A 49,171-nucleotide genomic window follows, 5' to 3' on the forward strand; every position below is an offset into this window, starting at 1 on the left:
TCTCGTGGGCTCGGAGAGGTGTATAAGAGACAGCCCGACAACCCCCTGCCCCTCAACCGGAGAACCTCTTGTGCAAGGGCATTGCCAGACGCCGTGGCGGGGCGGCTCCCCTCTGGAGACGGACGGAACATTGCCCTCGGGGCAGAGGCGGATGTCGGGCGCGCTGAAAAAACTCCCTGTCCGGCAGGGAACGTCAGGGGAAAAACGACGGACTGCCCGGCCTTGGAGGCAGGTGTGTGCCGGGTGCGCCAACGCAAACGCCCGCCAGGTGGCCTGAGGGCCGCTGGCGGGCGCTGAGGTGCTTCCACCTGCTTCAGGGGTGAATCAGAGCACCTTGACCTGAATCTCCTTCAGCACCTGGTCCCCGCGCAGCACCGACACCGTCCAGGTGCCAGGCTTGTTCAGCCGCAGGCCCGTCCACTGCCGCGCGCGCCAGCCCTCGCCCTTGATCTTCACGTCCTTCGTCTCACGGACGACGGCGCCCTGCTTCGACTGCACCATGATGTCCTCGACGGAGTCGCCCTGCGGCACCAGATAGGCCTGCCACAGCATCACGCTGGTGCCGGCCTTGATGCCTTCCGGGCCGACTTCCGCGGTGCACTCGTACTTGTTGGGGCCTTCCTTGGCGACCTCGGTGCAGACCTTGGCCTCCACCAGCACGGGGCCCTGGCCCTGGCCCTTGTAGAAGTAGTTCCAGGTGTCACGCACCGCGTCCGCGTCCGGCGCCTTCACCTGCGCGGCGGCGGGCTCCGCGTCCTGCGCCATGGCCACCGGCGACATACCCAGCACCGCGCACAGCAGGCCCCGCGTCAGCATCTTCGCCATCTCAAGTCCCCTCGTTCTCGTGATGTGACAGGCCCCCAGGCCCGCCTTGCCAGGCTGGGTCTACCACAGCCCGCGTCGCCGCTCAGCCGAAGAGGAAGAAGGCCAGCGTCACCAGCGGCAGGTACACGAGGAAGGCCACCAGCAGGAATCCCAGGAGCTCTTTGAACTCCAAGCGCGCCACGGCCAGCAGCGGCAGCGCCCAGAAGGGTTGGATGAGGTCGGTGGCCATGTCGCCCCACGCATACGCCAGCACCACCTTCTCCGGCGCCACGCCCAGCCGCGTCGCGGCGTCCAGGAGGTAGGGCGCTTCAATGGCCCACTTCGAGCCGCCGGAGGGGACGAAGTAGTTCACCACGCCGCTGTACAGGTAGACGATGGCGGGGAACGTCTCGCGCGTGGACAACGACACGAACAGCTCGCCGATGCGCTCCGTCAGGCCGGTGGCCTTGAAGATGCCGTAGATGCCCGCGTACAGCGGGAACTGGAGGACGATGCCGTGCAGCACGGTGCCGGCCTCCTCGCTGGCCTTGAGCAGCCGCGCGGGGGTGCCGTGCAGCAGCACCGCCAGCACCAGGAAGGTGAAGTTCACCACGTTGAGGTTGAGCGCGCGCCAGCCTCCATTCATCCACAGGTGCCGCGCCAGCCACACGAGCCCCAGGACGCCGATGACGGTGTTGAGCAGCCGTGAGTGGTCCAGCCACGCGGCGAAGCCACGCTCGGAGGGACGCGGGGGCGGGGTGAAGTCGCCCAGGGACTCCAGCACCGCGGGGTCCACGCGGACGGTGTTCTCCGGCTTCGGGTGCAGCAGCCACGCCAGCAGCGTCAGCCCCGCCACCACGGCCAGCGTGAGGCCGATGTTGAAGGGCGAGAAGAGCGTCCTGTCGATGGGCAGCACGCCCAGGCTCTTCTCCAGGAAGTGGCCCGGCGTGGCCACCAGCAGCGGCGCGGAGGCGGACAGGCCCGAGTGCCAGGTGGCGCCCAGGCCGAAGTACGCGCACGCCACCAGCAGCCGGTAGTCCACGTCCGGCCGGCGCTTCACCATGAAGCGCACCAGCATGGCGCTGGCCACCAGGGACAGACCCCAGTTGACGTAGGCCAGGGCCATGGAGACGAAGGCCATCCACGCCGCCGCGCCCCGGGGCGTGCGTGGCACCCGCGCGGCGCGCTCCAGCAACGCGCGCACGGGGCCGGTGAGGGCCAGCAGGTAGCCGGTGAACATCACCAGCGCCATCTGCATGGAGAAGCCGAGCAGCTCCCAGAAGCCGCCGCCCCAGGCGTCCAGCACGGCGGGCGGCGCGGCGCCGGCCCAGCCGGTGGCCAGCGCCATGGTGAGCAGCGTGAGCAGGACGGCGATGGCGAACGCGCTGGGGACGAAGCGCGAAGAGAAGCGGCCGAGGCTCTCCGCGATTCGGACAAGGGTCTCCACGAGGTGTCGCTCCTTGGCAGGGCCGGCACGTTACGGCATGTGCGGCGCGCCGGCGGCGCAATCCCGTCGCGAGCCCTGGCCGCACGAGCCCGGGCACGCAGGCTCCCCTGGCTGAAGGGGTGCCCGGAGAGGGAGGGCGGAGGTTCCTTCCGCGCCGCACGGTGTCAACGCTCCAGGATGCGCCGACTGCTGAGACACCTGCGCTCCGTCCTCCGCGTCCGGCCAGGAAAGCCCGCCATTGGCGCGGGCTTGCGGACCGCGCTGGCCACCTCCGTCCCCCTGGTCCTCGCGTTCCTGTTGGGCGTGAAGGACGCGAGCTGGGGAGGCTTGACCGGTCTCCTGGTGTCGCTGGCCGACAAGGGCGGCTCGTACCGGACGCGCGCGAAGGAGCTGGGCGCGGTGACGCTGCTGGGGGCCCTGGTGGGAGCGCTGGGCGCGCCGGGCGGGTCCATGCCGTGGCTGGACGTATCCTTGATGTGGCTGGGGGTGACGGCGGCGGCCTTCGCGCGGAGCTACGGAGAGACGGCGGGCTCCGTCGGCGGGCAGCTCGCGGTCATCTTCGTCGTGTCGTTGGGCGCGCCCGCGGTGGGCGTGGATGCCGCGCTGGCCCGCGCCTTCTGGCTGCTCTTCGGCGGCCTGTGGGCCATGACGCTGTCCCTGGTGCTGTGGCCCTTGCGGCCCTACCGCCCGGCGCGGAGGGCCATCGCGCGCGTGTACGGGGAGCTGGCGGAGGCGTGCTGGGATTTGGGCCGCCTGTCGCGCGAGGGCGCCAGCTCCCAGGAGTGGGTGGAGGCCGCGGAGCGGCACATGAGTGTGCGGCCCCTCATGGAGCAGGCGCGCGCCACGCTGGGGGCCATGCGCGGCACCCACCTGGGCAGGTCCCGGCGCGGCGAGCACCTGCTCGTGTTGCTCGAGACGTGCGAGCCGATGTCCGCCCAGCTCATCGCCCTGGCCGAGGCCATGGAGGCGGCCGTGCGCGAGCCCCGCTTCCTGCCGCTGCGCGCACGCGTGGACTCGCTGTGTGACGCCTACGCGGCCATGGCGAGCTGGGTGGAGCAGGTGCTGGTGCGCGAGCGAAATGAAGGCGTCCCGCGCGCGCCCCGGATGGTGCCTCGCTCGCGCAGACGGCTCTACCGGCCTGCTCCAGACATCCGGAACCGCGAGGACCCGCTGTCCATCCACGTGGAGGCGCTCTTCGGGAAGCTGCGGGAGTTGGCGGGAGTGGCGCACGAGACGGCCGCGGGCCTGCTCCATGGCGACCCGGTGTCCGACCGCGGGCGGAGCGTGGTGGGCCAGGAGCCGCTGCGCACGCGCTCGTGGCTGGCCCCGCTTCGCGACCACCTCCGCTCCGACTCGCTCGTCTTCCGGCACGCGCTGCGCGTGGGGCTGGTGGCGACGGCGGCGCTGGTGGTGACGCGGGCGCTGGGCATCCGTGACGCCCACTGGGTGAGCCTCACCGTCATCGCCATCCTCCAACCGTATTCGGCCATCACCGAGGAGCGCGCGCTCCAGCGCGTCGGCGGGACGCTGCTGGGCGCATGCCTGGCGGCGGTGATTGCCACGCGCGTGCATTCTCCCTCCGCGCTGCTCGCCGTCATCGTCCTGCTCACGGCGGTGTCGGTGTCCCTCCTGCCCATCAACTTCGGTGCCTTCCAGGTCCTGCTCACGCCCGACTACCTGCTGCTGGCCACGTTGAGCTCGGGGGACTGGAGCCTCGCCGGCCAGCGCGCGCTGGGAGTGCTGGTGGCCTGCGCGCTGGCGCTGACGGGCGCGTGGCTGCTGTGGCCCATGCCGGAGCGCCGCCGCTTCCCGGAAGCCGCGGCGACCGCGTTACGCGCGGATGGTGAATACCTGCGCGAGGTCATCTCCCGACGCAGCGGCACCCGGCCCGAGGTGGGCGCCGCGCGGCGCACCTTCAGCCTGGCGCTGCTGGACGCGGAGGCCTCCTTCGAGCGGCTCACCGCCGAGTACCATGGCCCGCCCCAGCAGCTCGAGTCAGGCATGGCCGTCATCACCTATGCGCGCCGCTTCGCCACCGTGGTGACGGCCCTGGGCATGGAGCGGCCGGAGGCGGAGGTTCCCGACCAGTTGAAGCAGTTGGCGCACCAGGCGGGGCGCGCGCTCGACGAACTCGCGGACGCGCTCACGGACCGGCGCGTGCCGCCGCCCCTGCCGCCGTTGAAGGTGTCGTGCAAGACGGATGACCCCGTCTTCGGCGCGTTGCTCGAACGGGTGCCCCGCCAGTTGGGCATGTTGCACGGCGCCGTGTCGCGGCTCAGCAGTGGCTCGGTCCTGCGGTGAGCCGCGTCAGGGCCGGGCCTCCCATTGCGCCGTCGCGGTCAGCACGGGCAGCGAGACATGGAACGTGGAGCCTCGGCCCAGCTCGCTGTCCACCCAGATGTGACCGCCGTGCCGTTCGATGATGTCCCGGCAGATGTAGAGCCCCAGGCCCAGGCCCCCGAAGCCGGATACGGGCGCGTTGCTCGCGCGGAAGAAGCGGCCGAAGAGGTGCGCCTGCTCCTCCCGGGAGATGCCGATGCCACCGTCCGCCACGCTGAGCACGGCGTTGCCGTCCACGTGAGACAGGGAGACGCGCACGGTGCCGCCCAGCGGGCTGTATTTGACGGCGTTCTCCAGGAGGTTGGCCAGCACCTGTGACAGCCGGCCCCGGTCGCCCATGACGAGGAGGTCCTCCTGGGGGAGCTCGCACATGAAGGCATGCTCCGCGCTGAGGCCACGGAACTCCGAGCACGCTTCGTTCGCCACCTCCAGGAGCGACACGGGTTTGCGTTGCAGCTTCAGCCGGCCCGCCTCCACGCTGGTGGCGTCCACCAGATCATTGACCAGCGCGGACAGGCGGTCCACCTGCGCCATGGCCTTGTCCACGCGCTCGGGCGCGATGGGCTCCCTGGCCGCCAGCGCCCGCTTCAGCAGCTCCAGGTGGAGGCGCAGCGGCGTCAGGGGCGTCTTGAGCTCGTGGGCGGCGATGGAGAGGAAGTCGTCGCGCACGCGAATGGCCTCGTGCGCCTCGGCCAGCAGCCGCTCCTGCGTGCGCTGTGCGTGCACGCGCTCGGTGACGTCGCGGAAGCTCCAGACGCGGCCGGTGATGAGCCCGCGCCGCCGCTGAGGCAGGGAGTAGCGCTCCAGGATGCGGCCGTTGCGCAGTTCGATGATGTCGAAGCTCTCCTGGCTTGGCTCCTCGTACAGGGACTGGACCCGCGACAAGAAGGCGTCCGGGGCCTTCAACTTCTCGCGCACGGCCGCGAGCAGCGTCGCGTCGTGCGTGCAGGCAGCCAGTCCCGTCAGTCCCCAGAGCTGCTCGAATTGGCGGTTGCAGGCGGTGATGTGTCCGTCCCGGTCGACCACCAGCAGTCCGTCCGCCGTCGAGTCGAGCGTGGCCTCCAGCAGGGACACCGTCTGCTCCAGCCGCTCCTGGGCCTGATGCTGCTCGGTGACGTCCACCATGACGCCTTGAAGCCGGTGGGCGCGGCCGTCCTTGGACAGCACGGTGACGATGTCACGCAGCCAGACGACGCGGCCGTCCGCGGCCAGCATCCGGTATTCGAATTCGTGGGGAAGGCACTGCTCCACCGCGGTGTGGCAATAGGTGGAGGCCCAGGCCCGGTCGTCTGGATGCAGGTGCTCCAACCAGAAGTGAGGCTCGGTGAGCCACTGCTCCACCGGATAGCCGAGCAGCCGCTCCGCCTGCTTGCTCACGAAGATGAAGCGGACGGAGGGGTCTGCCTCCCAGACGATGCCGTCGACATTGTCGACCAGCGCGTCATGTCCACCCCGGGCAGGCGGGCTGACGTCCCCCGCTGCGTCGAGGCCCGGCTCCCTCTCCGCCATGGCGCGCTCCCTCCCCTGGAGCGGGGGCTCTCCCGTGTCTCGGACCTTCTTCAATCAATACACCCGGGGAGCCGGGCGCCACCGGCCCCTTACGGCCAGGGGTGCATCGTCCGCCGAATCTCCGGAACCGGGCAGGCCGGGGCGCCCTGGGGCAGGGCCTTGCTTCCTCGCGGGGAATGCGCAGGCGGAGACATGCGAGGATGGCGCACCGAGCCCGCCCCATGCCGCCTCCTCGCCTCGCCCGCGCCCGTGTGCCGCCTTCCCGTGAGGACCGGTGGTTGGGGCGCGTCTTCTTCGGCCCCCGGCGCTTGATGTACGTGGGGCCGCTCGCTCCAACGGACCCGCACGCCCACCCCACCTTTCAGGTCCTGCTGTCCCTGGACGCGCCGGTGCGCCTGCGCGACGCCCGTCAGCAGGAGGTCGCATGTCAGGCGGCCGTCGTTCCTCCGGACGCCGAGCACGCCATCGTTGAAGGCGCCCTGGCAGCGGTGCTGCTCCACGTCCCCGCGGAGGACCTGGTGGGCCGCAGGCTGGCGACGCTGGGCATTGGCGCGGACGCGGCCGCGTGGGGCGCGGCGGGCGAACGTTTGAGGGCCTGTGGCATTGGCCGGTTGCCGGTGCGCTGGGCGGAGGCCGAGGCGCAGACGCAGGTCCTGCTGCGTGAGCTCCAAGCCGACGCGGGCGTCGCGAAGCCCACCCACCCCGCGGTGAAGAAGCTGCTGCGGCTGCTGCCAGAGGCGCTGGAGGAAGACGTGCGTCTGGCCACGCTCGCTCCGCGCGTGGGCTTGTCGGTGGGCCGGCTGTCGCATCTGTTCAGCGCGCAGGTGGGCTTCCCCTTGCGGCCCTACATCCTCTGGCTGCGCCTGCACCGGGCCGCCGAGCATCTGCAACAAGGCGCGTCGCTCACCGAGGCCGCGCACGCCGCGGGCTTCACCGACAGCGCGCACCTGAACCACGCCTTCCGCCGCACCTTCGGCCTCAAGCCTTCGGAGATTGCCGGGGTGGTGGAGTGGGTGCGCCCGCCCTCGCGATAGCGCGTTCTTACAAGCCGGCGGGGGCTTCGTGGCGCGAAGGTGGCGACATGACCGGGAAGAATCCATGTCGATGAAGCCGAAGCTGCGCGCCGCTTTCGAAGCGGAGTTGCGCGAGGCCCATGAAGCGGAGTCGCGTTCGGAGCATGTGCGTACCTGGCGGCACCTCGAGCGGGTCCACGTCCTCAGTCAGGCCCACGCGGGCCCTCACGTGCGGGTGCACTGGCGCATGCTGGGGTTCGGGTGGCGCCGGCGGAACGCCGCGGAGTGGGTGGGGCAGGTGGTGCGGTTGCTGGTCGCCGCGCCAGGCTCATGGCTCGGGCGGGCACCGCTGGGAAACACCGGTGGCGCGAACGTGGGCATCCTCACGCCCATGCCCATTCCCGACGACCTGCGCGCCCTGCTGGACGCCGACCGCTGAGGCCCTTTCGCTGTTCACGGCCCGCGCGGTTCTCTTCTCACATTCCGAGGCGCGCGCTGGGGCGAATTACGGTATGGAACGGACATCATGTCCTCTTCCGAGCAACCCGCACGGCAGGACGCACGCGTATCGACTGGCGTGCCTGGGCTTGACGCCGTGCTGGGCGGCGGGCTCGTGTCGTCGGGTGTCTACATCTTCGTGGGGGAGCCGGGCGCGGGGAAGACGCTCTTCGCCAACCAGCTCTGCTACCACCAGGGGCGCGCCGGCGCGCGGTGCCTGTATGTCACGCTGCTGGCGGAGTCCCACGCTCGCATGCTGGCCAACATGCGGGACATGGCCTTCTTCGACTCGGCGCTGCTGCCCGAGGGCGTCTACTACGTCAGCGGCTTCCGCACGCTGGAGGAGCACGGGCTGCCGGGGTTGCTGGAGCTCTTGCGGCGCGAGGTGCGCAACCACAACGCCAGCATCCTGGTGCTGGATGGCCTGGTGCAGGCGCAGGAGGCGGCCGGCAGCAGCCGCGACTTCAAGAAGTTCATCCACGAGCTCCAGGTCGCCGCCGGGCTGACGCGCTTCACGGCGCTGCTGCTCACCAGCGCTAACGGTCCCGCCGTCCATCCGGAATACACCATGGTGGATGGCATCCTGGAGCTGCGCGAGCGCACCCAGGGCGTGCGCTCCTGGCGCGAGCTGCAAGTGCGCAAGTTCCGGGGGAGCCCCACGCTGCACGGCGTCCACGCCTTCCGCATCACCAGCGACGGGTTGGAGGTCTTCCCCCGGTTGGAGTCGCGGGTGCAGCGCACGCCGCCGCCGGACCCGGGCGCCCACCGCCTCCACTTCGGCGTTCCGTCCCTGGACGCGCTCTTCCCGGAGGGGCTGGCGGCGGGGTCCACCTCCCTGCTGCTCGGTCCACCTGGCGCGGGCAAGACGCTGCTGGGATGCAGCTTGCTGGCAGAGGGTCTGAAGCAGGGCGAGCACTGTCTGTACATGGGCTTCTACGAGCCGCCCAACCGGCTGTTGGGCAAGGTTGCATCCGCGGGTATCGACCTGGGCGGCGCTATGGCGGATGGACGGCTCAACTTCATCTGGCAGCCGCCTTCCGAGTGCATTCTCGACGTGTTGGCGGACCAGCTCCTGTCGGACGTTCGGCGGCGCAACGTGAAGCGGGTGTTCGTGGACGGGCTCAGCGCCATGCAACAGGCCTCGCCCGAGCCCGCGCGCATCAATTCGTTCTTCGCGGCCCTCACCCAGGAGCTGCGTTGCACGGGGACCACCACCCTCTTCGGCATGGAGACACCGCGGCTCTTCGGTCCGGTGCTGGACGTCCCGATGGAGGTGGGTCCTTCCGCTGTGGCGGAGAACCTCTTTTTCCTGAGACATGTCGAGCTCGAAGGCCGCCTGCGCAGGCTGCTGAGCATCTTCAAGATGCGTGACACCCACTATGACCCCACCCTGAGGGAGTTCGTCATCACACCCCAGGGAATCGAGGTGCTGCCCCCCTTCAGTGTCGCTGTGGATACCCTGCTCACGGGACTTGCCCGGCACCCGGGCACTGGCCATTTCTGAACGAACGTCGAGGAGTAGTACCACCCGTATGGAGACGGTCCTGGTGGTGGATGACGAGCAGGGCATCCTGGAAGCCCTGGCGGACCTCCTTCGGGAGGAGGGCTATCGCGTCCTGACGGCCTCTCACGGCCGTGAGGCGCTGGAGCGGATGGCGGAGCTCCGGCCGGACCTGGTCCTCACTGACTGGATGATGCCCGTTCTGGACGGACCGGCACTCATCGAGCGCATCCGGGCCGAGCCGGCCTACAAGGATGTCTCACTCATGGGGATGAGCGCGGTGGACGTGTCCGCGCTGCGGCATCGGTATCCTGGCATGCCGTTCCTCCAGAAGCCCTTCGACATCCACGCGCTGATGCGACAGGTCCGCAAGGCCCTGGACGGAAAGCAAGGCTGAGCCCCATGTTCTACCTGCTCAAGCTGGGCCCCGTGCCACTCAGTCAGGGCAACACGCAGGTCCAGGTGTATCTGCGTATCTCCGATTCCGGAGAGCCCGCCGCGCCTGTGTTCGAATCGGACGACGGGGCGGGGCTGCGGGCCCTGCTGGAAGGGGTGGACGCGGCGGAGGTGCGCTGCGCGCCGGCGCTGGCCGCCGCGGGCGCGGAGCTGGGGCTCGCCGTGGCGGAGCCTTCACCGCAAGCGCTGTCTTCCTGCGCGGCCATCGCGACCTTCGTGGCGTGGGGGCAGCGAGGCTTGTCCGGGCTTGGCTCGGACAAGGCGCTGCTCTTCGTGCAGGCGTCGACGGAGTACTGGGATGCGCGGCCCTGGACGCATTGGGATGACAGCCAGCCCTTCGAGGTGGCCGTCACCGGGCCGATGAACCACACCTTCGAGGGGTGCGTCTTCCACATGGGGGACGGGCGCGCGGGACTGGCGCTGTACTTCAAGCCGGGCGCGCTGCAGATGTTGATGGAGATGCAGGCGCGTGGCCAGGGTGACGCCGCCACCAGCCTGCCCGCGATTGCCGTCACGCTGGACACGTCCCCTTCGTATGCCGTGGACGCGCTCACCGCCGCGGGGCGCGCCCCGCGCCTGCCGCTGCCCCTGAAGACGGGGCCGGACGGCATCAGCGTGCCGTCTCCGCTGGAGTCCCTGGTGCTGGTGGCGTCGTTGCGCGCGGTGGCCCGGCTGTCACCGGAGCAGCGCGAGGTGCTCAGCAGCGTCGTGGCCGGAGACGAGCAGATGCAGGTGCGCGTCCGCGCGCCCGCGCCCCGCGTCCGGCACTGAGCCTGCCTGCTCCGTCAGCGAGCGCATCGACTTTCACACCGAGTGGCGCCGCGTCCGAGCCAGTGTTGGCTGCCGGACGAAGTCCTCCCGGAATGTCGGCTGATGGCCAGCCGGGCGTCCCAGGGGGACTGGTCCAAGTGTGCGAAAGCGCGAGAGAACACGCTCTAGCTGCGAGATTCCCGCAGGACGGCAGCCCGTGCTTCGCCGTCCCGGGACCGACCAGGAACTCATATGGCCACGAAGAAGGTTTCCTCCCGCCGTGAAGCTGTCGCGGCTCCCCCTTCACCGCGAATCCGGGAGGATGATTCGCAGTCGCTCGACTCGCGCCAGTTGCTGCGGGTCCTCACCGCCGTCCGCAAGGGCGACTTCTCCGTGCGCATGCCGGTGGACAAGGTGGGCAGCGCCGGGAAGGTGGCGGACACGTTGAACGAAATCATCGAACTCAGCGAGCGCATGGCCCGTGAGTTCGAGCGCATCGGCAACGTGGTGGGCAAGGAAGGCCGCATCACCCAGCGCGGCAACGTGGTGGGCGCGCTGGGCTCGTGGGGCGACTGTGTCGAGTCGGTGAACATGCTGGTGGCCGACCTGGTGCAACCGACGACGGAGATGGGCCGCGTCATCGGCGCCGTGGCCAAAGGTGACCTGTCGCAGACCATGGCCCTGGAAGTGGATGGACGTCCCCTCCGAGGCGAGTTCCTCCGCACCGCCCGGTTGGTGAACGGGATGGTGGAGCAGCTCGGCGCATTCGCTTCCGAGGTGACGCGCGTGGCCCGCGAGGTGGGCACCGACGGAAAGCTGGGCGGTCAGGCCAAGGTGAAGGGCGTGGCCGGCACGTGGAAGGACCTCACGGACAACGTGAACTCCATGGCCTCCAACCTCACCGCGCAGGTGCGGAGCATCGCCGAGGTGACGACGGCCGTCGCCAAGGGCGACCTGTCGAAGAAGATCACCGTCGACGTGCGCGGCGAAATCCTGGAGCTGAAGAACACCATCAACACGATGGTGGACCAGCTCAACTCGTTCGCCTCGGAAGTGACGCGTGTGGCGCGTGAAGTGGGCACGGAGGGCAAGCTGGGCGGACAGGCCGTCGTGCGCGGTGTCGGTGGCACGTGGAAGGACCTCACCGACAACGTGAACTCCATGGCGTCGAACCTGACGTCCCAGGTGCGCAACATCGCCGAGGTGACGACGGCCGTCGCCAAGGGTGACCTGTCGAAGAAGATTACCGTCGATGCCAAGGGCGAGGTGTTGGAGCTGAAGAACACCATCAACACGATGGTGGACCAGCTCAACTCGTTCGCCTCGGAAGTGACGCGCGTGGCGCGCGAGGTGGGCACCGACGGAAAGCTGGGCGGTCAGGCCGATGTGAAGGGCGTGGCCGGCGTGTGGAAGGACCTCACGGACAACGTGAACAGCATGGCGTCCAACCTCACGTCGCAGGTGCGCAACATCGCCGAGGTGACGACGGCGGTGGCGAACGGCGACCTGTCGAAGAAAATCACCGTCGACGTGCGCGGCGAAATCCTGGAGCTGAAGAACACCATCAACACGATGGTGGACCAGCTCAACTCATTTGCCTCGGAAGTGACGCGCGTGGCGCGTGAAGTGGGCACGGAGGGCAAGCTCGGAGGACAGGCCGTCGTGCGCGGTGTCGGCGGCACGTGGAAGGACCTCACCGACAACGTGAACTCCATGGCGTCGAACCTGACGTCTCAGGTGCGCAACATCGCCGAGGTGACGACGGCCGTCGCCAAGGGCGACCTGTCGAAGAAGATTACCGTCGATGCCAAGGGCGAGGTGCTGGAGCTGAAGAACACCATCAACACGATGGTGGACCAGTTGTCATCCTTCGCCTCGGAAGTGACGCGCGTCGCGAAGGAAGTCGGTACGGAAGGAAAGCTCGGTGGTCAGGCCATCGTTCGCGGCGTCGGTGGAACGTGGAAGGACCTCACCGACAACGTGAACAGCATGGCGTCCAACCTCACGTCCCAGGTGCGAAACATCGCCGAGGTGACGATGGCGGTGGCGCGCGGTGACCTCTCCAAGAAGATCACCGTGGACGTGCGCGGTGAAATCCTGGAGCTGAAGAACACCATCAACACGATGGTGGACCAACTGTCGTCCTTCGCCTCGGAAGTGACGCGCGTGGCGCGCGAGGTGGGTACGGAAGGAAAGCTCGGTGGTCAGGCCGTCGTGCGCGGCGTCGGTGGAACGTGGAAGGACCTCACCGACAACGTGAACAGCATGGCGTCCAACCTCACGTCCCAGGTGCGCAACATCGCGGAAGTCACCACGGCCGTGGCCAATGGTGACCTCTCCAAGAAAATCACCGTGGACGTGCGAGGCGAAATCCTGGAGCTGAAGAACACCATCAACACGATGGTGGACCAGCTCAACTCGTTCGCGTCGGAAGTGACGCGTGTGGCGCGCGAGGTGGGGACGGAGGGCAAGCTGGGCGGCCAGGCCGTGGTGAAGGGCGTGGCAGGCACGTGGAAGGACCTCACGGACAACGTGAACTCCATGGCGTCGAACCTGACGTCCCAGGTGCGCAACATCGCCGAGGTGACGACGGCCGTCGCCAAGGGCGACCTGTCGAAGAAAATCACCGTGGATGTGCAGGGCGAAATCCTGGAGCTGAAGAACACCATCAACACGATGGTGGACCAGCTCAACTCGTTCGCCTCGGAAGTGACGCGCGTGGCGCGCGAGGTGGGCACCGAGGGCAAGCTGGGCGGTCAGGCCGAGGTGAAGGGCGTGGCCGGCACGTGGAAGGACCTCACGGACAACGTGAACTCCATGGCCTCCAATCTCACCACGCAGGTGCGCGGCATCGCCAAGGTCGTGACGTCGGTGGCCAACGGCGACCTGAAGCGCAAGCTGGTGGTGGACGCGAAGGGTGAAATCGCCGAGCTGGCGGACACCATCAACGGCATGATCGACACCCTGGCGGTGTTCGCCGACCAGGTGACGACGGTGGCCCGCGAGGTGGGCATCGAAGGGAAGCTGGGTGGTCAGGCCCGTGTGCCCGGTACGGCGGGCATCTGGCGCGACCTCACGGACAACGTGAACCAGCTCGCCGCCAACCTCACCACGCAGGTGCGCGCCATCGCCGAGGTGGCCACCGCCGTGACGAAGGGTGACCTCACGCGGTTCATCACCGTGTCCGCCCAGGGCGAAGTGGCCGCCCTGAAGGACAACATCAACGAGATGATCCGCAACCTGAAGGACACCACGCGGAAGAACACGGAGCAGGATTGGCTCAAGACGAACCTGGCCAAGTTCACCCGCGTTCTCCAGGGGCAGCGGGATTTGCTCACGGTGTCCAAGGTCATCCTGTCGGAGCTGGCGCCGCTGGTGGATGCCCAGCACGGCGTCTTCTACATCTCCGAGCGCGCGGACGGCGGCGACCAGATGCTCAAGCTGCTGGCGTCCTACGCGTACCGCCAGCGCAAGGGACTGGCGAACACCTTCAAGTACGGCGAGGGCCTGGTGGGCCAGTGCGCCCTGGAGAAGGAGCCCATCCTCCTGTCGGACGTGCCGGACAGCTACATCCGCATCGCGTCCGGCCTGGGCGAGGAGGTGCCACGCAACATCGTGGTGCTGCCGGTGCTCTTCGAAGGGGAAGTCAAAGCCGTCATCGAGCTGGCCTCCTTCCACACCTTCAGTGAGGTCCATATGGGCTTCCTGGAGCAGCTCACGGAGTCCATCGGCATCGTGCTCAACACGATTGCCGCCAACATGCGCACCGAGGCGCTGCTGAAGCAGTCGCAGGCGCTGACGGACGAGCTCCGCAAGCAGCAGGAGGAGCTGACGGAGACGAACAAGCGCCTGGAGCAGCAGGCCACTTCGCTTCAGCAGTCGGAGGAGCTGCTCAAGCGTCAGCAGGAGGAGCTGCGCAGCACCAACGAGGAGCTCCAGGAGAAGGCGAAGCTGCTCTCCGAGCAGAAGACGGAGGTGGAGCGCAAGAATGGCGAGGTGGAGCAGGCCAAGCTCGCCCTGGAGGAGAAGGCCGAACAGCTGAGCCTCACGTCCAAGTACAAGTCCGAGTTCCTGGCCAACATGAGCCACGAGCTGCGTACGCCGCTCAACTCGCTGCTCATCCTCAGCCAGACGCTCAGTGACAACGTGGATGGCAACCTCACGTCGCGGCAGGTGGAGTTCGCCAAGACGATTCACGCGTCCGGCGCGGACCTGCTGGAGCTCATCAACGACATCCTCGACCTGTCGAAGATTGAATCCGGCACCATGGCGGTGGACGTGGGTCCGCTGCGCTTCGGCGACTTGCGCGAGTTCGTGGACCGCACCTTCCGGCAGGTGGCGGACAAAAAGGGGTTGGAGTTCCACATCGGCCTGGGGGATTCACTGCCCGGCGAGCTGGAGACGGACGCGAAGCGCCTGCAACAGGTGCTCAAGAACCTGCTGTCCAACGCCTTCAAGTTCACCGAGTCCGGCTCGGTGTCGCTGCACATCGGTCTGGCGAAGGGCGGCTGGTCTCCGGACCACGCCATGTTGTCCTCCGCGCCCTCGGTGGTCGCCTTCACCGTGGCGGACACAGGCATCGGCATCCCGAAGGACAAGCATCAAATCATCTTCGAGGCCTTCCAGCAGGCGGATGGCTCCACCGCCCGCAAGTACGGGGGCACCGGCCTGGGCCTGTCCATCAGCCGTGAAATCGCGCGACTGCTCGGCGGCGAAATCCGGCTGGAGAGCGACGTGGGCAGGGGCAGCGCCTTCACCCTCTACCTGCCGCTGGCCTTCATGGCGGAGCGTCCGCCGGAGGAGCATGCGCGCTGGGACTACAACCCGCTGGCCACCACGGTGCTCCCCGCGCCCATCGCGGAGCCAGTCTCCGAGTCGCGGGTGTCTTCGCTGAGCCGGATGGACATCGACGATGACCGGAGCTCCATCCTGCCTGGAGACAAGGTGCTGCTGGCCGTGACGCACCTGGCGGACCATGCCGCGCGCCTGCGTGCCGCGGCGCAGGGCACGGGCTTCAAGCTGCTGGTGTCTACCGAGGTGGAGGACGCGCTGGACGCCGTCCGCAACACGCGGCCAGCGGCCGTGGCGGTGGACCTGGACCTGCCGGAGATGGCGGGCTGGGTGGTGCTGGACCGGCTGAAGCACGACGCGTCCACTCGCGCGCTGCCGGTGTACACGGTGTCGGTGGAGGACCACCGCGAGCGCTCGCTCAACCTGGGCGCCATTGGCCACCTGCGCGCGGCGGCGGACCCGGAGGCGGCGGTGGCCGCGCTGGAGTCCCTCAAGCGCTTCGTGGAGCGCAAGGGCCGCGGGCTGCTCGTGGTGGAGGACGACCCCGTCCACCGCCAGACGCTGACGGAGCTCCTGGGCAGTGATGACGTGCAGACGGTGGCGGTGGGGACCGCGGCGGAGGCCCTGGCCGCGCTGGCCGAGCGCCGCTTCGACTGCATGGTGCTGGACCTGGGGCTGCCGGACATGCCCGGCACGGAGCTCATCCGCCGCGTCCATGAGGCGCACGGCGCGGGCGGGCCGCCGCTCATCGTCTACACGGGCCGCGAGCTGACGCGCGCCCAGGAGACGGAGCTGCGGCGGGTGGCCGAGGCCATCGTGGTGAAGGACGCGCAGAGCCCGGAGCGGCTGCTGGAGGAGACGAGCCTGTTCCTCCACCGCTCGCCCTCGGACCTGACCGAGCCCAAGCGCCGCATGCTGGAGAAGGCGCGCGAGAAGGACCCCTTGCTGGTGAACCGCAAGGTGCTGGTCGTGGACGACGACGTGCGCAACATCTTCGCCCTCAACACCGTGCTGGAGCGCTACGGCATGAAGGTGGCCTTCGCGGAGAGCGCTCGCGAGGGACTGGACCAGTTGGAGAAGGACGCCGACATCGAGCTGGTGCTGATGGACGTGATGATGCCGGAGATGGACGGCTACCAGGCCATGCGCGCCATCCGCCGCATGGAGCGCTTCGTCCATCTGCCCATCCTGGCCCTCACCGCCAAGGCCATGAAGGGGGACCGGGAGAAGTGCCTGGAGGCCGGTGCGTCCGACTACATCACCAAGCCGGTGGACATCGAGAAGCTGCTCAGCCTGCTGCGCGTGTGGCTGCACGCGCCGCGGGGCATGCCGCCGCGCGGTTCGCGCACGGAGGTCTCCGGATGACGGGGCCCGGCGCGCGCGGCGCGGAGCTGGAGGCGCTGGAGGTGGACCTGCTGCTGGAGGGCGTGGCCCGGCAATGGGGCTTCGACCTGCGCAGCCGCTCCCGGCCGCAGCTCTTGCGGCGGCTGCGGCACCACCTCCGCGAGGAGCGGCTGGACAGCTTCTCCGCGCTCCAGGCCCGCGTGCTGCACGACGCCGAGGCGTTGGACGCGCTGCTGCGCACGCTGTCCTGCACACCGCCCGCCCTGTTCGCGGAGGCCGCCTTCTTCCGCGACTTCCGCACCCGGGTGGTGCCGGTGCTTCGCACCTGGCCCTCCGTGCGTGTATGGCACGCGGGCTGTGGAACCGGCGAGGACACGTACGCGCTGGCCATCCTCCTCCATGAGGAAGGGCTGTGGGGCAAGTGCCGGCTGTATGCGTCCGACGCGAGTGAAGGGCTGCTGGCGGACGCGCGCACCGGCGTGCTGCCGCTGCCCACGCAGGAGGACGCGCAGCGCTACCTGGAGGCGGGCGGGAAGGGCGCGCTCTCCGACTACTACACGCGCGATGGCAACTGGGCGCTGCTCCAGCCCCGGCTGCGCGACGGCATCTTCTTCACCCAGCACAACCTGGCCACGGATGGCTCGTTCAACGAGTTCCACGTCATCGTGTGCCGGGACACGTTGCTGACCTTCAATCGTGCACTGCACGACCACATCCACGGCCGCCTCTTCGAGAGCCTCGCCCGCTTCGGCTTCCTGTGTCTGGGGCGCAAGGAGTCGCTGGCGCGCACGCCGCACGCGGGGGCCTACGAGATGCTGGATGACTGTGGTCGCATCTTCAGGAGGGTGGCATGAATCCCTTGGGGCTGCTGGTGGTGGGGGCGCCGCGCTGCGCGGCGGCGGACGTGGAGTCGGTGCTGGCGCTGTTGCCTCCGCACCTACCCGTGCCGGTGGCGTTGGCGCTGCACCGGGGCCCTCTGGACGCGCTGGCCGCGCCGCTGGGCCGCCGCTGCGCGCTGCCGGTGGTGGAGCCGGACGACAAGGACCCGCTGCTGCCCGGCGCCGTGTACCTGGCGCCCGCGGGCTACCACTTGCTGGTGGACCGGGGCTGCGTGTCCCTGTCCGTGGAGCCGCCCGAGCATGGGCAGCGGCCCGGCCTGGACGCGCTCTTCGAATCCGCGGCGGACAGCCATGGCCCCAGGGCCGCGGGGCTGCTCTTCGCGGGGCACGAGGATGGGGTGGCGGGCTTGCAGGTGCTCCATGCGAGAGGCGCCCGGGTGGCCGTGGTGAGCACGCTCCAGACGGGCGGAGCGGGTGAGGAGGGAGCGATGGCGCAATTGACGTTGGGTTCCGTGGGAGGGTGGCTCGCGCGGCTGGCCTATGTGCCGCGTTCTAAGGTGCTGCCTTGAGCGGCGCGCCGACGCGCGAGCGCCTGCCGGCGATTCCGGCGGAGCCCGTCTGCCTGCTGCTGGTGGATGACCAGCCGGAGAACCTGCTGGCGCTGGAGGCGACGCTTGCGCCCCTGGGGCAGCGGCTGGTCACCGCGAGCAGCGGCCGCGAGGCGCTGCGTCACCTGCTGACGCAGGACTTCGCCGTCATCCTCCTGGACGTCGTCATGCCGGACATGGACGGCTTCGAGACGGCCCAGCTCATCCGCGAGCGAGAGCGCAGTCGCGGCACGCCCGTCATCTTCCTCACCGGGCTGTCGCGGGGGCCACATCCGGAGCTGCGCGGCTATGCCATGGGCGCGGTGGACTTCCTGCTCAAGCCCTTCGAGCCCGCCATCCTGCGCTCCAAGGTGAGCGTCTTCGTGGAGCTGTACCGCAAGACGGAGCTGGTGCGGCGGCAGGCGGAGGCGCTGCGCGAGGCCCAGCAGCGCGAGCACGCGCGGGAGTTGCTGGAGGCGCAGCGGCGCGTGGAGGCCGAACGGCTTCGTTCAGAAACCAACCGAAACCAGCAGCGCTGGCTGGAGGCGGCGATTGCCGCGCTCCCCATGCCGCTGGCGTTGGTGGAGCCGGGAAGCGGCCACACCCTGCTGGCCAACCGGGCGGCGCAAGGGCTGGCGGGGGGCTGTCTGGCCTACCGCGAGGCGCGCGCGCTGCATGCGGACGCATGCTTCCGCGGCGCGGATGGCCGGCTGCTCGCGGATGAAGACCTGCCGCTGATGCGCGCCGCGCGCGGTGAGGTGTTCCAGGCGTTCCCCGTGGAGTGGAACGTGGGCGGCCAGCGCGGTTCGGTGCTCGCTTCCAGTGAGCGGCTGCCTCGCATGCATGGACGCCCGGAGACCATGGTGCTGGGCCTCTTGGACGTGACGGCGCTCCGAGCCGCCGCTCGCCACGACTGGCTCCCCCTGCCGCTGACGGAGCACATCGCTACACTGGAGGCGCAGGGGGAGGACACAGGCCCGCTCACTCGGCTCATCGAGGTGCTGCGGAACCTTCCGGGCTTGAGCACCGGGAGCCCCGGACAGGAGCGCGAGGAGGGCTCCTTGCTAGCGGAAGAGGGCAGCCAGGCGGGCAACCCTCCTCGGCCCGCGCGCTGAACATCGCCGGTCGAGAAATGGTTGACGCACAAAATAACATGGGCAAGGTGGCCGTGTGAGTGACGCCGGAATCCCACAGCGGGTCCAGCGCTTCATCTCGACGCACATCGACTCCCTGGAGAAGCTGGAGGTGCTCCTCCTGCTTCGGGCGCGCGCGGACAGGGAGTGGACGGCATCGGCGGTGAGTCTGGAACTGCGCATTACAGATGCTTCCGCCGCCTCCAGGCTGGAGGACCTGACGAACCGACGCATGCTGGTGAGCGATGGTGCCTCACCTCCGTCGTATCGCTACGGTCCTGAGTCGTCGGAGGATGTGCAGGCGGTGACGGAGCTGGCGGCGGTGTACAGCGCGAAGCGCGTCAGCGTCATCTCCTTCATCTTCTCGAGGCCGCTGGACAAGGTGCGGGGCTTTGCCGAGGCATTCATCCTGAAGAAGGACAAGGACGGCCATGGCTGAAGCAGTCTACATCCTGTGTGCGTTGACGAGCGTGGCGTGCGCGGTGCTGCTGCTCCGGGCCTACAAGCGTACGGGCATGCGGCTGCTCCTGTGGAGTGGGCTGTGCTTCGTGGGCTTGGTGGTCAGCAATGTGCTCCTCTTCGTGGACCTGGTGCTGCTGCCCGCCACCATCGACCTGTACATGCCGCGCGCCATCGCCACGTTGTCCAGTGCCTCTGTCCTGCTCTATGGCCTCATCTGGGACGCGTCCTGAGGTGCCATGATGCTCAAGCCCATGCTCAACGGTGCGGTGGCGATGGCGTGGCTGGCGAGCGCGCTGTTCTTCCTGCGCTTCTGGGTCCAGTCGAAGGACCGGCTCTTCGCCTTCTTCGCGCTGGCCTTCACGATGCTGGCGGGCAACTCGGTGGTGGCGGCGTTGCTGGACGTGGATGACGAGCGGCGCCACTACATCTACGTGGTGCGGCTCTTCGCCTTCCTGCTCATCCTCTACGCCATCTGGGACAAGAACCGCGCGAACCGCCACGGCTCCGGGTAGGGCCGCGCCGTTGTCTGGCAGGTCATCTGGCTGACACTTGCCTCGTACCTGCGTCCGGGCACCGTTGTCGCAGGTGGAGGGGCGTCATTATCTCCGACACCCCATGTCGCGCCGCCCTTCTTCATCCTCGCGGCCCGCGTCCGTGGACGAGCGCGAACCCGAGCGGTCCGTCTCCACGGAACCGGACGCGGTGTGTCCGCCGCGAGGGCTGGAGTCCCAGGTGGGTGGGGGTGGGGCCGGGAATGCCGTCCGCTTGCGCGGCAGTGACGACGCGGAGGAGCGCCTCGCGTTCCTGGCCAGCGCGGGCGAGCTGCTGTCGTCCTCTCTGGATTCGGGCACGGTGCTCAAGCGGCTGGCGGAGTTGGCCGTGCCGCTGTTGGCGGACTGGTGCGCGGTGGACGTGCTCACGGCGGACGGGCGGGTTGAGCGGGTGGCCGCGGCGCACCGCCTGGCGGAGCAGGTGCCGCTGGTGCACGAGCTGGCACGCCTCCAGCCCCTGGACCTGACGGCCGAGGGCGGTATCCCGGAGGTGCTGCGCACCGGCAAGGCCGCCCTCCTTCCCGAAGTCCTGGACGGGATGCTGCCGGGCGTGGTGCTCACGGAGGCGCAGTTGGAGGTGGCGCGGCGCCTGGGCATCCGGGCGGGCCTCATCGTGCCGCTGCTGGCGCGAGGCCGCGTGCTCGGTGCGCTGTCGCTGGTCCGGGGCGACTCGGACGGTGTGCCCGGCGCGTCCGACCTGGAGCTGGCGTTGGAGCTGGCCCGGCGCGCCAGCCTGTCCCTGGACAACGCGCTGCTGTACGCGGAGGCGCGCGGCGCGCAGCAGCGCACCGAGCGCCTCCAGGCCATCACCGCGGCCCTGTCCCGCGCGGCCACCGCCGAGGACGTGGCCGAAGCGCTGATGCGCGAGGAGTTGCGCCCCGCGGGCCCGGCGCGCGGCGCGGTGCTCGGCATGCTGGAGGATGGCCGGCTGCACGTGCTGGGCTCCTTCGGTTACGCACCGGCGGTGCTGGATACCCTGCGAGGGCTGTGGGCGGACCAGGTGCCCGGCGTGGACCGGGCGCTGGAGCAGTTGGAGCCGCAGTGGTTCTCCACCCACGCGGCGGTGCCGCGCGCCGTGCCCGAGTGGGCGCGGGACCTCGTCCAGGGCGTGGGGCCCGGGGCCTGGGCGGTGCTGCCCTTGAAGGTGGAGCACCGCATCCGGGGCTTCCTGCTGTTCACGTGGGACGGGCCGCAGGTGTTCCTCGCGGAGGAGCGCGGCTTCCTGTCCTCGCTGGCGCAGCAGTGCGCGCAGGCGCTGGAGCGCGCGGCGCTGTACGAGGCGCTGCGTGAGCGCGGCGGCAAGCTGCACGTGGCGCTGGAGGCGGGCAAGGAGGCCGAGGAGCGGCTCTTCTTCCTGCTGGAGGCGAGCCGCGCGCTGGCCGAGCACCTGGACGACGTGGAGTGGACGCTGGAGCACCTGGCGCGAGTGGCCGCGCGAAACGTGGCCACGTACTGCCTGGTGGAGTTGATGGGAGCGGACGGCGTGCCGCGCGCCGTGGCCGCGTCCCACCGGGAGCCAGAGCGGGACGTGTCGGTGCTGGCCTCGCTGTCCCTTCCATGGGTGGAGGGCACGCTGCACCCGGCGCGCGAGTGCTTCCTGTCGGGGGAGACGCGCTTCTTGCCCGAGGTGGGGCCGGAGCTGCGCGAGCGCATGTGCCAGGGGCCCGAGCACCGCGCGTTCCTGGAGGCGCTGAATCCACACTCGCTGCTCGCGGTGGCGGTGCGCATGCGCGGACGCACGCTGGGCGTCATCACGCTGGGCACCGCGGCCCCCTGCCGCCGGCTGGTCACCGCCGACGTGGCCATGGCGGAGGAGCTGGCGCGGCGCGTGGCGGTGGCGTTGGAGAACGCGTCGCTGTACCGGGACGCGCAGGCCGCGGTGCGTCTGCGCGACGAGTTCCTCTCCGTGGCCAGCCATGAGCTGAAGACGCCGCTCACCAGCCTGAAGCTCCAGCACGGGCTCATCGACCGCGCCGCGCTCGGAGACGTGGGGGACAAGGTGCGGCCCCGGCTGGCCACGGCCGTGCGGCAGGTGCAGCGGCTGAGCGCGCTGGTGGACAGCCTGCTGGACGTCAGCCGGATTTCGCTGGGGCGGCTGATGCTGGAGCCGTCCGACGTGGACCTGGGCCAGGCGGTGCGCGACGCGGTGGACCGCATGGAGGAGGTGTTCTCCCAGGCGGGCTGTCCGGTGCGGGTGGAGGTGCCGGGCCCGCTGCCGGGGAAGTGGGATGCGCTGCGGCTGGACCAGGTGCTGGTGAACCTGCTCACCAACGCGGCCAAGTACGGCGCGGGCCGGCCTGTCCTGGTGGAGGCGGCCTTCGAGGGCGAGGAGATGGTGCGGGTGTCGGTGCGTGACGAGGGCATCGGCATCGCCGCGGAGGACCTGCCGCGCCTGTTCGGCCGCTTCGAGCGCGCGGTGTCCGACCGGCACTATGGCGGCCTGGGACTGGGGCTCTACATCAGCCGGCAGATCGTGGACGCCATGGGCGGCCGCATCGAGGTGGAGAGCCGGCCCGGGCTGGGTTCCATCTTCACCGTGCGCCTGCCCCGGTCCACGGCACAATGCGCGCCATGGTGACCGTGGGAAGGGCGGACGTGCCCAAGGCGTTGTCGGTGGCGAAGTTGCGGAAGGAGTACGGCGGCAAGGCCGCGGTGGAGGGTGTCTCCTTCGAGGTGGGACGCGGAGAGATTGTCGGGCTGCTGGGCCCCAACGGCGCGGGGAAGACGACCACCATCAACATGGTGCTCGGCGTGCTGCAGCCCACGTCCGGCACCATCCACATCCAGGACCTGGACCTGGCGGCGCAGCGCTCCGCCGCGTTGGCGCTGACGAACTTCGCCGCCGTCTACTCGCCGCTGCCGGGCAACCTCTCCGTGTACCAGAACCTGCGCGTCTTCGGCCTCATCTACGGGGTGAAGTCCCTGGGGGCGCGCATCGCGGAGTTGCTGGAGCAGTTCGACCTGGTGAAGTACCGCGACGTGAAGTGTGGCGTGCTGTCCTCCGGAGAGCAGACTCGCGTGGCGCTGGCGAAGGCGATGCTCAACCGTCCGCACCTGTTGCTCCTGGATGAGCCCACCGCGTCGCTGGACCCCGCGACGGCTCGAGACATCCGCGCCCGGATTCGCGAGTTCGCCGCGCGGGACGCCGGCGGCGTGCTGTGGACGTCCCACAACATGTACGAGGTGGAGGAGGTCTGCGACAGGGTGTTGTTCCTGGCGCGCGGCCGGGTGCTCCTGGAAGGCAACCCGCGAACGCTGCCCGGCGAGCACGGCCAGGCCTCGCTGGAAGAACTCTTCATCGCCGTGGCGCGCGAGCCGCTCGCGCTGGAGCGGAGCTGACCATGCACCTGCACCGGGCCGCCGCCGTCGCGCTTCGCCACTACTACCTCCTGCGAGGGAGCCTCGCGCGCTTCCTGCCACTCTTCGCGTGGGTGGCCATCGACATGGTGCTGTGGGGCTTCATGAGCCGCTACCTCAACACCGTCACCTCCCAGGAATACAACTTCGTTCCGGTGCTGCTGGGCGCCGTCCTGCTGTGGGACTTCTTCATCCGCGTCATGCAGGGCGTGACGATGGTGTTCTTCGAGGACGTGTGGTCGCGCAACTTCCTCAACATGTTCGCGTCCCCGCTCACCATCTCCGAATACCTGGGCGGGCTGGTGCTCTCCAGCATCGCCACCAGCACCCTGGGCTTGTTGGTGATGCTGGTGCTGGCCAGCACCGTCTTCGGCCTGTCCTTCGCCGCCTACGGCGTGCTCTTCGTGCCCTTCCTGCTGGTGCTGTTCCTGTTCGGCATCGCGCTGGGCATCTTCGGCTGCGCGCTGGTGCTGCGCCTGGGCCCGGCGTCGGAGTGGTTCGTCTGGCCCATCCCCGCGCTGCTGTCGCCCTTCGCCGGCGTGTTCTACCCGCTGTCCACGCTGCCCGCGTGGATGCAGGCCGTGTCCCATCTGCTACCACCCTCGTACGTGTTCGAGGGCATGCGCACGCTCGCGGCGGGGGGCGCGTTCCAGGTGTCCACGCTGCTGTGGGGGGCTTGCCTCGCGGTGGTGGAAATCCTGCTCGCGTGTGCCTTCTTCACGCGGGTACACCGACAGGCCGTGCGCACCGGACTCATCGCGCGATACAGCGCTGAAAGCGTGAGCTGATACAGGACGTTTTCAGTCGTGCTGTCGACACGGTGAGGGCGTGCGAAAACGCGTGGCCGATGGGGCTGTGGGCGAGTCTAATCTCCGTGGTGGCTGTATCCGCGGGGGGCCGAGTCCTGGACGAACCGCGCTTGTGACTCCAGAAGCCGCGCCCCTGCCCGCGGACTGGTGTCGACATGTGCAAGGTGGTGGCTGAGGTCGTCGTGGATGAGGCCCGGCGTGGGTGGCAGCAATCGTACACCCGTACCTGGAGCATACCGATGCGAAGCCTCAATCCTGTTTTCTCGTCCGCGGTGGTGATGGCCCTGTGCTCACTGCTCGCGGGCGGTTGTGGCGGTTCACCGTCGGGCGGTGAGTCGGACACGCAGACCCCTCAGAGCGGCGGGCTGGGAGGCAAGGCCGGCGAAGGAGGCCCTGTCTTCGGCGACGAGCCGACGTACCCCGGGGACGATGACGCCACGCCGGGCAAGGTCACCATCTGCCACATTCCCCCCGGCAACCCCGCCAACGCGCACACCATCTCGGTGTCCACGTCGGCCTGGCCGGCGCATGAGCGGCATGGAGACACGCTGGGCCCCTGCGAAGGGGGCGGCGAGGAGCCGGATGCCGGCAGTGGCGAGGAGCCGGATGCCGGCGGTGGCGAGGAGCCGGATGCTGGCAGTGGCGAGGAGCCGGATGCCGGCGGTGGCGAGGAGCCGGACGCGGGTGCTCCGGTGTGCGCGCCCATTGGCGAGGCTTGTGGTGAGTCCGCCGCCTGCTGCCTGGGGCTGATGTGCGGCGAGGACAACACCTGCGATCCCGTCATCGGCTGACGTGGATGAACGCACCTCCCCGTCCGCACCTGGGCGGGGAGGTCCGCCGCGCTCGGCTCACGGGCGCGGACGCGCGTTGAGCGCAGCACACTTGCCGAGGCTCCAGACGGTGGCGCGACGTCTACCATGGAGGTCCCGCGAGGCGTGCGTGCTCCGCCGAACAGAGCGGTCGTTGCGCGTTCGACGCACGTTCCGAAGGGCGTCGCGAAACGCGCCGTGACGGCGTTAGGGTTTCAGCTCAAGGAGGGGGACATCGGAGCGCCAGGACGCGCGTTCCGAACGGGCACTGTCACATCTTCCGAAACCCATTTCGCGCTGGCTCGTGCGTGGGCCCACTGGCTGCTGGCCGGAGCGGGGGCGCCTGTCGCGCGAAGGACGTTGGCATCATGTCCCGGTCGGACGTCACCACCTCCGTTCCCGTGTTCACCCAGACCTTCCGGTCCCCGTGTGGCTGTGTCCCCGCGCACGGGGGGGCCTGCGAGTGTCCGGCCCGGGCGGGCGCGCGTCGTGTGTCCATGGGGTGTCCGCCATCCTTCATGGTGCCGCCCGCGAGGGAGGCCCCGCTCCCGTCCTCGGCGGCCTCGCTGGTGGGACAGCAGGTGGGCCACTTCCGGCTGCTGCGAGAGCTGGGCCGGGGGAGCCTGGGCGTCGTGCTGCTCGCGGAGCACGCGCTCATCCAGAAGCGCGTGGCCATCCAGGTGCTTCACACGCACGTGACGCAGGACCCGGCGCAGGTCGCTCGGTTCCTTCAGGCGGCGCGCACGCTGACGCTCATCCAGCACGCGCACATCGTTTCGCTCTACGACCTGGGCATGCGCGACGGGCGTCCCTACCTCGTCAGGGAGTACCTGGAGGGACAGAGCCTGACCGCCTTCGCGAAGGGGCCGCTGGCGTCCGCGCTGGTGGTGGACCTGCTCACCCAGGTGTGTGACGCGCTGGGCGCCGCGCATGCGCACGGCATCGCCCACGGCAGTCTCAATCCCGCCAGCATCTTCCTCATCCCCGATGCGAATGGCCGCCAGCACGTGAAGCTGCTGGACTTCGGCATCGCCGGGTTGCTCCCTTCCCCCGATGGCGCCGCCGACCTGTCGGTGGCCGCTGACCTCTTCGCCGTGGGCGTGCTGGGCGCGCTGCTGGTCTCGGGCCGGCTGTCCTCGCGCGGGCACGCGGCGGAGGAGCCGCCCCATGGCCACGCTCGGGAGGTGCCACCGCTGCCGGCGGGCATCCCGTCGGCGCTGTCACGCGTGCTGCTCAAGGCCATGGCGCGCCGCCCGGGGGACCGTTATGCCAGTGCGGCCGAGCTGCGCGCGGCATTGCAGGCGTCGGTGGCGCTCGACGGCGGCGTGGCGCATCCAGAGGCCCTGGAGCTGGAGCGGCTTCCCAGTTGGTACACGCTCCGGGGGCCGCCGGGGGCCGCGCCCGCCTCCAGGTAGGGCGGCCTGGCTGTCTCGGCGGGGCGTCATGCCTTGCGTCTGGCGGGGCCCTCCTCGTTAATCCACTTCAGCTCCCATGGCCTCCGACCCCGACGACAAGCTTCCTCCCCAGGGCCGCTTCAACCGCCTGCGCAAGCTGGCAGGCCTCTCCGTGCAGGTGGGCACGGATGTGCTCAAGAGCGGCGCGAAGCGCCTGTCCGGGAGCACGCCCGACCTGCTCAGCAAGGAGGCCGCGGAGAAGCTGGTCTCCACCCTGGGCGAGCTCAAGGGGGCCGCCATGAAGATGGGACAGGCCATCTCCATGGACCCGGACCTGCTCACCCCCGAGGTGCGGCAGGTGCTGGCGCGGCTGCAGAACCAGGCGCCCTCCATGTCCTACGCGCAGGTGTCGCGCGTGGTCCAGGCGGAGCTGGGCGCGCCGCCGGAGTCGCTCTTCCGCGAGTTCAGCGAGGAGCCGTTGGCGGCCGCGTCGCTGGGGCAGGTGCACCGCGCGGTGCTGGAGGACGGCCGGGCGGTGGCGGTGAAGGTGCAATACCCCGGCATCGACGTGTCCCTGGCCAACGACATGGCGAACCTGGGCATCGTGGCGAAGACGGCGTCGACGGTGCTGCGCGTGTCCGATGCAGGCGCCTACTTCCAGGAGTTCCGCGACGAGATGCTGCTGGAGTTGGACTACCACCGCGAGGCCGAGCTGGCCGAGGGCTTCGCGCGCAGCGTGGCGAAGCTGCCGGAGCTGTGTGTGCCCGCCGTCATCTCCAGCCACAGCGCGAAGCGGGTGCTGACGCTGGAGCTGCTGGAGGGGCTCACCCTCAAGGACTGGCTGCCGACGAATCCCTCCAACGAGGCGCGCTTCCGCGTGGCGCGCCAGCTCATCCTCGCCACCTACGGGCCCTTCTTCGGCGCGGGCGAAATCCACGCGGACCCGCACCCGGGCAACTTCATGGTGATGCCGGACGGGCGGCTGGGCTTGCTGGACTTCGGCTCCATCAAGCGCTTCTCCCCGCGCTTCGTGGACGTCAACCAGCGCATGCTCCGGCAGACGATGCGCATGGAGCCGTTGGACATCCTGAGCCTGAGCCGGGAGGTGGGCTTCACCGTGGAGCTTCCGGACGACGAGGCCGAGGACCTCATCACCGAGGTGCTGCGCATCGCCGGGCGGCCCATGCGCCTGCCGGACTACGACTACGCGGTCTGCGAAATCAACCGCGACATGCGCCACCACTTCTCGCGCAACGCGCCGCGCTTCCTGAAAATCAGGCCGCCACCGGAGGCGATGATGTTCTTCCGCTCCACCGGTGGGCTGGCGCAGAACCTGAGGCTCATCGGCGCGCGGGGGGACTTCCGCGCGGTCTTCCTGGAAGTGACGGACCTGCCCGCGTGAGGCCGGCGCCGCGCTAACGCGCGGCCTGCACGGCTTCCGAAGCCGCGGGCTTGAGGTGGAGCGCTTCCAGCCGCTGGGCCAGCTCCTCGCCCTGCACGCTCTTGCAGATGTAGCCGTCCGCGCCCGAGGCGCGCGCCAGGGCGCGCAACTGGGATTCGTCCGACGCGGAGTAGAGGATGAACTTCGTGCCCTTGGGGGCCTGACCGCGCGCGAGCGTGAGCACCTTGTCTCCGCTGAGCGCGGGGATGTTCACGTCCAGCAGCACCAGGTCCGGCTGGGTGGTGCGCACCAGGTTGGACACGCCCAGGGAGGAGCGGTGGGTGCGGACGTCGAAGCCGAAGGCGGAGAGGGTGCGCTCCACGAGGGAGAGCTGGTCCTGGTCATCGTCCACGATGAGGACGCGAATCTTGGTCTCCGGCATGGCTTCCCCCTTCAGCGTGCGGATGGCACTGCGGGTGCTTCCTGACGGGGTAAGTATCCTCCAGACGTCATTCCCTGTCGCCCCCCACATGAGGGAATCCCCTTAGCGGGGTTGAATCGCAGGGGACGGACAGGGGAGGGTGGAAGGGCCATGGAATCGGAACGCATCCGGGTGGCCATCCTGGAGGACCAGCAGGTCTTCCGGGAGGCCCTGGTGGCTGTGCTGGAAGGCGCGGGCATGGACGTGGTGGCGGACTTCGGGGAGCCCGCGCCGTTCTTCGCGCGTGTGCGCGAGACGCTGCCCCATGTCGCGCTGGTGGACCTGCGCCTGGAGCTGCCGGGGTGGGAGGCGTCCACCAGCGGGATGTCGGCGCTCCAGTGTCTGCATGACTTCTTCCCGGCGGTGAAGCCGCTGGTGCTGTCGGGCCACCGCGAGGCGGAGGTGGTGGAGCAATGCCTCCAGGCGGGCGCGGCCGGCTACCTGTGGAAACAGAACGTGGGCTGCGCGGAGGTGGTGGAGGCGGTGGAGCGGGTGGTGCGTGGCGAGCGGCTGCTGCCCGCGGGGTTGGCGTGGCCCCGGCCGGAGGCGTCGCCGCGGGGCGAGCTGGGCCGGCTGACGCCGCGTGAGCGCGAGGTGCTGGGCTACATCGCCGCGGGCGCGGACAACCTGCGGATCGCCGCATGCCTGGGCATCACCGAGCGCACGGTGAAGGCGCACATCACCGCCATCTACAAGAAGGTGGGCTCGGAGAACCGCACGCAGTTGGCGGTCCTCGGGTGCCAGTTGGGTGTGCAGCGCCCGGCAAGCCTCTGAGCCCGGAGGGCTTGCGCGTCAGACCGCTGGCCACTGGGAGCGCGCCACGACTGGTGGCACCGTCGAGGTGCCTGGGCGTCAGGCGCGCTCGCGCCTTCTCCCCCCCACGCCAGGGCGTCCGCTGGGGGCCAGGGCAGCGCTGCTGGCTGCCCTGGCCCACCGTGTGGAAAGCCGGTGCGTCAGCTCCCGGCGGCGCGCGGCGCGGGCAGGGAATCCCAGCGCGGCGCGCCCAGGTGCTGGAGGAACCAGATGCACGCCAGGTCCACCATCTGCGTCAGCGTGCCGGGCTCCTCGAAGCGGTGCGTGGCGCCGGGGATGACCTCCAGGCGCTTCTCCGTCGTCAGCGCGGCGTAGGTGCGGCGGTGGGGCTCCTGCGCGGACGTGTCCTCCGCGCCGACGATGAGCAGGGTGGGCGCGCGCACCCGGGCCAGCGCCGCCCCCGGCTGCGCCAGGCGTCCGCCCCGGCACACCACCGCGTCCACCGCCTCCGGCCGCATCGCCGCGGCGGCCAGGGCCGCGGCCGCGCCCGTGTACGCCCCGAAGTAGCCGATGCGCAGGGCGCTGGTGCGAGGCGCGCGCCGCAGCCAGCGCGCCACGCCCGCCAGGCGTCCGCCGAAGAGGCCCAGGTTGAAGCGCAGGTCCCGCTCGCGGCAGGCCTCCTCTTCCGCCGCCGTCAGCAGGTCCACCGCCAGGGTGGCCAGCCCCTCGTGCTGGAGCAGCCGGGCGACTTCCTGGTCCGTGGCGCCGCGGCGGCTGCTGCCGTGGCCCCGGACCATCACCACCACGCCGGTGGCGCCCGGAGGGACTTGGAGCAGACCCCTCAGCTCCACCCCTTCCTCCACGGGGATGCGGACCTCTCCGTCCGCGGCGGGCGGCGTCCAGCCTCCCGTGCCTTGCGGCTGTGTCACCAGCCCGCGGACCGCCTTCTCCGAGCCTTCATCCGACCTGCGTGAACCCTGCTTCTTCATGCGGAGTCCCTCCTCTTTGTCGGACTGCGTCGCTGCCGTGCTACACGCGCTACGGACTGGAAGATTGCAGAAACCGTGCCAGGGTTTCACCGGACACGGGGTGCTCTCATTCTACCAGCGCTTCCCTGGCGCGGTGCGGTGGGGCCGGTGACACTTGGCGGACAATCAGGTGACCCACCTGTGAGGTCCTATCGTTTTTACCGGTGGGCCAGGATGAGTTCGAAGGGGCCGGGCAGGACTTCGGCGTCCTTGAAACCCGTCTCGTCCAGGACGCGCAGGTAGTGCTCCACCTCGCGCAGTCGGCTCACGCAGGTGTCCACGCCCATGAGGAAGTAGGACCAGAAGAACTGGGCCGCCAGGCGCTCCGGGGTGCGGAACTCCTCGCAGATGAGGACGCGGCCACCGGGTGGGAGCGCGTCGCGCGCGGCCACGAGCAGCGCGCGCGCCGTGTCCGCGGGCCAGTCATGCAGCACCCGCACGAAGCAGAGCGTGTCGTAGCCGCCGGGCAGCGGTTCCCGGAGGAAGTCTCCGCCCTGGAAGCCCAGGCGCTCGGGGGAGAGTCCAAAGCGCTCGCGGGTGCGCGCCACCAGTGGCTCGGTGGCGGGCAGGTTGAACACGTCCACGTGAAGGCCCGGGTGTTCGCTCGCCAGATGGGCGGCCAGCGTGCCGTCACCCCCGCCCACATCGAGCACGCGGCCGCCGCGCTCCCAGAGCCGGCCGCGGTGGGCGCGGAACGTCTCCAGGATGGGGGGCAGGCCCGCGGCCATGCTGGCCTCGAAACCCGCCACCTGCTCGGCGGTGCGCGGAGGCCAGTCGAAGGCGGCGGGGGGCATGGAGCGCTCACCGCGCAGCACCTGCGGAAGCTGCCCGTGCAACTCGTGCCAGGCGTAGCGCTCCCGGTCCTTCTCCAGGGACTGCGGGCCCAGCACGGCCTGCGCAGCGGCGCGCAGGCCCGGGACGGCCTGGTAGCGCGCGGACTCCAGCGCGTCGGTGGGCTGCTCGCGCCGCACCAGCCCCAGGCTCTCCAGACAGTCGAGCAGCTTGTAGAGCCGCACGGGCACCAGCCGGTGCCGCGTCGCCAGCTCTCCCAGGGTGACGGGGCCCGGCTCCAGGGCGTCCAGCAGCCCCAGGTCCAGGGAGGCCTCCAGGACGTCCACGGCGCGGGCGCCGTTGTACAGCAGGTGAAGCAGTGCGCGAGGGGTGGAAGCCAGGGCCGTGGCCTCCCCCTTCATGGCTGTTCCACCTGCATTCTGGCCGCGTGCGCCATGGGGCAGCCGCCGCCTGGAGGGGCCCGGTTGGCACCCGGGGCGATGCCGCCCTCGCGCTGCCACCCGGACGTCAGCTCCAGCCGCACGTCCCAGAGCTGGCGGAACAGCGGCAGCATCATCCGCCCCGCGAGCACCTGCGTGGGCAGGCCGTCCAGCGCTTTCACGGTGCGGTCCACGCCAATGGTGCGGCGCACCAGCTGGAAGTGCGCATGGAGCCAGCCCTGGAAGGCCTCGTCCATGTCCACCAACTGCTCGCAGATTCGCTTCAAGTCGTCCGGGCCACCCGAGGTGTACACGGACGCCAGCGCCAGCCCGCGCCGCGCGAGCAGCCGGTCCAGGGCGCCTTCCAGCCCCAGCGCTACCCGCCGCAGCATGTTGTAGCCGGGGGACTCCTGGCCGCTGCCGTTGCCCAGGCTGCGCCGGATGACCTGGTAGGTGTCCGGCGTCATCGTCTCCAGGATGGCCAGCTCCTGCTTCACCGCCTGGAGCACCCGGCAGATGCGCTCCAGCCGCGACGAGGCGGCCCACAGCGCGTCCCGGTCCAGCTCGGCTACGACTTCCACCGCCTCGCGCGAGGCCAGCTTCAGCCAGAGCTCCTGCGCCTGGTGCACCACCTGGAACATCAGCTCGTCGTGGGCGACGCGCTCGCCGTCCGGCGCCTGCAGCGACAGCAGCGTGGGCGTCTTGAGGTAGACCTCGTAATCGAGCTCGCCCTTGCCCACCCACTTCTTCAAGAGGGGGTTGAAGAGGGGTTCTGCCAGTTCGAGTCGTAGTTTTTCGGCGTGACTGTAATCGATGGACGCGCTCATACGGCCCTCCTGAGTGGGGGGAGCTCGGAAGGTGTGGAATCGCGGGCCCCGTCCCAACGGGACCCGCGGGCATGTCATCCGGCGTTCAGCTGGTGGGAGCGGGCGTCGGTGTGGGCGGCCGGGGCTTCAGGTGGAAGGCGCGCAGGCGCTGTGCCAGCTCCTCGCCCTGCACGCTTTTAGAGATATATCCGTCCGCACCGGACGCGAGCGCCAGTGAGCGCAGCTTCGATTCGTCGGATGCTGAATAGAGGATGAACTTCGTCTTCGGCAGCGCGTACTGGCGCGCCAGGTTGACGACCTTGTCACCCTTGAGCGCGGGGAAGTTCACGTCGATGAGGACGAAGTCCGGCTCCACCGAGCGGACGAGGTTGGAGACACCCAGCGCGGAGGTGTGCGTGAGCACCTCGAAGCCGTAGGCGCTCAGCGAGCGCTGTACGAGGTCGAGCAGGTCCGGGTCGTCGTCCACCACCAGGACGCGCGCTTTTTCTTCAGACATGGGTTCTCCCTAGATGCTTTCGAATCATCTCGAGCAACTGGTCACGATCAAGGGGCTTGGTGAGATACGCGGTGCAACCGGCCGCGTGTGCCTTGTCCTGGTACTCCCGCCCCGCGTGTGCCGTCACCGCGATGACGGGAACATTGGCCGCGGCGGGTAGGGCTCGCAACCTGCGGGTGACTTCCCAGCCGTCCAGGCGGGGAAGCGACAGGTCCATCAGGATGAGGTCCGGGGCGTCGCGGATGGCACGCTCCAAGCCGTGCTCGCCGTCCTCCGCTTCGATGACTTCGAAGTGGCCGTTGAGGTAGCGGCGGACGATGTCGCGGTTCTGCGCGCTGTCCTCCACATAGAGGATGCGGGCCAGCTTGCCGGCGCTGGCGGCGCGCTGGGACAGCAGCAGGCCCTTGGCCTGGGCGATGACGTCCTCCAGCGCGTGGCCGCCCTTCTTCACGAAGCCGGCGAAGCCGTCACGCAAGAGGGCCTCTTCCTCCGCGGAGAGCGTCTTGCCGGTGAGCACCACCACGGGCACCTGGAGCTTCTCCGCGCGCAGCCGGCGCAGGACCTCGAAGCCGTCCAGGTTGGGCATCATCAAATCCAGCACCACCAGGGCGGGCGGGGACACGCGCGCCTTGAGCAGGGCGTCCTCGCCGCTGCGGGCCTCGGAGGTGGAGAAGCCGGCGCGGCGCAGGTTGCGGCTGACCAGCTCGCGGGTGGCCGAGTCGTCGTCCACCACCAGCACCTCACCCACGCTGGTGGAGGTGCCAGAGGACTGGTGGAGGCTGCGCTGCACCACCTCCACCAGGCGGTCCGGCTCCACCGGTTTGACGAGGTACTCGCACGCGCCCAGGGAGAAGCCGCGCGCGCGCTGCTCTTCCACGGAGATGAGGATGACGGGGATGCCGGCCAGCGAGGGCTCGCTCTTGAGCTGGCTGAGCACCGACCAGCCGTCCAGCTTGGGCAGGTGGATGTCCAGGAGGATGGCCTGGGGCCGCAGCTCGCGGGCCCGCTTGAGGGCGGCGATGCCGTCCTCGGCCACCACCACCTTGAAGCCGGCGGGCTCCAGTTGTCCGGCCACCAGCTGCTGGATGAGCGGGTCGTCGTCCACCACCAGCACCGTGCTGCCCGGCTGGGCCATGGTGCCCACGTGCTGGGCCACTTCCGACACGGGCACGCCGCGCTCCAGGTGCGGCCCGCCGCCGTTGTCCGGCGTCTCCAGCGTGGTGGGCAGGCGCACCGTGAAGGTGGTGCCGCGGCCCAGCGTGGACGTCACGGTGACATTGCCACCCAGCACGCGGGACAGCTCGCGGACGATGGCCAGCCCCAGGCCGGTGCCGCCCACCTTGCGCGTGGTGGAGCCGTCCACCTGGCGGAACTTCTCGAAGATGAAGGGCAGCTCGTCGGAGGGGATTCCGACGCCGGTGTCCTCCACCGTCATGATGACTTCGCTGCCCGCGGGCACCAGGCTCAGCGCCACCTCGCCCGCGTCGGTGAACTTGGCGGCGTTGCTGAGCAGGTTGAGCATGATCTGCCGCAGCTTCAGCGCGTCCGAGCGGAGCATGCGGGCGGACGGGTCGATGTTGGTGGTGAGGGCCACGTCCTTGCCCTTGAGGTACTCCTTCACCGTGGCCAGGCACTCCTCGGCCAGCTCCTGCACGTCCACCTGCTCGGTGACGACCTCCACGCGGCCGGACTCAATCTTGGACAGGTCCAGGATGTCGTTGATGAGCGCCAGCAGCGTCTTGGCGTTCGTCTTCACGACGTTGAGGTCGCGGCGGCCGTGCGCCGTCAGCCGTTGGCCCTCCTCGCGCATCAGCAGGTCGCAGTAGCCGATGATGCCGTTGAGTGGGGTGCGGATTTCGTGGCTGAAGTTGGCCAGGAACTCGCTCTTGAGGCGGGCGGCGGCTTCGGCTTCCCGGGCGCGCTCCTCCTCGTTGCGCTTGGCCACCGCCAGCTCCTGGGCCAGCCGGTCCAGGTCCTCGTTCTGCTGACGGATGATTTCCATCTGCAGCGCGCGCTGCTGGTAGGACGCCAGCGAGCGGGCGGACACGGCGCGGGTGCGCTTGATTTCCTCCAGGCTGGCGGCGAGCTGCTTGTTGGCCGCCTCCAGCTCCGCCTTGGACGCGCGCAGCATCTCTTCGTGATGCTTGCGCTCGGTGATGTCCTCGGTGACGCCCATCACGTAGCGGGCCACGCCGTGCTCGTCGAGCAGGGGCAGCTTGCGCGTGGCGAAGATGCGGTCCACGCCGTCGGCGCGGGCCACCTCCTCAAAGGACTTCATCTGCTTGGTTTCGAGAATCTCCGTGTCGATGGCGATGAACGACTCGGCCTGCTCCTTGGGGAAGTAGTCGTGGTCCAGCTTCCCCAGCAGCCATTCCTTGGTGACGCGGAAGGCGTCCGCGAACGTCTTGTTCGCCACCACCAACCGGCGCGTGTCCGCGTCCTTCACGAAGAGGACGAACGGAATCGCGTCGATGATGTTCTCCATCAGGTAGTTGGTGCGCTCCAACTGCACCGCGGTGGCGGTGTGGCGGCGGCGGTCCGCCGTCATCCGGAGCTCGCGCTGCACCACGGGCGCCAGGCGGCTGAAGCGGTCCTCGGTGATGTAGTCGAGCGCTCCGGCGCGCACGCTGGCCTCCAGCGTGGCCTCGCACCAGTCGCGCGACAGCACCACGAAGGGCAGCTCCTTGCCGTGCTTGCTCCACAACGCCTGGACCTCGGCGAAGCCCATGTCGGGGACTTCCGAGCCGCACAGCACCAAGCCCCACGTGCGTGACAGCGCGGCCTCCGCCGCGGCCGCCGTGGTGGCGCGCTCCGTCACCACCGTCACGCCCGCGTGCTGGAGGGCTTCCTCCACGCGTTGGCACTCACGCTCGCCGGCCACGAGCAGGAGCGACGCATTGTCCGCCGGAGAGTCAGAGGGAGGCTGTGAGGAGGCCATGGCTCAGTTCGCCCCGAAGACCAGCGCGGTCAGCGTGGTGTTGATGTGGAACCCCGAATAGATTTCGAAGTGCACGTTCATCCCGGCGGCGGTGGGTGCGGCCTTCAGCGTTTCCGCCAGTTGCTGCGCGGTGTTGGTGGCGCTGGCGTACCACATGCGTCCACCACAGTGAAAAAGCAGGGCGGCCTGGGGGTTCTGGACCCTGCGGGGTACCTCGTCGGTGAAGAAGCTGCGCGTCATGCCGGCCATGTCCCCCAGCTTCATCAGCTCCAGCTCGGTGCCTTCCTCCAGCAGGTTGGCGAAGAGGATGGAGCCATCCTCCTGCGGGCTCCAGGCGGCGCGGATGAAGTACTCCCGGCCCACGCGCAGCGCGGTGGGGCGCACGGCGAAGCCCCGGGGCGTGCCGAACTCCAGCTCCTCCACGCCCACGCCCAGGATTTCCGCGTAGCGTTTGGCCGCCGGGTGCCCGTCGATTTCGAGCGCGCGGGTGTGGCTTTCATCCACCTTGGTGATGGTGAGCTTCTCACCGGTGGGCACGTACCAGTGGGAGCGGAGCGCGGCCCAGGGCGCGCTCGTCTTGAAGAGGGCCACCAGCACCGCGTCGGTGGCGACCTCGCCATCCACGTGCACCATGGCGGACTGCTTGGCCGGGTCGCGGTTGGCGTCGCTGGCGCCGCCGCCCACCAGCACCAGCGTCTGGCACTTCTCCAGGATGCCGAGCAGCAGCTCTTCCTTCTTGTAGCGGAAGCCGTCGTCAATCACGAGGCCGACGAACCGGCGCGGGTCCAGGTCCTGCTGCCGCACGCCCAGGTCCTCGCACGCGCGCTTGATGGCGGCCGCGCCCGCGCTGATGGCGTCCACGGACAGGCCGGTGCCCAGGCCCAGGCCCACCTCGAAGTCGCCGAAGAGGGCGCTCATCACCACGCTGCCCTCGTGGATGCCGGTGTTGTCCAGCTCGCCCGCGGTGGTGGCGCCAATCAGGCGCGTGTCCGCCGGCAGCCGCTGACGCACGGCGCGGTTGAGCGCGAGCTGGTCACGCTCCCGCGAGGCGAACATCGTCACCAGGCGGGGCGTGTCGCTGCCCAGTTGGCTCAGGAGGTCCTCCGCGGCGGCATCTGGCTCCCTCAGCGTGGTGCGAGCCGTCTGCATCTTGACCTGAGCCATGGAGGAACTCCGAGGTGCGTGAGCGGGGGTTAGAGGCCGCTTCCAGGGTGCCGAGTATGACAGGCGCCGGTGCACTGCTGGAAAGACTCAGCGCCGCCCCCCACATACATGCTCTCGATGGGTCCGAATTGCGCCACGTGACTGTCAGGATAGCTCTTATGGCAGGACAGGCAGGCGGCCTTGCTGGTGCGCTGGATGCTCTCCTTCGTCAGGTGGCATGACGAGCACTGCTGGAGCGGTGCGTCAAAGCGGTTGGACCGCGAGTGGATGAAGTGGGTGCGCACGAAGATGGGGCCCTCCAGCTCGAAGGCGAGCGGGGCGTGGCACCCGGCGCACGCGGCGCGGTTGTCGTTGGCGTGCAGCACCACGCCCAGCTCACCGCCCTTGCTGTGGCAGGAGGTGCAGGGGCCGGTGGTGTGCTTGGGCTGGGTGCGCTGCGGGGTCCCCACCTGGATTTCAATGGTCGTCGACCCGGGGAGGTCCTCGCCCAGGTACACGCGGCGGCCCTTCACCGTCACCAGGTAGGTGCCGGGGGCCGCGTTGTCCGGCAGCTTGAACTGCCAGGTGTCCGTGTTGGGTTGGTTCCAGAGGTTCGGGTCGATGAAGGCGCCGCCGAAGAGGACGTTGGCGAAGGGCAGGGTGGCGAACTGCGAGAAGACGCCGTCGCGCTCGGGCGTGGCCACCACCTGCTCGTCCACTTCGGGGTCCAGGAACGCCTCCAGTGCGACGATGGAGCGGATGGGCTGGATGTTCTGCGCCGGCCCGATGATTTGCGTCATCAGCATGCGCTCGCGGTGCTTGCGCCGGTAGTAGGTGGTCGTCGCGTCGAAGAAGGCCCGGTAGTACTGCAGCCCGGATTCGGTGCCGTCGGGGGCCACTTCGTTGTAGGGCGGCAGGTATCCCTTGTCGTGGAGCCGGTTGCCCGCACCGTCCCGCAGGGTGAGCTGGAAGCTGATTTCCGTGCCGGGGGCATAGGTGCCGTCCGGGCGAGGCGGGGTGAGGGCCTCCACGCCAATGCGGAAGCCGTAGGTGTAGCGCGCGTCGCGCACCTGCTCGACCGGGATTTCGTAGGGCGCGGCCGGACGCAGGCTCCAGCGCAGGCGCAGCGTGCGGGTGTCGGAGCGCAGCGTGAGCGTCTGACGCTGGGCGTGCTCGTACGCGTTGCGCAGCTCCAGGATGGCCTCTTCCTCGAACTGGGTGGAGGCCGAGCAGTCGTCGGGCGTGGCGCAGCCGGAGGCCGTCTGGATGCCGCGGAAGCGGCGGATGAAGAAGTCATCCATGCCCGCACGGCGCTGATGCTCGGTGCCCGCGTTGAGCAGGATGGGGACGCCGGTGAGCCGGCCGCGCGAGTCCACCGGCTCCACGATGAAGTGGCTGGGCAGGTCCATCCACGCCGCGTTCCGGAAGAAGCGGCGGCGGGTGTAGGGCCCCGGGGCGCCGATGGACTCCTGGTCCACCTGACGCACGCCCCACCACCCCAGGCCGCCGAAGTCGCTCTGGGCGATGAGGTTGCGCAGGCCCTCGTCCTTGGTGGAGGTGACGAAGGTGCGGATATCAATCTGGTTGATGAAGAAGGTGGATCCCTCGCGCACGCGCAGCGGCTGTCCCACGCCGTTCTTCACCTCGAGCGCCAGCGCCACCGCGGGCGTCTTGTTGCCGGGCCAGGGCCAGCCACCGAGCAGCGACTGGGGATCCGCGTCCAGCAGCGTCTTCTCCGCGGACCGCGTGTCCAGCGAGCGTGTCTCCAGCGAGCTTGTCTCCAGCGAGACCGTGTCCGGCGCCTGCGTGTCCAGCGAGGCTGCGTCCGGGGCATCCTGTCCGCCGCAGGCGAGCATCAGCCCTGCGAGCGACGCGAGCAGGGCCCGGGGGGCTCCAAGTCCACCCATGGTGCAACTCCTCGTACGTGTAAAAGCCGACGCCGCCATGGCGTCTGGGGCCAGTGGGCCGTGTTACCCGTCGCCTGTGGGGCGGTGTGGGCCGGGCCTCTCCCGTTTCCGGGTTTCCCCGGTTCGGGTCTTTTTAGCCGTACGAAGATTATCTGCAACGAACAGATTTGTTCAACTTCTGGGAAAACAATCCACCTGGAGTCAAACCTGCTGTGTTTTCAAGGAGATGAATGCCTGCCCCGCAGGGCTGCCCCACCCACAAGGTCATACCTGCACTTCATTCACTGAACAGGATTCCTTGTTTGTCCTGCGGGGAAGTTCAATCGTGAATTCCGAGCCTTCCCCGGTTCGGCTCTGGACGTGGATGGTGCCCCCGTGGGCCTCGACGAGCTGGCGGACGATGTAGAGCCCCAAGCCGGTGCCGGGGTGCTGCCCGCCGGCATGGACGCGCTGGAATCGGCGGAACAGGCGCTGCTGTGCTTCCACGCCAATGCCGATGCCGCCGTCCCGGATGGCCAAGCGGACGCAGCGGGTGTCGGCCTGGACGCGCAGCTCCACGGGGTGGCCGCGGCCGAACTTGAGGGCGTTGCTCAGCAGGTTGGTGATGACGCGGTCCAGGCGCTGCCGGTCCCACTGGCCGGTGGCGCCTTCCTCCACGCGGATGCCGAGGGCGCAGCCCGCGGCGCTGGCCTGGTCGCGGTGACGTTCCACCACCTCGCGCACCAGGTGCGCCAGGTCCAGCGGCTCCGTGTCCAGCACCATGCGGCCCGCTGACAGGCGGGACAGGTCCAGGAGGTTGTGCACCAGCCGGCCCAGGCGCCGCGTTTCGCCCTCGGCTCCGGCCAGGCCGTCGCGCAGCCGCGTGTCGGAGGTGCCGGCGCTCTGCATGGACAGGCGCCGCAGCCGCAGTTGGAGCGAGCTGAGTGGGTTGCCCAGGTCATGCGCGGCGATGCCGATGAGCTCCAGCGCGTCCTGCGCCTGCGCCAGCAGCCGGGCGTTGTCGAGCGCGAGCGCGGCGCGCGCCGCCAGCTCCTCCATGAAGGCCCGGTCCACCTCGCCGAAGCGGCGGTGCGTGCCGGTGGACAGCAGGCACAGCGCGCCCAGCACGCGGGAGCCCACCGCCAGCGGCACCGTGAGGGCGGACGTCACGCCCAGCGCGCACAGCAGCTCGCCGTGTGCGCTGCCTTCCAGCGCCGGCGGGAGCCGGGCGCCGTCCAGCTCCGGGAGCAGCTCGCTGCGGCCCGTGCGCACCACGCGGGAGGGGCCCACCTCGCCATCCTCCGGACAGCGCAGCAGCGGCTCCCACATGCGGTGGGTGGCGGCGATGTCCTCGCAGGCCACCGCGTGCGGACGCACCGTGCCGTCCTCGGAGGGGAGGAAGAGGATGCAGGCGTCGGCCACCTCGGGCACGCACAGCCGGGTGAGGGCCTCGCCCACTTCGCGCGCGCCAGACAGCGGCTGGAGCACGCGGCCGGCTTCCGCGAAGAGCGCCTGGGCCCGCTCCATCCGGCGGCGCTCGGTGATGTCACGTGTCACCTTCACGAAGCCGCGCAGCCGCCCGTGCGCGTCGTACAGCGCGGTGAGCAGCGTCTCCGCCCAGAAGCGGCTGCCATCGCGGCGCACCCGCCAGCCCTCCGCCAGCAGGCGCCCCTCGCGCGCGGCCCGCTCACGGTGCGCGCGGGGCACGCCCGCGGCCACCTCGTCCACCGGGTAGATGCGGTCCGCGTCGCGTCCGGCGAGCTCCACCTCGGACCAGCCCGTGAGGCGCTCGGCGCCCGCGTTCCACGCCGTCACCCGGCCGTGCCGGTCCAGGAAGCACAGCGCATAGTCCGTCACCCCGTCCATGAGGAGCTGCAGGTGCTGCTCGCTGGATTGGTGGCGCGCATGCAGCGGAGCCAGCGCGCGGTGGAGCACGAAGCCCAGCGCCGCCACGCAGGCCAGACCCAGCAGCCCCGCCAGGACGGCCTGGGGCTGGGCGCCGTGGCCCGGGGGCATGCTGGCTTGCGCGTAGACGGCGGACAGCAGCGTCGCGAGCAGCAGCAACCCGGCGAACAGGCAGGCGGACAAGCCGGCGCTCACTCGCTGGGCGAATGTCCAACGGCGCATCATGTGGTGACTCCCCCCCAAGGCACCCTTCCGGGCGTGCCGTCGGTGAGGAAAGCATCACCCAGACTGCCTGCTGGAAGACATCGTCCTGGTGGACGGGGTGGGTCCACCCCAGGGGCGCTCGGACGGCGCGGTGCGGGCCTCCGGAGGGCGCTTCGTCCGACGAAAGTCCGTCATGGGAGGCCGTCATGGAATGGCCTTCGTCTGGACAGGGGGTTATGAGCGGACGCTCCATGTCTCTAGTCGAAGGTTCGAAGGTCCGTTACCTCCCGCAGCCCGAATGGGGTGTGGGGCATCTGTTGTCGCTGCAGGAGGAGGGCGCCAAGGCGCTCGTCGCCTTTCCCGCCCGGGAAGACGCCCCGGTGCTGGTGTCCACCAAGGGTGGAGCCCTGGTGCAGTACCCGCTGCCTCCTGGTGAGCCGGTCATCACCTACAAGGGCCGCCTGGCGCTGGTGGTGCGCGAGGAGCCGGGGGCGCGCGGCCTGCGCCGCTACGTGCTGCGCTACGTGGAGAACGACGAGGAGGACGAGCTCCCCGAGTCCTCGCTGCGCGCGCTGCCGCCCCGCTCCGACCTGCTGTCCACCCTGCGCGAGGGCCGCGTGGGCGAGGCGCGGGCCTTCACGCTGCGAAAGCAGGCGCTGGTGCTGGACGACGAGCGCCGCTGCGATGCGCTGGGCGCGCTGCTGGCCAGCCGCATCATGGTGAAGCCGCACCAGGTGGGCGTGGTGCAGCGCGTGTTGTCCGCCAGCCGTCCGCGCTTCGTGCTGGCGGACGAGGTGGGCCTGGGCAAGACGATTGAGGCGGGCATGGTGTTCAGCGCGCTGCGCCTGTCCGGACTGGCGCGCCGCTGCCTGGTGGTGGCGCCCAGCCACCTCACCGTGCAGTGGCTGGTGGAGCTGTTCCACAAGTTCAACCAGCTCTTCACGCTGATGGATTCGGACCGCTACGCGCAGTCCCTGAAGGAAGCGCCGGAGGTGTCCCCTTGGGCGCGCTTCCCGCTGGTGGTGACCAGCCTGGAGATGCTCCAGCGCAGCGAGGAGCACCGCCGCGCGCTGGCCGGTGAGGACGCCTTCTGGGATTTGGTCATCATCGACGAGGCGCACCACCTCAAGGGCGAGCGCGCCTTCGAGGCCGCGCAGGTGCTGGCGAAGAACACGTGGGGCCTGTTGCTGCTCACCGCCACGCCCATGCAGTTGGACCCGGCGGAGTACCACGGCCTGCTCACCCTCATCGACGCGGCCACGGCGCCCTCCGTCGCGGGATTCGAGGAGCGCCTCAAGCGCCAGGAGGAGCTGTCCGCCGCGGTGCGCGCGCTGATGGAGGGCGGCAAGCCGTCCGCCGCGGTGCAGGCGCTGGCGAAGCGCTTCCCCGAGGACGCGAAGCTGTCCTCGCTGAAGGACCGCGACGCGCTGCTGCAACACCTGTCGGAGACGTACAGCCTCAGTGACCGGCTGGTGCGCAACCGCCGCGCGGTGGTGGGCGGCTTCTCCACGCGCCGGTTGCACCGCCACCCGGTGACGCTGCCCGCCGAGGAGCTGACGGTCCGCGACGCCGCGCTGGCAGTGCTCGCCGGGGCCAGCCTGCGCGGCGCGCCGCTGGGCAACGTGCTGCGCCGGCTGGAGTCCAGCCCCGCCGCCTTCGCGGGCGCGGTGCGCGCCAACCCTGTGTTCAAGGGGCATGCGGACGCGCTGCGGTTGCCGTCGCGCGACGCGAAGTTCGGCGCCTTCCTGGGCGTGCTGCGCGGCGTCTGGAAGACGGAGCCGGCGGCGAAGGTGCTCGTCTTCACGGAGAGCCGCGACACGCTGGACGCGCTCCAGTCCGAGCTGGGCCGCGAGGGCGTGGAGGCGCTGGGGTACCACGGTGACTTGCCCCTGGTGGAGCGCGACCGGCAGGTGGCGCGCTTCCGTGACCCGGAAGGGCCCAAGGTGCTGCTGTGCACGGAGGTGGGCGGCGAGGGCCGCAACTTCCAGTTCGCGCACCACCTGGTGCACTACGACCTGCCTTGGAGCCCGGCCACGGTGGAGCAGCGCATTGGCCGGCTGGACCGCATCGGCCAGACGCATCCGGTGGAGATTCACGTCTTCGACCCGGCGGGCACGCTGGCCTCCGACGTGCTGATGCTGCTGGCGGACGCGGTGGGCGTCTTCGGCGAGACGGTGGGCGGCCTGGACGCGGTGCTGGAAGAGGTGGAGGCGCGGCTGGCCGAGCTGGCGCTGATGCCGCGCGAGGCCCGCATGGCCTACGCGCAGGAGCTGAAGGCCCGCGTGGAGGCGGCGCGCGCCCAGGTGAAGCGCGCCTATGACCCGCTCCTGGACGTGCGCAGCTTCGACCGGCCCGCGGTGGAGCGCCTGGTGAAGCGCGCCCAGGAGCGCATGGGCATCGAGGCCGACGAGGAGGACGAGGACGGCGAGGCGGAGGCGTCCGGCGTGGAGGATGGCCTGTGGGGCATCGCGCGCGACCTGGACGAGCGGCTGGAGGAGACGGTGACGGAGCTGGCGCGCCGGGTGGGCATCGGCGTGGACACCGACGAGCAGGTGGAGGCCTTCCAGGTGGCCTTCCAGTTCGGCCACGCGCTGAAGGTGGACGGACTGCCGGGCATCGACGTGATGGAGGACCGCACGCAGCTGGGCACCTTCTGGCGCGACACCGCGGTGGAGGCGGAGGAGTTGGAGTACTTCGCCACCGGCCACCCGCTGGTGGAGGCGCTCTTCGGTTTCCTGCGTGACGGCCCCTATGGGCGCAGCGCCTTCCGCTTCATCGAGCGGCGTGGACCCCAGAAGGGACGCGGCGTGGAGCTGCTCTTCCACGCCCAACTGCCGGAGCCAGAGGACACGTCCCCAGGCGCCCGGGTGCCCAGCCGCCAACTGGCGCGCTTCCTGGAACGCACACTGCTGCACGTGGCCGTGGTGGACGGCGCCGGCGGCCCCAAGTCCGACCCCACGCTGCTGCCCGCGCTGGAGAAGGAAGGGAAGTCGCTCAAGGGCGACGAGGTGTCGCTTGCCTTCCCGGGCTTCGCGGACTTCGTGGACGCGGCGGTGCCCGTGGGCCAGAAGGCCGCCGAGTCAGAGCTGGCGAAGCTGGCCACCCGGGCGCGCAAGGCCATTGAAGCCGAGCGCGACGCCGCCGTGGCCCGCCTGCGCCTGTCCCTGGGGCACCAGGGCCTCTCCACCGAGGCCGTGGAGGCGCAACTGGACGCGGAGCGCACCCACTACGCCCGGCTGCTGGACGCGCTGGCGGGTGCCAAGGTGGTGCTCGACTCCGCCTGCGGCTTCGTCCTCAACCGCTGAAGGCGCCCCTGCCCAAATGTCCGCCTGTTGACGCGTGATGTCGTGTTGCTAGGACTTCAAGAATTGCTGATTTTGTTCTCCTAGTGAAATCGCGCGTTTTCAGGATGGCGGGCCATTTGACCGATTCCTCAATCAACGAGAAATAGGATGGTGGAGGCTCGTATGATCCACCGAGGCACCCCACGCACACGACGTCAGTCGGGACAGGCCGCGGTGGAAGCGGCGCTGACCCTTCCGCTGGTGGTGTTCCTTGTCCTGGGGACACTGCAGCTCTTCATGATGCTCCAGGCCCGCATCCTGGCGCAGGTGGCGGCATACCGGGCGGTGCGCGCGGGCAGCATCAACCACGGCAACTGCCTGCCGATGATGCACGCGGCGCTGGTGACCATGTTGCCCACGGTGGCGCGCACGGACAGCTCGGAGACCCTGGCTGCGGCCTTTTCCCCCCGCCGTCACAACCAATTCCGGGTGCGTAGCTCCTACGGGCGCGACTTCAACGAGCCGTTGATTGAAATCGTCCGGGAGTCGCCGGATGCCGGCTGGGCGCAGGAGCTGACGGGGGGCGAGGACCTGCTCTTTGATCAGCCCACGGACAACGCGGCGGCGCTGCGGGCCCGCACGTTGGAGATACGCATGGTGGCCTGGTACTACATGCGCGTCCCCTTCGCGAACTGGGTGATGAGCCGCATGCTGCTGGCCCACTTCCGGCTCCGGCGCTACACGGCGGCCAACCCGCTGATGCCGGTGCAGCGCCGCTCCGCGTGGTGGGGCGAGACGAGCGCCACGCTGGGGCGCGACGGCTGGCCCGGCGGTGATTTGGGCACGCGCATGGTGCGCTGGAGCGACCAGGGGCACTTCGTGTTCCCCATCCAGGTCAACGCGGCCATGCGAATGATGACGCCCGTCATGTCCGAGTACTTCATGGGAGGTCCCGCGTGCAATCTCCACGGCTCGTGAGGCACTCGCGGCGAGGCCAGGCGCTGGTGCTGTTCGCGCTGACGCTGCTGCTGCTGACGTTGATGGTGCTGATGACGCTGGGCTTCGGCATGCGCGCCAAGGAGCGCGTCGAAATCCAGATGGCCGCGGACGCGGCCGCCTACAGCCAGGCGGTGGCCACGGCGCGCGCCTTCAACGCCATCTCGGTGATGAACCGCGCCCAGGTGGCGCACATGGTGGCCATGGCCGGCACCCAGTCGCTCATCAGCCACAGCAGCCAGGAATACGCGGCGCACGACGTGGCCTGCCCCGGCTCCATCCCGCCGCCGGTGTGGTTCGCCGCGGACGCTGCCGCCGCCACGCAGGTGCGGCAGCTCCAGGGCCGGGCCGGCAACATGTTCCAGGCCGGGCTCAACATCTACGGCAAGCTCCTGAGCGAGCACATCGCGGAGCAGGAGCTCACCCGGCGTGTCGCGCAGGCGGTCAACCCGGAGCTCCGCGCGCCGTCCGCTGGCGCGGCCAAGAGCTTCTCCGAGCTCAATGGTGGCAACGACGTCCCGGAGCGCGACGCCGTCATCCAGTCCATCAAGGCGGGCACCTATGGCTGCGGCGTGGGGGACGGAGCGCTCTGCCCTTCGGGCGGCGGTACCCCCGCGCTCAACGCCACCATGGGGAGCATGGGGTGGACGTGGGTCCACAACCGTCCGGGAGGCACCGCTGGTTTCGGCACCGGCGGCGCCGCCATCTCCACCAGCTTTCGCCGCTACGGCTCGGTGTCGCAGATGGACCCCTCGACGTACCACACCGTGTCGGGCCGCAACTCGACGGCGCATGACCACGGGCGCGTCGTCATCCCCACGCGCTGCACCCGAGCGCCGACGCTTCCACCCATCGCGACGGATGCGTGGGTGATGTCCGACGAGGAGCAGACGCACGAGGACCAGCACGTCTACGGCGCGCGCATGCCCCCGGGCCAGGCGCCGGAGGACGGCAAGCCCACCTACGAGACGCATACGCTGGGCGCGTGCGTGGTGTGCCCCGGCATCTGGCCCTACTCCGTTGGCTACAACGTGGACGAACTGCACGCGGGCGCGTCCAACCACTACGGCCAGCCCAAGCTGTACAGCATGCTGTACCGGGACTACGCGAGCGCGGAGCGCCGGGCCCGCCCGGACCCGTGGAACCTCTTCTTCCGCTTCCGCTTCGCGGGGACCGAAACAGAGTTCGACAACAGCAGTCCGCTGGGCCGCATCCGCCCCACGGGCCGCGAGGACGTGCACCGCAACCAGGTGGCCCTCTCCGCTGGCATGGTCTACTACCACCGGCCCCAGCCCGCGGTGCAGGGCGGCGGCTGGCGCGAACCCCCCAACTTCCTCAACCCCTTCTGGCGCGCCACGCTGGTGAGCGCGGAGGGCGCCCGGGATGACCGGCCCGCGGACAGCCTGTCCGCCGCCGGCTTCTCCGGGCACGCGCGGGCGCTGCGAGAGCTGCACTCCGTGGGCTACCGGGGCGGTGGCCCCGGCGACAGGGGCTACTGACATGCGGGTTCGCCATGCACGAGGCCAGTCGCTGGTGGAGACGGCGCTGGGGGTGATGGTGTTCGTCACCATCCTGCTGTTCGGCATCTACTTCGCCGAGGTGGGCGCGCTGACGCTCAAGGTGCAGGAGGCCGCCAACTTCGCGATGTGGAACGCCACCGGCCGGGTGATGCACGACCCGCAGGACAACGAGTGGGGCCGACGGGGCACGGTGCTCGCCGCCGAGGCGGAGGCCAATGGCCGCTACGCGGACTTCGACGGGCGTCAGCGCATGGGCCGCACGGGCGTGGCCGTCCAGCAGGCCATTGCCCGCGCGCAGCCCATCCAGGTGGATTGCCGCCCGGAGCTGCCGGGCACCGTGCGCGGCCTCTCCATGGCGGATGCCGACCCGGACCTGGCCGGCACCATCGCCATGGGGACGCAGGGCATGGGGTGCACCGCGTCCTCGAGCATTCGCGGCGTCCGGATTGGCCGCTATCTGGAGAATGGCCGGGAGGGGTTCTTCAAGGTGTCCCAGCGCCGGGCCGCCGATGCCTTCACGGTGTGCGCCGCCGGGCGCGCCTCGGGTGGCCGCTGCACGGCGCGCTTCGGCATGCTGCTGGATGACTGGGGGCTGGGCGGCGTGGAGGAGGGCCGGGCTTGCGCGCTCAACATCAACGGCGCGCGCCGGTGCGCCAACCCGGACTACTACGAGTGGGCGCAGCGCGTGTACCGGGCCAACGGTGCGGGGGGGAACGCCGGCTCCGCGCTCGCGGCAATCACCGGCGCGGCCGGCGTCAACGAGGACCAGTTCTTCATGAGCTTCCGCGGCGAGGAGGACAACTACGAGGAGAACCTCGGCTCCACGCACGCCGGCGGCCAGACGCGCTGGGAGGTGACGCCCTTCGACGCGCCCAACATCCGCTCGTACAAGGTGGGCCGCGCGAGCCACTGGCTCGGGGTGCCGCGGTGACGTGGCGCCGGGGGCTGCTCGTCACGGCGTGCCTGCTCGGCGCCGCGCCGGTGGTGGCCCAGGGCACGGCGGCGAAGGCACCCGCCGCGTCCCCGGCGCAGCCCGAGGCTTCCGCGCGGCCGCGCTTTGCCTGGCCCCGCGTGCAGGTCATCGACACCGTCGAGTCGAATGAAATCGTCGAGGCAGGGGGCATCCCCGTCGCGCTGCGCGCCGTGCACGCGAAGGAGCGGATGGATGACCTGGTGCAGCGCTTCGCGGACGCCTTCATCCAGGCGGGCCTGCACCTGCCACCGGGCCATGAGCAGCCGCAGCTCGCCAGCGGCGCGGTGATGCTCACCGCCATCGACGGGCACCGGGGCATCACCTACACCGTCATCTTCCAGCCGCAGCCGGACCGCACCACGCTGATGTACCTCGGTGAGGCCAATCACGCCCTGCGCAGGGACCCGGCGGCGGCGGGGGACTTCGCGCCCATGCCGCCCCAGGCCAGCCAGGTGCTGCGCGTCAACAGCGAGAGCTCACGCACGCTCGCCTTCCACGTCCCATTGTCCGGCGAGGCCGTGGACGCCTTCTACGCCCAGGCGCTCACGCGCGCGGGCTGGAGGCTGGAGGAAGGGGAGACGTCCTTCTACGTGCGCACGGGCGAGGAGCTGCGCGTGGTGCACGAGCCGGGCGAGGGGAATCAACGGGCCGTGGTGCTGGTGTATCGCGGCGGGCGGAGCGTGCCACCGCCGCCTCCTGGGCCCGCCGCTGTCGTGCGCTGAAGCTCAGGCGCGCAGTTTCTCGCGCAGCGCCTTGGCGCGGCCCTGCATGTCGGGGTCCATGCTCGTCAGCTCGACGGACTTCAGGCGCTGGTCCAGGCTCTGCGGCACCTTGGTCTTCAGCTTGCCTTCATCCCCGAGCACCTCCAGCTTCGCCAGCGCCTTGTCGACGATGCGCTCGCGCGGGTGGTCCAGCAGGCTGTCGAGGAAGTACGCGTCCTCGGGCAGCTCCGGGTACTTCTCCAGGTAGTCCACCACGGCCTTCACCCAGTCGGCGCGCGTCTCGGACTCGGTGACCTTCTGCATGGCCTGCTTCTGGGCCTTGCGCTTGCCCTCGGGGTCGAACGTCTTCGCCAGCCCTTCGGGCAGCTCGCCGCCGGTGAAGAGCGCGTCCGCGGCGGCCTTGTACTTCTGGTAGCTCGCGCTGCGCTCCAGCTTCTGCTGCGCGGGGTCGTCCTGGCGGGAGGCGTACTTGCTGCCCTTGCCGCGCCCCGCGTCGATTTCGCGCCAGCTCTTGTTGCGCTTGCCGGAGAAGCCGCCGCCGTTGTCGTCCTTGTCCTTGGCCATCCTTCATCTCTCCTTGCGAGCGCCCCACAGCGCCGCCAGTCCGCGATGGACGAGGCGCCGCACCGCCTCCAGTTCCTGGGAGGACAGGGGCTGCTCCTCGTCCTGCTCCGCCTCGAAGAGCGCCTCGTCCGCGTAGTCCTTCAGCGGCTGAGGCACTGGCGGGGCATCCGTGTCCGCCTCCAACACCGCCGGCTTGACGGACGTGAGTCCCGGCGGCCAGCCCAGCTCCAGCATGGCGTACAGCTCGAGGAGCAGGTGGCGGGCGACGCCATATCCTTCGTCCGTGAGCGCCGCCGCGTCAAGCGCGCCCAGCAGCGCGTCCTGCCGGTTTTCGAAGGCATGGGTGAAGCGCGTGCGCGTCTTCTCGTCGTCCTCCAGATAACGCCAGGCGGCCTCCACGAATTCGCCCGTGGGCGTCCCCGGGTGGAAGGGCGCGGGCGCGGAGGCCTTCACCTTCTTCGGGCG

Annotated in this window: 38 protein-coding genes and 1 pseudogene; 25 read left to right on the forward strand and 14 right to left on the reverse strand. The window is 69.9% G+C overall.

Annotated elements, in window-relative coordinates:
• Nucleotides 1–324: 324 nt before the first annotated feature.
• Nucleotides 325–825 carry a hypothetical protein gene (locus tag FMQ63_RS25560; RefSeq protein ID WP_011550831.1) on the reverse strand — a complete coding sequence of 167 codons (501 nt, stop codon included), beginning with the start codon at nucleotides 823–825 and terminating at the stop codon, nucleotides 325–327.
• An 82-nt stretch (nucleotides 826–907) separates the two neighbouring features.
• Nucleotides 908–2,251 (reverse strand): short-chain fatty acid transporter, encoded by a 1,344-nt coding sequence (locus FMQ63_RS25565; protein WP_011550832.1) that lies wholly within the window; start codon nucleotides 2,249–2,251, stop codon nucleotides 908–910.
• Nucleotides 2,252–2,428: 177 nt separating this feature from the next.
• Between FMQ63_RS25565 and FMQ63_RS25570 the strand changes: the two genes are divergently transcribed.
• Complete coding sequence (locus FMQ63_RS25570; protein ID WP_011550833.1) at nucleotides 2,429–4,552, forward strand: FUSC family protein; 2,124 nt, start codon at nucleotides 2,429–2,431, stop codon at nucleotides 4,550–4,552.
• A 6-nt stretch (nucleotides 4,553–4,558) separates the two neighbouring features.
• Here the strand turns inward: FMQ63_RS25570 and FMQ63_RS25575 are convergent, their stop codons facing one another.
• Complete coding sequence (locus FMQ63_RS25575; protein ID WP_020478264.1) at nucleotides 4,559–6,100, reverse strand: PAS domain-containing sensor histidine kinase; 1,542 nt, start codon at nucleotides 6,098–6,100, stop codon at nucleotides 4,559–4,561.
• A gap of 221 nt (nucleotides 6,101–6,321) precedes the next feature.
• Here FMQ63_RS25575 and FMQ63_RS25580 point away from each other — a divergent pair, with 221 nt between their 5' ends.
• The 18 genes from FMQ63_RS25580 to FMQ63_RS25665 all read left to right on the forward strand — a co-directional run bounded on the left by FMQ63_RS25580 (nucleotide 6,322) and on the right by FMQ63_RS25665 (nucleotide 27,796).
• Nucleotides 6,322–7,134: an AraC family transcriptional regulator gene (locus tag FMQ63_RS25580; RefSeq protein ID WP_225909732.1), complete on the forward strand. Its 813-nt coding sequence runs from the start codon at nucleotides 6,322–6,324 to the stop codon at nucleotides 7,132–7,134.
• Between the two features lie 64 nt (nucleotides 7,135–7,198).
• The gene (locus FMQ63_RS25585; protein ID WP_225909733.1) at nucleotides 7,199–7,552 is read left to right on the forward strand and encodes a DUF3703 domain-containing protein; all 354 of its coding nucleotides are present in this window, start codon (nucleotides 7,199–7,201) and stop codon (nucleotides 7,550–7,552) included.
• 87 nt (nucleotides 7,553–7,639) lie between these two features.
• On the forward strand, nucleotides 7,640–9,115 hold the full coding sequence (locus FMQ63_RS25590) for an ATPase domain-containing protein (RefSeq protein ID WP_011550837.1): 1,476 nt from the start codon (nucleotides 7,640–7,642) through the stop codon (nucleotides 9,113–9,115).
• 28 nt (nucleotides 9,116–9,143) lie between these two features.
• Nucleotides 9,144–9,509, forward strand: coding sequence for a response regulator (locus tag FMQ63_RS25595; RefSeq protein ID WP_011550838.1), 366 nt, complete (start codon nucleotides 9,144–9,146; stop codon nucleotides 9,507–9,509).
• A 5-nt stretch (nucleotides 9,510–9,514) separates the two neighbouring features.
• Complete coding sequence (locus tag FMQ63_RS25600; protein ID WP_011550839.1) at nucleotides 9,515–10,339, forward strand: hypothetical protein; 825 nt, start codon at nucleotides 9,515–9,517, stop codon at nucleotides 10,337–10,339.
• A gap of 231 nt (nucleotides 10,340–10,570) precedes the next feature.
• The gene (locus FMQ63_RS25605) at nucleotides 10,571–16,474 is read left to right on the forward strand and encodes a HAMP domain-containing protein (protein ID WP_011550840.1); all 5,904 of its coding nucleotides are present in this window, start codon (nucleotides 10,571–10,573) and stop codon (nucleotides 16,472–16,474) included.
• Nucleotides 16,471–17,307 carry a protein-glutamate O-methyltransferase CheR gene (locus FMQ63_RS25610; RefSeq protein WP_011550841.1) on the forward strand — a complete coding sequence of 279 codons (837 nt, stop codon included), beginning with the start codon at nucleotides 16,471–16,473 and terminating at the stop codon, nucleotides 17,305–17,307. The genes FMQ63_RS25605 and FMQ63_RS25610 overlap by 4 nt, the downstream gene beginning before the upstream one ends.
• A complete protein-coding gene (locus FMQ63_RS25615) occupies nucleotides 17,304–17,861 on the forward strand; it encodes a chemotaxis protein CheB (protein ID WP_011550842.1) in 558 nt (185 codons plus the stop codon). Before FMQ63_RS25610 ends, FMQ63_RS25615 begins: the two co-directional genes overlap by 4 nt.
• Entirely contained in the window at nucleotides 17,858–18,994 is a 1,137-nt protein-coding gene (locus tag FMQ63_RS25620) for a two-component system response regulator (protein WP_011550843.1), read from the forward strand. The genes FMQ63_RS25615 and FMQ63_RS25620 overlap by 4 nt, the downstream gene beginning before the upstream one ends.
• Before the next feature lie 55 nt (nucleotides 18,995–19,049).
• A complete protein-coding gene (locus FMQ63_RS25625) occupies nucleotides 19,050–19,451 on the forward strand; it encodes a hypothetical protein (RefSeq protein ID WP_011550844.1) in 402 nt (133 codons plus the stop codon).
• Nucleotides 19,444–19,704, forward strand: a complete 261-nt coding sequence (locus FMQ63_RS25630) for a DUF5985 family protein (RefSeq protein WP_011550845.1) — start codon at nucleotides 19,444–19,446, stop codon at nucleotides 19,702–19,704. The genes FMQ63_RS25625 and FMQ63_RS25630 overlap by 8 nt, the downstream gene beginning before the upstream one ends.
• A 6-nt stretch (nucleotides 19,705–19,710) precedes the next feature.
• Nucleotides 19,711–19,986 (forward strand): DUF5985 family protein, encoded by a 276-nt coding sequence (locus FMQ63_RS25635; protein WP_011550846.1) that lies wholly within the window; start codon nucleotides 19,711–19,713, stop codon nucleotides 19,984–19,986.
• Between the two features lie 103 nt (nucleotides 19,987–20,089).
• The gene (locus FMQ63_RS25640; protein WP_225909734.1) at nucleotides 20,090–22,603 is read left to right on the forward strand and encodes a GAF domain-containing sensor histidine kinase; all 2,514 of its coding nucleotides are present in this window, start codon (nucleotides 20,090–20,092) and stop codon (nucleotides 22,601–22,603) included.
• The gene (locus FMQ63_RS25645) at nucleotides 22,588–23,364 is read left to right on the forward strand and encodes an ABC transporter ATP-binding protein (protein WP_020478999.1); all 777 of its coding nucleotides are present in this window, start codon (nucleotides 22,588–22,590) and stop codon (nucleotides 23,362–23,364) included. Before FMQ63_RS25640 ends, FMQ63_RS25645 begins: the two co-directional genes overlap by 16 nt.
• A 2-nt stretch (nucleotides 23,365–23,366) precedes the next feature.
• Entirely contained in the window at nucleotides 23,367–24,170 is an 804-nt protein-coding gene (locus FMQ63_RS25650) for an ABC transporter permease (RefSeq protein ID WP_011550850.1), read from the forward strand.
• A 260-nt stretch (nucleotides 24,171–24,430) separates the two neighbouring features.
• A complete protein-coding gene (locus FMQ63_RS25655; RefSeq protein ID WP_020478998.1) occupies nucleotides 24,431–24,982 on the forward strand; it encodes a hypothetical protein in 552 nt (183 codons plus the stop codon).
• A 386-nt stretch (nucleotides 24,983–25,368) separates the two neighbouring features.
• Nucleotides 25,369–26,415 carry a serine/threonine-protein kinase gene (locus FMQ63_RS25660; protein ID WP_011550852.1) on the forward strand — a complete coding sequence of 349 codons (1,047 nt, stop codon included), beginning with the start codon at nucleotides 25,369–25,371 and terminating at the stop codon, nucleotides 26,413–26,415.
• Nucleotides 26,416–26,491: 76 nt separating this feature from the next.
• Complete coding sequence (locus FMQ63_RS25665; RefSeq protein ID WP_011550853.1) at nucleotides 26,492–27,796, forward strand: AarF/ABC1/UbiB kinase family protein; 1,305 nt, start codon at nucleotides 26,492–26,494, stop codon at nucleotides 27,794–27,796.
• 13 nt (nucleotides 27,797–27,809) lie between these two features.
• Here the strand turns inward: FMQ63_RS25665 and FMQ63_RS25670 are convergent, their stop codons facing one another.
• The gene (locus FMQ63_RS25670; RefSeq protein WP_026114312.1) at nucleotides 27,810–28,217 is read right to left on the reverse strand and encodes a response regulator; all 408 of its coding nucleotides are present in this window, start codon (nucleotides 28,215–28,217) and stop codon (nucleotides 27,810–27,812) included.
• A gap of 150 nt (nucleotides 28,218–28,367) precedes the next feature.
• On the opposite strand from FMQ63_RS25670, the gene FMQ63_RS25675 reads away from it, so the two are divergent.
• Nucleotides 28,368–29,030, forward strand: a complete 663-nt coding sequence (locus FMQ63_RS25675; RefSeq protein WP_020478997.1) for a response regulator transcription factor — start codon at nucleotides 28,368–28,370, stop codon at nucleotides 29,028–29,030.
• Between the two features lie 179 nt (nucleotides 29,031–29,209).
• On the opposite strand, the gene FMQ63_RS25680 is transcribed toward FMQ63_RS25675, so the two are convergent.
• From FMQ63_RS25680 to FMQ63_RS25715, 8 genes are all read right to left on the reverse strand, one after another.
• Nucleotides 29,210–29,998, reverse strand: a complete 789-nt coding sequence (locus tag FMQ63_RS25680; protein ID WP_216608743.1) for a dienelactone hydrolase family protein — start codon at nucleotides 29,996–29,998, stop codon at nucleotides 29,210–29,212.
• 197 nt (nucleotides 29,999–30,195) lie between these two features.
• Nucleotides 30,196–31,230 carry a methyltransferase gene (locus FMQ63_RS25685; RefSeq protein WP_011550856.1) on the reverse strand — a complete coding sequence of 345 codons (1,035 nt, stop codon included), beginning with the start codon at nucleotides 31,228–31,230 and terminating at the stop codon, nucleotides 30,196–30,198.
• Nucleotides 31,227–32,075: a tryptophan 2,3-dioxygenase family protein gene (locus FMQ63_RS25690; RefSeq protein WP_011550857.1), complete on the reverse strand. Its 849-nt coding sequence runs from the start codon at nucleotides 32,073–32,075 to the stop codon at nucleotides 31,227–31,229. The genes FMQ63_RS25685 and FMQ63_RS25690 overlap by 4 nt, the downstream gene beginning before the upstream one ends.
• 85 nt (nucleotides 32,076–32,160) lie before the next feature.
• On the reverse strand, nucleotides 32,161–32,571 hold the full coding sequence (locus FMQ63_RS25695; RefSeq protein ID WP_011550858.1) for a response regulator: 411 nt from the start codon (nucleotides 32,569–32,571) through the stop codon (nucleotides 32,161–32,163).
• Nucleotides 32,564–35,509, reverse strand: a complete 2,946-nt coding sequence (locus FMQ63_RS25700; RefSeq protein WP_011550859.1) for a response regulator — start codon at nucleotides 35,507–35,509, stop codon at nucleotides 32,564–32,566. Before FMQ63_RS25700 ends, FMQ63_RS25695 begins: the two co-directional genes overlap by 8 nt.
• Nucleotides 35,510–35,512: 3 nt before the next feature.
• Entirely contained in the window at nucleotides 35,513–36,673 is a 1,161-nt protein-coding gene (locus FMQ63_RS25705; RefSeq protein ID WP_020478996.1) for an FIST signal transduction protein, read from the reverse strand.
• A gap of 29 nt (nucleotides 36,674–36,702) precedes the next feature.
• Nucleotides 36,703–38,598 (reverse strand): cytochrome c, encoded by a 1,896-nt coding sequence (locus tag FMQ63_RS25710; protein WP_011550861.1) that lies wholly within the window; start codon nucleotides 38,596–38,598, stop codon nucleotides 36,703–36,705.
• 225 nt (nucleotides 38,599–38,823) lie between these two features.
• Nucleotides 38,824–40,668, reverse strand: a complete 1,845-nt coding sequence (locus tag FMQ63_RS25715) for an ATP-binding protein (protein WP_011550862.1) — start codon at nucleotides 40,666–40,668, stop codon at nucleotides 38,824–38,826.
• A gap of 230 nt (nucleotides 40,669–40,898) precedes the next feature.
• On the opposite strand from FMQ63_RS25715, the gene FMQ63_RS25720 reads away from it, so the two are divergent.
• The 5 genes from FMQ63_RS25720 (at nucleotide 40,899) to FMQ63_RS25740 (ending at nucleotide 48,142) form a co-directional block, all read left to right on the forward strand.
• Nucleotides 40,899–43,952, forward strand: a complete 3,054-nt coding sequence (locus FMQ63_RS25720) for a helicase-related protein (protein WP_171452238.1) — start codon at nucleotides 40,899–40,901, stop codon at nucleotides 43,950–43,952.
• A 147-nt stretch (nucleotides 43,953–44,099) separates the two neighbouring features.
• The gene (locus FMQ63_RS25725; protein ID WP_011550864.1) at nucleotides 44,100–44,909 is read left to right on the forward strand and encodes a TadE/TadG family type IV pilus assembly protein; all 810 of its coding nucleotides are present in this window, start codon (nucleotides 44,100–44,102) and stop codon (nucleotides 44,907–44,909) included.
• A complete protein-coding gene (locus FMQ63_RS25730) occupies nucleotides 44,888–46,426 on the forward strand; it encodes a pilus biogenesis operon protein (RefSeq protein ID WP_011550865.1) in 1,539 nt (512 codons plus the stop codon). The genes FMQ63_RS25725 and FMQ63_RS25730 overlap by 22 nt, the downstream gene beginning before the upstream one ends.
• A gap of 1 nt (nucleotide 46,427) precedes the next feature.
• The gene (locus tag FMQ63_RS25735) at nucleotides 46,428–47,378 is read left to right on the forward strand and encodes a hypothetical protein (RefSeq protein WP_171452239.1); all 951 of its coding nucleotides are present in this window, start codon (nucleotides 46,428–46,430) and stop codon (nucleotides 47,376–47,378) included.
• Nucleotides 47,375–48,142, forward strand: a complete 768-nt coding sequence (locus FMQ63_RS25740) for a hypothetical protein (RefSeq protein ID WP_011550867.1) — start codon at nucleotides 47,375–47,377, stop codon at nucleotides 48,140–48,142. The genes FMQ63_RS25735 and FMQ63_RS25740 overlap by 4 nt, the downstream gene beginning before the upstream one ends.
• Before the next feature lie 3 nt (nucleotides 48,143–48,145).
• Here the strand turns inward: FMQ63_RS25740 and FMQ63_RS25745 are convergent, their stop codons facing one another.
• Nucleotides 48,146–48,706, reverse strand: coding sequence for a hypothetical protein (locus tag FMQ63_RS25745; protein WP_011550868.1), 561 nt, complete (start codon nucleotides 48,704–48,706; stop codon nucleotides 48,146–48,148).
• A gap of 3 nt (nucleotides 48,707–48,709) precedes the next feature.
• Nucleotides 48,710–49,171, reverse strand: a pseudogene (locus tag FMQ63_RS25750) (hypothetical protein); the annotation flags it as partial.

Origin of the sequence: Myxococcus sp. CA005, from assembly GCF_006518205.1 — a bacterium.
GTDB classification, from domain to species: Bacteria; Myxococcota; Myxococcia; order Myxococcales; family Myxococcaceae; genus Myxococcus; species Myxococcus xanthus.

Bases quoted from the DNA above. Each gene is read 5' to 3' on its own strand.
- FMQ63_RS25650 (WP_011550850.1), top strand. From the start codon at position 23,367: ATGCACCTGCACCGGGCCGCCGCCGTCGCGCTTCGCCACTACTACCTC.
- FMQ63_RS25610 (WP_011550841.1), top strand. From the start codon at position 16,471: ATGACGGGGCCCGGCGCGCGCGGCGCGGAGCTGGAGGCGCTGGAGGTG.
- FMQ63_RS25690 (WP_011550857.1), bottom strand. From the start codon at position 32,075: ATGAGCGCGTCCATCGATTACAGTCACGCCGAAAAACTACGACTCGAA.
- FMQ63_RS25685 (WP_011550856.1), bottom strand. From the start codon at position 31,230: ATGAAGGGGGAGGCCACGGCCCTGGCTTCCACCCCTCGCGCACTGCTT.
- FMQ63_RS25645 (WP_020478999.1), top strand. From the start codon at position 22,588: ATGCGCGCCATGGTGACCGTGGGAAGGGCGGACGTGCCCAAGGCGTTG.
- FMQ63_RS25670 (WP_026114312.1), bottom strand. From the start codon at position 28,217: ATGCCGGAGACCAAGATTCGCGTCCTCATCGTGGACGATGACCAGGAC.
- FMQ63_RS25580 (WP_225909732.1), top strand. From the start codon at position 6,322: ATGCCGCCTCCTCGCCTCGCCCGCGCCCGTGTGCCGCCTTCCCGTGAG.
- FMQ63_RS25715 (WP_011550862.1), bottom strand. From the start codon at position 40,668: ATGATGCGCCGTTGGACATTCGCCCAGCGAGTGAGCGCCGGCTTGTCC.
- FMQ63_RS25560 (WP_011550831.1), bottom strand. From the start codon at position 825: ATGGCGAAGATGCTGACGCGGGGCCTGCTGTGCGCGGTGCTGGGTATG.
- FMQ63_RS25635 (WP_011550846.1), top strand. From the start codon at position 19,711: ATGATGCTCAAGCCCATGCTCAACGGTGCGGTGGCGATGGCGTGGCTG.
- FMQ63_RS25590 (WP_011550837.1), top strand. From the start codon at position 7,640: ATGTCCTCTTCCGAGCAACCCGCACGGCAGGACGCACGCGTATCGACT.
- FMQ63_RS25615 (WP_011550842.1), top strand. From the start codon at position 17,304: ATGAATCCCTTGGGGCTGCTGGTGGTGGGGGCGCCGCGCTGCGCGGCG.
- FMQ63_RS25680 (WP_216608743.1), bottom strand. From the start codon at position 29,998: ATGAAGAAGCAGGGTTCACGCAGGTCGGATGAAGGCTCGGAGAAGGCG.
- FMQ63_RS25735 (WP_171452239.1), top strand. From the start codon at position 46,428: ATGCGGGTTCGCCATGCACGAGGCCAGTCGCTGGTGGAGACGGCGCTG.
- FMQ63_RS25665 (WP_011550853.1), top strand. From the start codon at position 26,492: ATGGCCTCCGACCCCGACGACAAGCTTCCTCCCCAGGGCCGCTTCAAC.
- FMQ63_RS25705 (WP_020478996.1), bottom strand. From the start codon at position 36,673: ATGGCTCAGGTCAAGATGCAGACGGCTCGCACCACGCTGAGGGAGCCA.
- FMQ63_RS25710 (WP_011550861.1), bottom strand. From the start codon at position 38,598: ATGGCGGCGTCGGCTTTTACACGTACGAGGAGTTGCACCATGGGTGGA.
- FMQ63_RS25660 (WP_011550852.1), top strand. From the start codon at position 25,369: ATGTCCCGGTCGGACGTCACCACCTCCGTTCCCGTGTTCACCCAGACC.
- FMQ63_RS25575 (WP_020478264.1), bottom strand. From the start codon at position 6,100: ATGGCGGAGAGGGAGCCGGGCCTCGACGCAGCGGGGGACGTCAGCCCG.
- FMQ63_RS25655 (WP_020478998.1), top strand. From the start codon at position 24,431: ATGCGAAGCCTCAATCCTGTTTTCTCGTCCGCGGTGGTGATGGCCCTG.
- FMQ63_RS25640 (WP_225909734.1), top strand. From the start codon at position 20,090: ATGTCGCGCCGCCCTTCTTCATCCTCGCGGCCCGCGTCCGTGGACGAG.
- FMQ63_RS25745 (WP_011550868.1), bottom strand. From the start codon at position 48,706: ATGGCCAAGGACAAGGACGACAACGGCGGCGGCTTCTCCGGCAAGCGC.
- FMQ63_RS25700 (WP_011550859.1), bottom strand. From the start codon at position 35,509: ATGGCCTCCTCACAGCCTCCCTCTGACTCTCCGGCGGACAATGCGTCG.
- FMQ63_RS25605 (WP_011550840.1), top strand. From the start codon at position 10,571: ATGGCCACGAAGAAGGTTTCCTCCCGCCGTGAAGCTGTCGCGGCTCCC.
- FMQ63_RS25630 (WP_011550845.1), top strand. From the start codon at position 19,444: ATGGCTGAAGCAGTCTACATCCTGTGTGCGTTGACGAGCGTGGCGTGC.
- FMQ63_RS25570 (WP_011550833.1), top strand. From the start codon at position 2,429: ATGCGCCGACTGCTGAGACACCTGCGCTCCGTCCTCCGCGTCCGGCCA.
- FMQ63_RS25720 (WP_171452238.1), top strand. From the start codon at position 40,899: ATGTCTCTAGTCGAAGGTTCGAAGGTCCGTTACCTCCCGCAGCCCGAA.
- FMQ63_RS25725 (WP_011550864.1), top strand. From the start codon at position 44,100: ATGGTGGAGGCTCGTATGATCCACCGAGGCACCCCACGCACACGACGT.
- FMQ63_RS25585 (WP_225909733.1), top strand. From the start codon at position 7,199: ATGTCGATGAAGCCGAAGCTGCGCGCCGCTTTCGAAGCGGAGTTGCGC.
- FMQ63_RS25595 (WP_011550838.1), top strand. From the start codon at position 9,144: ATGGAGACGGTCCTGGTGGTGGATGACGAGCAGGGCATCCTGGAAGCC.
- FMQ63_RS25600 (WP_011550839.1), top strand. From the start codon at position 9,515: ATGTTCTACCTGCTCAAGCTGGGCCCCGTGCCACTCAGTCAGGGCAAC.
- FMQ63_RS25675 (WP_020478997.1), top strand. From the start codon at position 28,368: ATGGAATCGGAACGCATCCGGGTGGCCATCCTGGAGGACCAGCAGGTC.
- FMQ63_RS25695 (WP_011550858.1), bottom strand. From the start codon at position 32,571: ATGTCTGAAGAAAAAGCGCGCGTCCTGGTGGTGGACGACGACCCGGAC.